General features: G+C 42.6%; 57 protein-coding genes and 2 pseudogenes (1 of these 59 running past the window's edge). 34 read left to right on the top strand and 25 right to left on the bottom strand.

What is annotated here, in order from left to right:
• Positions 1-499, bottom strand: partial view of a hypothetical protein gene (locus ACFO6W_RS13520; protein WP_379997285.1) — the 5' portion only. It extends 491 nt beyond the left edge of the window; 499 of the gene's 990 nt are visible here — the first part of the coding sequence; its start codon is at positions 497-499; its stop codon lies beyond the left edge, outside the window.
• Positions 486-1,754, bottom strand: a complete 1,269-nt coding sequence (locus ACFO6W_RS13515; RefSeq protein WP_379997283.1) for a metallophosphoesterase family protein — start codon at positions 1,752-1,754, stop codon at positions 486-488. Before ACFO6W_RS13515 ends, ACFO6W_RS13520 begins: the two co-directional genes overlap by 14 nt.
• Positions 1,755-2,126: 372 nt before the next feature.
• Between ACFO6W_RS13515 and ACFO6W_RS13510 the strand changes: the two genes are divergently transcribed.
• The 3 genes from ACFO6W_RS13510 to ACFO6W_RS13500 are packed head-to-tail and all read left to right on the top strand — an operon-like array spanning position 2,127 to position 4,855.
• On the top strand, positions 2,127-2,423 hold the full coding sequence (locus ACFO6W_RS13510) for a DUF4134 domain-containing protein (RefSeq protein WP_379997281.1): 297 nt from the start codon (positions 2,127-2,129) through the stop codon (positions 2,421-2,423).
• Between the two features lie 42 nt (positions 2,424-2,465).
• Complete coding sequence (locus ACFO6W_RS13505; RefSeq protein WP_379997279.1) at positions 2,466-2,810, top strand: DUF4133 domain-containing protein; 345 nt, start codon at positions 2,466-2,468, stop codon at positions 2,808-2,810.
• A complete protein-coding gene (locus ACFO6W_RS13500; protein ID WP_379997277.1) occupies positions 2,795-4,855 on the top strand; it encodes a TraG family conjugative transposon ATPase in 2,061 nt (686 codons plus the stop codon). Before ACFO6W_RS13505 ends, ACFO6W_RS13500 begins: the two co-directional genes overlap by 16 nt.
• A 385-nt stretch (positions 4,856-5,240) precedes the next feature.
• On the opposite strand, the gene ACFO6W_RS13495 is transcribed toward ACFO6W_RS13500, so the two are convergent.
• Positions 5,241-5,399, bottom strand: coding sequence for a hypothetical protein (locus tag ACFO6W_RS13495; protein ID WP_379997275.1), 159 nt, complete (start codon positions 5,397-5,399; stop codon positions 5,241-5,243).
• Positions 5,400-5,500: 101 nt separating this feature from the next.
• Between ACFO6W_RS13495 and ltrA the strand changes: the two genes are divergently transcribed.
• From ltrA to ACFO6W_RS26500, 16 genes and pseudogenes are all read left to right on the top strand, one after another.
• Positions 5,501-7,183, top strand: a complete 1,683-nt coding sequence (gene ltrA, locus ACFO6W_RS13490) for a group II intron reverse transcriptase/maturase (protein WP_379997273.1) — start codon at positions 5,501-5,503, stop codon at positions 7,181-7,183.
• An 88-nt stretch (positions 7,184-7,271) separates the two neighbouring features.
• A pseudogene (locus ACFO6W_RS13485) lies at positions 7,272-7,736 on the top strand (TraG family conjugative transposon ATPase); the annotation flags it as partial.
• Positions 7,737-7,878: 142 nt separating this feature from the next.
• Positions 7,879-8,508, top strand: a complete 630-nt coding sequence (locus ACFO6W_RS13480) for a DUF4141 domain-containing protein (protein WP_379997269.1) — start codon at positions 7,879-7,881, stop codon at positions 8,506-8,508.
• Positions 8,509-8,624: 116 nt separating this feature from the next.
• Complete coding sequence (gene traJ, locus ACFO6W_RS13475) at positions 8,625-9,728, top strand: conjugative transposon protein TraJ (RefSeq protein ID WP_379997267.1); 1,104 nt, start codon at positions 8,625-8,627, stop codon at positions 9,726-9,728.
• 86 nt (positions 9,729-9,814) lie between these two features.
• Positions 9,815-10,438, top strand: coding sequence for a conjugative transposon protein TraK (traK, locus tag ACFO6W_RS13470; protein ID WP_379997265.1), 624 nt, complete (start codon positions 9,815-9,817; stop codon positions 10,436-10,438).
• Positions 10,439-10,515: 77 nt separating this feature from the next.
• On the top strand, positions 10,516-10,842 hold the full coding sequence (locus ACFO6W_RS13465; protein WP_379997263.1) for a TraL conjugative transposon family protein: 327 nt from the start codon (positions 10,516-10,518) through the stop codon (positions 10,840-10,842).
• Complete coding sequence (traM, locus tag ACFO6W_RS13460) at positions 10,835-12,136, top strand: conjugative transposon protein TraM (RefSeq protein ID WP_379997262.1); 1,302 nt, start codon at positions 10,835-10,837, stop codon at positions 12,134-12,136. Before ACFO6W_RS13465 ends, traM begins: the two co-directional genes overlap by 8 nt.
• Before the next feature lie 99 nt (positions 12,137-12,235).
• Entirely contained in the window at positions 12,236-13,180 is a 945-nt protein-coding gene (gene traN, locus ACFO6W_RS13455; protein ID WP_379997260.1) for a conjugative transposon protein TraN, read from the top strand.
• Positions 13,181-13,182: 2 nt separating this feature from the next.
• The gene (locus ACFO6W_RS13450) at positions 13,183-13,770 is read left to right on the top strand and encodes a conjugal transfer protein TraO (RefSeq protein WP_379997258.1); all 588 of its coding nucleotides are present in this window, start codon (positions 13,183-13,185) and stop codon (positions 13,768-13,770) included.
• Between the two features lie 86 nt (positions 13,771-13,856).
• Complete coding sequence (locus ACFO6W_RS13445) at positions 13,857-18,542, top strand: beta strand repeat-containing protein (RefSeq protein ID WP_379997256.1); 4,686 nt, start codon at positions 13,857-13,859, stop codon at positions 18,540-18,542.
• Positions 18,543-18,568: 26 nt separating this feature from the next.
• Entirely contained in the window at positions 18,569-19,648 is a 1,080-nt protein-coding gene (locus tag ACFO6W_RS13440; RefSeq protein ID WP_379997254.1) for a T9SS type A sorting domain-containing protein, read from the top strand.
• Between the two features lie 175 nt (positions 19,649-19,823).
• Positions 19,824-21,563, top strand: a complete 1,740-nt coding sequence (locus ACFO6W_RS13435; protein WP_379997252.1) for an OmpA family protein — start codon at positions 19,824-19,826, stop codon at positions 21,561-21,563.
• A 44-nt stretch (positions 21,564-21,607) separates the two neighbouring features.
• On the top strand, positions 21,608-22,060 hold the full coding sequence (locus ACFO6W_RS13430; protein WP_379997250.1) for a TraQ conjugal transfer family protein: 453 nt from the start codon (positions 21,608-21,610) through the stop codon (positions 22,058-22,060).
• Between the two features lie 135 nt (positions 22,061-22,195).
• A complete protein-coding gene (locus ACFO6W_RS13425) occupies positions 22,196-22,588 on the top strand; it encodes a hypothetical protein (RefSeq protein ID WP_379997248.1) in 393 nt (130 codons plus the stop codon).
• Positions 22,589-22,806: 218 nt separating this feature from the next.
• On the top strand, positions 22,807-24,207 hold the full coding sequence (locus ACFO6W_RS13420) for a DUF6047 family protein (RefSeq protein WP_379997247.1): 1,401 nt from the start codon (positions 22,807-22,809) through the stop codon (positions 24,205-24,207).
• A gap of 39 nt (positions 24,208-24,246) precedes the next feature.
• Positions 24,247-25,338, top strand: coding sequence for a class I SAM-dependent methyltransferase (locus tag ACFO6W_RS26500; protein ID WP_459952363.1), 1,092 nt, complete (start codon positions 24,247-24,249; stop codon positions 25,336-25,338).
• Here ACFO6W_RS26500 and ACFO6W_RS13405 read toward each other — a convergent pair.
• The 20 genes from ACFO6W_RS13405 to ACFO6W_RS13310 all read right to left on the bottom strand — a co-directional run bounded on the left by ACFO6W_RS13405 (position 25,284) and on the right by ACFO6W_RS13310 (position 38,890).
• Entirely contained in the window at positions 25,284-25,727 is a 444-nt protein-coding gene (locus ACFO6W_RS13405; RefSeq protein ID WP_379997245.1) for a hypothetical protein, read from the bottom strand. The genes ACFO6W_RS26500 and ACFO6W_RS13405 overlap by 55 nt on opposite strands.
• 34 nt (positions 25,728-25,761) lie before the next feature.
• Entirely contained in the window at positions 25,762-26,307 is a 546-nt protein-coding gene (locus ACFO6W_RS13400) for a fibroblast growth factor (RefSeq protein WP_379997243.1), read from the bottom strand.
• Positions 26,294-26,452 carry a hypothetical protein gene (locus ACFO6W_RS13395; RefSeq protein WP_379997241.1) on the bottom strand — a complete coding sequence of 53 codons (159 nt, stop codon included), beginning with the start codon at positions 26,450-26,452 and terminating at the stop codon, positions 26,294-26,296. The genes ACFO6W_RS13400 and ACFO6W_RS13395 overlap by 14 nt, the downstream gene beginning before the upstream one ends.
• Before the next feature lie 32 nt (positions 26,453-26,484).
• Positions 26,485-27,552: an LPD29 domain-containing protein gene (locus ACFO6W_RS13390; RefSeq protein ID WP_379997239.1), complete on the bottom strand. Its 1,068-nt coding sequence runs from the start codon at positions 27,550-27,552 to the stop codon at positions 26,485-26,487.
• A 92-nt stretch (positions 27,553-27,644) separates the two neighbouring features.
• On the bottom strand, positions 27,645-27,863 hold the full coding sequence (locus ACFO6W_RS13385; RefSeq protein ID WP_379997237.1) for a hypothetical protein: 219 nt from the start codon (positions 27,861-27,863) through the stop codon (positions 27,645-27,647).
• An 18-nt stretch (positions 27,864-27,881) separates the two neighbouring features.
• Positions 27,882-28,088, bottom strand: coding sequence for a hypothetical protein (locus tag ACFO6W_RS13380; protein ID WP_379997305.1), 207 nt, complete (start codon positions 28,086-28,088; stop codon positions 27,882-27,884).
• A 148-nt stretch (positions 28,089-28,236) separates the two neighbouring features.
• Complete coding sequence (locus ACFO6W_RS13375; RefSeq protein ID WP_379997235.1) at positions 28,237-28,491, bottom strand: hypothetical protein; 255 nt, start codon at positions 28,489-28,491, stop codon at positions 28,237-28,239.
• Between the two features lie 22 nt (positions 28,492-28,513).
• A complete protein-coding gene (locus ACFO6W_RS13370; RefSeq protein WP_379997233.1) occupies positions 28,514-28,798 on the bottom strand; it encodes a DUF4120 family protein in 285 nt (94 codons plus the stop codon).
• A gap of 95 nt (positions 28,799-28,893) precedes the next feature.
• Entirely contained in the window at positions 28,894-29,820 is a 927-nt protein-coding gene (locus ACFO6W_RS13365; RefSeq protein WP_379997231.1) for a DUF932 domain-containing protein, read from the bottom strand.
• Between the two features lie 110 nt (positions 29,821-29,930).
• On the bottom strand, positions 29,931-30,164 hold the full coding sequence (locus ACFO6W_RS13360; protein WP_379997229.1) for a hypothetical protein: 234 nt from the start codon (positions 30,162-30,164) through the stop codon (positions 29,931-29,933).
• Positions 30,161-31,111 carry a hypothetical protein gene (locus ACFO6W_RS13355; protein ID WP_379997227.1) on the bottom strand — a complete coding sequence of 317 codons (951 nt, stop codon included), beginning with the start codon at positions 31,109-31,111 and terminating at the stop codon, positions 30,161-30,163. The genes ACFO6W_RS13360 and ACFO6W_RS13355 overlap by 4 nt, the downstream gene beginning before the upstream one ends.
• A 99-nt stretch (positions 31,112-31,210) precedes the next feature.
• Positions 31,211-31,516 (bottom strand): hypothetical protein, encoded by a 306-nt coding sequence (locus tag ACFO6W_RS13350; RefSeq protein WP_379997225.1) that lies wholly within the window; start codon positions 31,514-31,516, stop codon positions 31,211-31,213.
• Positions 31,517-31,527: 11 nt separating this feature from the next.
• Positions 31,528-32,019 (bottom strand): hypothetical protein, encoded by a 492-nt coding sequence (locus ACFO6W_RS13345; protein WP_379997223.1) that lies wholly within the window; start codon positions 32,017-32,019, stop codon positions 31,528-31,530.
• Positions 32,020-32,046: 27 nt separating this feature from the next.
• Entirely contained in the window at positions 32,047-32,337 is a 291-nt protein-coding gene (locus tag ACFO6W_RS13340) for a DUF4326 domain-containing protein (protein ID WP_379997221.1), read from the bottom strand.
• A 698-nt stretch (positions 32,338-33,035) separates the two neighbouring features.
• Positions 33,036-33,212, bottom strand: coding sequence for a histone H1 (locus tag ACFO6W_RS13335; RefSeq protein WP_379997219.1), 177 nt, complete (start codon positions 33,210-33,212; stop codon positions 33,036-33,038).
• A gap of 115 nt (positions 33,213-33,327) precedes the next feature.
• Entirely contained in the window at positions 33,328-33,969 is a 642-nt protein-coding gene (locus ACFO6W_RS13330) for a nucleotidyl transferase AbiEii/AbiGii toxin family protein (RefSeq protein WP_379997217.1), read from the bottom strand.
• Between the two features lie 4 nt (positions 33,970-33,973).
• Positions 33,974-34,486: a helix-turn-helix transcriptional regulator gene (locus ACFO6W_RS13325; RefSeq protein ID WP_379997215.1), complete on the bottom strand. Its 513-nt coding sequence runs from the start codon at positions 34,484-34,486 to the stop codon at positions 33,974-33,976.
• Positions 34,487-34,615: 129 nt separating this feature from the next.
• On the bottom strand, positions 34,616-37,618 hold the full coding sequence (locus tag ACFO6W_RS13320; RefSeq protein ID WP_379997213.1) for an N-6 DNA methylase: 3,003 nt from the start codon (positions 37,616-37,618) through the stop codon (positions 34,616-34,618).
• Positions 37,619-37,637: 19 nt separating this feature from the next.
• Positions 37,638-38,588 (bottom strand): hypothetical protein, encoded by a 951-nt coding sequence (locus ACFO6W_RS13315; protein WP_379997211.1) that lies wholly within the window; start codon positions 38,586-38,588, stop codon positions 37,638-37,640.
• Positions 38,589-38,641: 53 nt separating this feature from the next.
• Positions 38,642-38,890, bottom strand: a complete 249-nt coding sequence (locus ACFO6W_RS13310; protein ID WP_379997209.1) for a hypothetical protein — start codon at positions 38,888-38,890, stop codon at positions 38,642-38,644.
• Positions 38,891-38,944: 54 nt separating this feature from the next.
• Between ACFO6W_RS13310 and ACFO6W_RS13305 the strand changes: the two genes are divergently transcribed.
• Together ACFO6W_RS13305 and ACFO6W_RS13300 are read left to right on the top strand one after the other, a co-directional pair.
• Positions 38,945-39,256: a helix-turn-helix domain-containing protein gene (locus tag ACFO6W_RS13305; protein ID WP_379997207.1), complete on the top strand. Its 312-nt coding sequence runs from the start codon at positions 38,945-38,947 to the stop codon at positions 39,254-39,256.
• A gap of 66 nt (positions 39,257-39,322) precedes the next feature.
• On the top strand, positions 39,323-39,619 hold the full coding sequence (locus ACFO6W_RS13300) for a helix-turn-helix domain-containing protein (protein ID WP_379997205.1): 297 nt from the start codon (positions 39,323-39,325) through the stop codon (positions 39,617-39,619).
• 95 nt (positions 39,620-39,714) lie between these two features.
• Here the strand turns inward: ACFO6W_RS13300 and ACFO6W_RS13295 are convergent.
• Positions 39,715-39,882, bottom strand: a pseudogene (locus tag ACFO6W_RS13295) (site-specific integrase); the annotation flags it as partial.
• A 14-nt stretch (positions 39,883-39,896) separates the two neighbouring features.
• On the opposite strand from ACFO6W_RS13295, the gene ACFO6W_RS13290 reads away from it, so the two are divergent.
• The 4 genes from ACFO6W_RS13290 (at position 39,897) to ACFO6W_RS13275 (ending at position 41,649) form a co-directional block, all read left to right on the top strand.
• A complete protein-coding gene (locus tag ACFO6W_RS13290) occupies positions 39,897-40,286 on the top strand; it encodes a hypothetical protein (protein ID WP_379997203.1) in 390 nt (129 codons plus the stop codon).
• Between the two features lie 38 nt (positions 40,287-40,324).
• Positions 40,325-40,654 (top strand): IS66 family insertion sequence element accessory protein TnpB, encoded by a 330-nt coding sequence (gene tnpB / locus ACFO6W_RS13285; protein ID WP_379997201.1) that lies wholly within the window; start codon positions 40,325-40,327, stop codon positions 40,652-40,654.
• Positions 40,655-40,753: 99 nt separating this feature from the next.
• Entirely contained in the window at positions 40,754-41,467 is a 714-nt protein-coding gene (locus tag ACFO6W_RS13280) for a hypothetical protein (RefSeq protein WP_379997199.1), read from the top strand.
• Between the two features lie 26 nt (positions 41,468-41,493).
• A complete protein-coding gene (locus ACFO6W_RS13275) occupies positions 41,494-41,649 on the top strand; it encodes a hypothetical protein (protein ID WP_379997197.1) in 156 nt (51 codons plus the stop codon).
• 92 nt (positions 41,650-41,741) lie between these two features.
• Here the strand turns inward: ACFO6W_RS13275 and ACFO6W_RS13270 are convergent, their stop codons facing one another.
• On the bottom strand, positions 41,742-42,107 hold the full coding sequence (locus ACFO6W_RS13270) for a transposase family protein (protein ID WP_379997195.1): 366 nt from the start codon (positions 42,105-42,107) through the stop codon (positions 41,742-41,744).
• 269 nt (positions 42,108-42,376) lie between these two features.
• Here ACFO6W_RS13270 and ACFO6W_RS13265 point away from each other — a divergent pair, with 269 nt between their 5' ends.
• From ACFO6W_RS13265 to ACFO6W_RS13225, 9 genes are all read left to right on the top strand, one after another.
• Positions 42,377-42,946, top strand: a complete 570-nt coding sequence (locus ACFO6W_RS13265; RefSeq protein WP_379997193.1) for an RNA polymerase sigma factor — start codon at positions 42,377-42,379, stop codon at positions 42,944-42,946.
• 75 nt (positions 42,947-43,021) lie between these two features.
• On the top strand, positions 43,022-44,206 hold the full coding sequence (locus ACFO6W_RS13260) for a FecR family protein (protein WP_379997191.1): 1,185 nt from the start codon (positions 43,022-43,024) through the stop codon (positions 44,204-44,206).
• A 367-nt stretch (positions 44,207-44,573) separates the two neighbouring features.
• A complete protein-coding gene (locus ACFO6W_RS13255; protein WP_379997189.1) occupies positions 44,574-48,035 on the top strand; it encodes a TonB-dependent receptor in 3,462 nt (1,153 codons plus the stop codon).
• Positions 48,036-48,046: 11 nt separating this feature from the next.
• Complete coding sequence (locus ACFO6W_RS13250) at positions 48,047-49,987, top strand: RagB/SusD family nutrient uptake outer membrane protein (RefSeq protein WP_379997187.1); 1,941 nt, start codon at positions 48,047-48,049, stop codon at positions 49,985-49,987.
• Positions 49,988-50,027: 40 nt separating this feature from the next.
• A complete protein-coding gene (locus ACFO6W_RS13245; protein WP_379997185.1) occupies positions 50,028-51,374 on the top strand; it encodes a DUF5126 domain-containing protein in 1,347 nt (448 codons plus the stop codon).
• Between the two features lie 105 nt (positions 51,375-51,479).
• Positions 51,480-53,957, top strand: coding sequence for an alpha-galactosidase (locus ACFO6W_RS13240; protein WP_379997183.1), 2,478 nt, complete (start codon positions 51,480-51,482; stop codon positions 53,955-53,957).
• 25 nt (positions 53,958-53,982) lie between these two features.
• Positions 53,983-55,569 (top strand): sulfatase family protein, encoded by a 1,587-nt coding sequence (locus tag ACFO6W_RS13235; RefSeq protein ID WP_379997181.1) that lies wholly within the window; start codon positions 53,983-53,985, stop codon positions 55,567-55,569.
• 15 nt (positions 55,570-55,584) lie between these two features.
• Entirely contained in the window at positions 55,585-57,204 is a 1,620-nt protein-coding gene (locus ACFO6W_RS13230) for a sulfatase family protein (protein ID WP_379997179.1), read from the top strand.
• Positions 57,205-57,384: 180 nt separating this feature from the next.
• The gene (locus ACFO6W_RS13225) at positions 57,385-57,618 is read left to right on the top strand and encodes a helix-turn-helix domain-containing protein (RefSeq protein ID WP_379997303.1); all 234 of its coding nucleotides are present in this window, start codon (positions 57,385-57,387) and stop codon (positions 57,616-57,618) included.
• The last annotated feature ends 53 nt before the right edge of the window (positions 57,619-57,671 follow it).

Here is a 57,671-nt window from a genome sequence, read left to right as displayed (position 1 = left end):
AGGCAGATATAACCTTTGATATTGTCTCATTAACTTCTTTTTCACTTCTCAAGTTAGAAACAGACTCTATTTCCCTATTGTTAAGTATTGTTTCAGTCAATGTACTCTTTACTTCATCAACAATACTTTTATTTAAATATTCAAGGTTCGTTGAGAACGTGAGAGTATCGAATACTAAACCAATACATACTTTATAATCTCTCCTATTCTTCAATACAACAGAATTGTATAATATTGCTCCTGCAAGAATTCTTTGCTCAGTTTCTTTACTTTCAATAGTATATATAGGACTTTTACTATCAAAATATTTTATGAACTTTGTGAGAAATTCCTCGTTCGTTTTGTTTAGCAGATAATACCGAGAACATGATAGAAGAAAATCTAATTTTTCATTTTTATAAATCTCCTCAAGAACTTCAATTCTGCTATTGAGTTTATCTTGATCTAATGATTGTTCACCTAATACCTGATACCAGCTAACTAATTTACTTTCCAGCATATTTTGTTCCTATTAAAGTTAATAATTCAACAAGTCTATTTTGTTCCCTTAAACGTTTATATATCAGATCAACTCTATCCAACATAGGCAATAGTTCATCTTCATTAGAAGTAACATTGAGCTCTTTTCCTATTTGAAGTTGTTCGAGTGGATTTTTCATGCTAAAATATTCATACCAAACTTTAGATTCATCAGTCTTTTTAATATTTTGAGACTGTTTCCTGTTATTAATTATACTTTTTCTCAAATCTGGCTCTAGTTCATATATAACTTTTTCTGCTTCTTCAAATGTACGTGTATCAATACTCCATCTTCGAGAATTTATCGCAACTTTCATTTTTTCATTTTCAATTGAAATATCAATTATGTTATATACAGGTTCATAAGGATGCTCACTTCTGGATGGCTGCATTGCTCCTGAATATATTTTAAGAATATTTTCCTTGCATTCAGTCTTAGCATTATGTTCGTGCCCAAATAATTGAATTGAAGCTCTACTATCTAGTAGTTTTTTTATCGTTTCTCCATCCTTTAACCATTGTATAGGGTGGTGACACATTGATAAATGTATTACATTTTCTTCATGGGTTGATATTAAGGCTTGAATCTCCCCAATACATAATTTTGCCATATCATGATTTGGATCATCATCAAGTTCAGGAATATATGACAGAAGTGCACTATTGATCCCCCTAATTTTTAGTTTATACACTCCGTCAATATCTAGAATTCTATCACAGCAAATATGATCATGCTCTATCTGATACTTTTTAACAAACTTATAATAGGGAATAAAAGGCAATAATAATACATCTTTATCTTCTTTTCTTAACCATGCTTTTTCTAATAAATCATCATATTTTTCAATATTCTGCTCCCTTAATACTGAACGCAATTCATTACATGCAAGACTAATTTGGCTTCTATTGACATCATGGTTTCCAGGTATTAAAAAAATGTTTTGGTTTTCACAACCTGTTTTTAGGCAAACATTGTTAATCCATTGGCTGGCATCCTCATATTCTTCATCTTTACCCGAAAATGCAATATCTCCACAGATCAAAATATGATTTATCTGTGTACTATCATCTTTCAATACTCTAGATAAATCCTGGATTATTTCGTTTTGAATTTCTCTATCCTTATCCCACCTAGCATCTTTATAATTATAAAAATGAATGTCAGAGAAATGTAGTAGTCGTAAAGGCATATTTTTATATTTTATACTCAAATCATATTTTACATTAAAATCCACATATAACCTAGCTTAAGAATCAAGGATATAAAATAAATAAGCCCAAATTTACATAGATATATTCAGCAATTAATCAGAAAGTGTAAGAAAATAATTATTTCTATCTTATAAAAAATCATACTTGACTGATTTTAAATAAATGCCTCTTAATTGAATCATATTAATATATGAGCCATAAATTGTAACTTATAGAATCTTTATTGTAATTAAGAGTCTTTATTCCTCCGATAAAATAGTTCAATCTATTTTTCATATCGATGACACGTGATGACATACGGTGTAACATATCGTCAGGGCTTTAAATCAACATTTTATACACTATATATTCGCTGCCGGATTCATTTTTTTGTATCACTTTTTAATATTTCGACAATGAAAAAAAGAGTATTGTTTTCAGCAGTATTACTGTTAAGTATGTTGGGAGTATTTGCCCAGGGCAACGGCATGCAGGGCATCACCGACGCCACCAATATGGTGACATCCTATTTCGATCCGGCCACCAAACTTATCTATGCCATCGGGGCCGTTGTAGGACTCATCGGAGGGGTAAAAGTCTACTCGAAGTTTTCGAGTGGCGACCCCGACACCTCCAAGACCGCCGCCTCGTGGTTCGGGGCGTGTATCTTCCTGATTGTAGCCGCTACAATTCTTAGATCTTTTTTCCTGTAAGGGTCACAGATCCTCTTATTAATCTTTTAATAACGAAAAAGAATGGCAGCATATTCAATCAATAAAGGAATCGGCAAGCCCGCTGAGTTTAAGGGCCTCAAATCGCAGTACCTGTTCATCTTCGCAGGCGGGCTGCTGGGCGTATTCGTAGTCTTTGTGATTATGTATATGGTCGGCATCAGCCAGTTGATCTGCATCGGGTTCGGGGTTGTTACCGCCGGGACACTGGTCTGGTGCACTTTTTACCTGAATGATAAATACGGGGAATTCGGGCTCATGAAGTTGCAGGCTATCCGTAACCATCCCCGCTATATCATCAACCGCAGGCGCATTATTCGACTTATCTCCCGTATCAAAAGAAAGGAGGATCTATGCGGAATACGCTAACAGCAGCTACATTAGAGAGCAAGTTTCCGCTACTGGCAGTAGAGCATGACTGTATCCTGAGTAAAGACGCGGATATAACGGTCGCCTACCGGATAGAACTGCCCGAACTGTTTACCGTCACCTCTCCCGAATACGAAGCGATCCACGCGGCTTGGGCAAAAGCGATAAAAGTATTGCCCAACTATTCGGTTGTCTGTAAACAAGACTGGTTTACCGAAGAGGATTACAAACCGGAGTTGCAAAAGGAAGACATCAGTTTCCTGTCCCGCAGTTTCGAGCGTCATTTCAACGAACGGCCGTTTTTGAATCACACTTGCTACCTCTTTCTGACCAAGACAACCAAAGAGCGGGCTAAACAGCAAAGCAGCTTTACAGCTCTTACCCGTGGCTTTATCGTCCCAAAGGAAATGCAGGACAGGGAAACGGCGCAAAAATTCCTGGAGTCAGTCGGGCAGTTCGAACGGATTATTAACGATTCGGGATTTATTAAACTGCATCGATTGACTACCGATGAGATTGTAGGCGGCCAATCCCCGGCCAATCCCGAAGGGACGGGAGCGGCAGGCATTATCGAAAAGTATTTTTCCTTATCGCAGAATGACACGACCTGTCTACAGGATATGGCGCTCGGTGCGGGCGAAATGAAGGTCGGGGACAAGTATCTGTGCCTGCATACCCTTTCGGATGCGGATGACCTGCCGGGCAAGGTAGAGACAGATACCCGTTATGAACGGCTATCCACGGATAGAAGCGACTGCCGTTTGTCTTTCGCAGCCCCTATCGGGGTATTGCTGACCTGTAACCATATGGTGAATCAATATATCTTTATCGATGACCATGCGGAGAACCTGAAACGTTTTGAAAGGCAGGCAAGGAATATGCACTCGCTGTCAAGGTACAGCCGTTCAAACCAGATAAACAAGCAGTGGATCGAAGAGTATCTCAATGATGCGCATAGCTTCGGCTTAACCTCCGTGCGTTGCCATGTCAACGTAATGGCATGGAGCGAGGACAAAGAAGAACTAGGCCGAATCAAAAACGATGTGGGCAGCCAGTTGGCTTTGATGGGATGCAAGCCCCGGCACAATACGGTCGATACGCCGACCTTGTTCTGGGCGGGTATTCCGGGTAACCAGGGGGATTTCCCGGGTGAAGAGAGCTTTTACACCTTTATCGAGCAGGCCTTGTGCTTCTTTGTGGAGGAAACAAACTACAAAAGTTCACCTTCTCCATTCGGTATTAAGATGGTAGACCGGGTAACAGGCAAGCCGCTCCATGTGGATATATCCGACTTGCCGATGAAGAAAGGGATTATCTCCAACCGTAACAAGTTCGTGTTGGGGCCTTCGGGTAGCGGCAAGTCCTTTTTTATGAACCATATGGTCAGACAGTATTGGGAGCAGGGCACGCATGTCGTCCTTGTCGATACGGGAAACTCTTATCAGGGCTTGTGTGAGATGATCCGCAGCAAGACCAAAGGGGAAGACGGGATTTACTTTACCTATACCGAAAAAAAGCCGATCTCGTTCAATCCGTTCTATACCGACGACGGGCAGTTCGATGTGGAGAAAAAGGACAGTTTGAGAACCTTGCTGCTGACCCTTTGGAAGAGCGAGGACGATAAGATCACCAAGACCGAATCGGGAGAACTGGGCAGCGCTGTGGATGAATATATCACAAAGATCCAGACCGATAGTAGTATTGTCCCAAGCTTCAACACTTTTTATGAGTTTATGCGGGATGAGTATAAGGCCGCGTTGAAAGAAAGGGAGATAGAGGTAAGCAAGGCTGACTTCAATATCGATAACCTGCTGACTACCCTCCGGCAATATTACCGGGGCGGGCGCTTCGACTTCCTGCTGAACTCGGACAAGGAACTGGACCTGCTGAACAAACGCTTTATCGTCTTCGAAATCGATGCTATCAAAGAGAACCGCGACCTTTTCCCGGTTGTAACGATTATCATTATGGAAGCTTTTATCAATAAGTTACGCCACCTGGAAGGCGTCCGGAAACAGTTTATATGCGAAGAGGCCTGGCTGTGACATGTAAGTCTTGTGAGTGATTGTTCAACTGGTTATTGCAGGAGTGCGATAATTTGATTGAACCTGCTGTTTCGTCAGCAGTAGCCTAGGGCACATGCGATAGTAAGTAATGAACTCGTGTGAGAGCTGTCCCGACAATGAAGCCCTTCCGAAAGGAGAAGCCTGAACCGTGAGGGAATGGCAACGAGCGTAAGCATTATATGCTCTGGGAGCTAGGCTGAATGGTATGAATAACATAATGTGAACCGTTGATAAACGTCGTCACTTCGAATGAGCCGTTAACGATGCTGGGCTCAACCCAAAAGGGACGCAGTCGGCTAACCTTCTCCACGCTAAGGTTACACGAACATAATGACTGCCGGCGGATAGACGGATTCTAACCCATTCATTTGTCACTTACAGGGAACATGGTAAGCCCGTATTTCTCCTGCCAATAGCAGGTAAGCCGACCGTAAGGAACGCCGAATGGGATGCGGGTATAGGAATGTGGAAAAAGCGAACGCTTCCCTTGTAATGAGGGAGATACGGATTGAGCCCTGCTCATGGATTGAGCAGGACAATATCATTCGGCACGAAAGTGGGCTGACTTCCACAAGGTGACTTTTTACAAGAAACTTTTAGAACTTATTTAAAGAAGAAAAGCAAATGAACGACATTAAAACATCGTGTGCATCTACTGACCAAAAGTGGGACACCTGGCTCGATATCAATTGGGACAAGTGCCAAACTTCAGTTGATAAGCTACAAGCGCGTATTGTAAAAGCTCAGAAAGAAGGCAGATACGGCAGGGTGAAAGCTTTGCAGTGGACGCTGACGCATTCGTTTTACGCCAAAGCATTGGCTGTAAAACGTGTTACATCTAATAAAGGCAGTCGAACTGCGGGAGTAGACCGTGCAACATGGTCAACTCCGAATGCTAAATTTCAGGCAATCAGTGAACTGAAAAGACGGGGGTACACTCCCCAACCGCTAAGACGGATACATATTAAAAAGAGTAACGGTAAATTAAGACCTCTTGGAATTCCTACAATGAAGGACAGGGCGATGCAAGCATTATATCTGCTTTCATTAGAACCTGTTGCCGAAACTACGGCAGACAGTAATTCTTACGGATTCCGCAAAGGAAGAAGCACATTTGATGCAAGGCAACAATGTTTCTGCGTATTATCAAAGAAAACTTCTCCCGAGTGGATTTTGGAAGGGGATATTAAAGGATGCTTCGACCATATCAGCCATGAATGGCTTATCAACAATATCCCAATGGATAAGGCGATGTTAAAGAAATGGCTCAAATGTGGCTTTGTATTCAATAAAGAACTGTTTCCGACAGAAGAAGGAACACCTCAAGGCGGAATTATTTCTCCAACTCTGGCTAATATGACCTTGGACGGATTGCAGGTAATGCTTGCAAAGAAGTATCACAAGAAGTTCGTAAACAGGACAACGACCTATTATCCCAAAGTTCATCTGGTACGCTATGCGGATGATTTTATAATCACAGGCAGGACTAAAGAAGCTTTGGAAGAAATCAAACCAATGGTGGAGGAGTTTCTTCAGGAAAGAGGGCTTACCCTCTCAGAAGAAAAGACGAGGATGACTCACATAACAGAAGGTTTTGATTTTCTGGGGTACAATATCCGTAAATACGACAATGGGAAACTTCTAATCAAACCATCGAAGGAAGGGCTAAAGAAATTCATGAAGAAAATCCGTGGAATTATAGATTCCAACAAGGGTAGCAAACAGGAATCTCTAATACGGCTCTTAAATCCAGTAATTGTTGGGTGGGTAAACTACTACAAAAGTTGTGTGGCTTCTGAAACTTTCAGTAAAGCTGATTACCTGATATTCGAAAAGTTATGGCAATGGGCAAGAAGAAGGCATCCAAAAAAAGGTAAAAATTGGGTTGCAGACAGGTATTTCACAAGAATTAGAAATAGGAACTGGTGCTTTGTGGCGAATTTCAAGAAGAAAGGGAAAGATGATAGAATCGTCCTTAAACGCCTGTATGATACAAAGATTACCTTCTATGTTAAAGTGAAAGCCGAATCGAATCCGTTTGACCCCGAATGGGATACATATTTCAAAGAGAGGGAAGAGTACAAGATGCTCAAACATCTCGATGACAAGAAGCCCTTGCTACACCTATGGAAAAAGCAGAAGGGGATATGTCCTTTATGCGGAGAACCGATTGACATAAATGATTACTGGGGAACTACTGAAAAGAAAACGACTCCAGAAAAACAGAATCATTTAGTGCATGATAGCTGCCGCAGAAAGAATGACCAATTAAAAAGATGTAACAATGAGCTGGTTTCTAGCAAATAGAAATTTTAAGTTGCTTGAGCCGTATGAAGGGAAACTTTCACGTACGGTTCTTAGAGGGGAAAGCTCCCGCAAGGGAGCTGACCTACTCGACAAAGCCTTGTCTTCTCCGAATATGGCAGCCTACCTCAAATACCTCTATAAAACCGTTCGGAAATACTTCGGGGAGGCCATTGTTGTGACGCAGGAAGTGGACGATATTATCTCATCCCCGATTGTCAAGGAAGCCATTATCAATAACTCCGACTGCAAAATTTTGCTCGACCAGCGGAAGTATATGAACAAGTTCGATTCGATACAGGCACTACTGGGTCTGACTGATAAGGAGAAAGCCCAGATACTCTCGATTAATATGTCCAATAATCCAAGCCGTATATACAAAGAAGTATGGATCGGGCTTGGCGGTATGCAGTCGGCTGTGTATGCCACGGAAGTCTCCGCGCAGGAATACCTGACGTATACGACCGAGGAAACCGAAAAACTCGAAGTGATGCGCCTGGCGGAAAAACTGGGAGGGGATATAGAGTTGGCGATTAAGCAGCTATCAGCCCCCTAATTGCCTCGCCTTCGCTTCGGCGAATTAAAAATCGACGGAATGTAATGTAGTCAACAGATGTTTCCCACAAGGGGGACTTTAGGTAAACCACGATAACAAAACGAATAATTTATTCTATTAACGTATTAAAAATTAGCTGAATATGAGAACAAAAATCTTCATATTGTGCGTAAGCTGTATGCTTATGGCAACGCAGGTCAAGGCCCAGTGGGCGGTATTTGATCCGAGCAACCTGGCCCAGAGCATCGTCAATACGACCCGCAACGTCACCCAGACAACCACGACGGCCACGAATATGGTCAAAAGTTTTCAGGAAGTTCAAAAGGTCTATAATCAGTCGAAGCAGTATTATGACGCGTTGAAAGCTGTAAACGGCTTGGTAAAGGATGCCAAAAAAGTGCAAAAAACCATCCTGATGGTAGGCGAAATATCCGATATCTATGTGCATAACTATCAGAAGATGCTGTCCGATCCCAATTACTCTGTAGAGGAACTGGGCGCCATTGCCAACGGTTATGCAAAGCTGCTGGAGCAAAGCAATGATGTGCTGAACGAACTGAAAGGAGTAGTCAATATTTCAACGCTTTCCCTCTCGGATAAAGACCGTATGGATGTGGTCAACAGTTGCCATGACTCGATGCTGGAATACCGGAACCTTGTCCGCTACTATACGAATAAGAATATCGGCGTTTCGTACCTGCGGGCCAAGAAGAAAGGAGAAACAGCCCGTGTGAACGCCTTATACGGTAATCCTTCCGAACGCTACTGGTAGAATCCCACCCCCTCCAACCTCCCCCAAAAGGGGAGGCTTATGGCTTCCTTAGAGGGTTTGGAGGAGATAGGTATTTCAATTTTTCACTTTTCACTTTTAATTTTTCATTTAAAAACATGGATTTCGATCAATTTCATCAGACACTGCGCACGCTCTATGACCAGATGATGCCCCTGTGCGGCAATATGATCGGTATCGCCAAAGGCATTGCCGGGCTGGGAGCCTTGTTCTATGTGGCATACCGTGTTTGGCAATCCCTGTCAAGGGCTGAACCGGTAGATGTATATCCTTTGCTCCGTCCCTTCGCCATCGGTTTATGCATTATGTTTTTCCCGTCCGTGGTGCTCGGAACGATCAACAGCATTATGAGCCCGGTCGTACAGGGAACCAACGGGATGCTGCAATCCGAAACGCTGGATATGAAAAAGTACGCGGAAATAAAGGACAGGCTGGAATATGAGGCTATGCGAAGGAACCCTGAGACAGCCTACTTAGTGGATAACGATATTTTTGAAGAAAGGCTGGACCAACTGGGAATTACCGATGTAGGCGAAATAGCAGGGATGTATATCGAGCGGGGTTTGTACCAGACCAAGAAATGGATACGTGAAGCTTTCCGGGAAGTATTGGAGATTGTCTTCAAGGCGGCAGCCCTGATAATCGATGTGATACGCACCTTTTTCCTGATTGTCCTTGCCATACTCGGCCCGCTGGCTTTTGCCATATCCGTCTGGGACGGCTTCCAATCGACGCTTACCCAGTGGATCACCCGCTATATCTCCGTGTACCTGTGGCTGCCTGTGTCAGACCTGTTCAGCACGATACTGGCAAGGCTGCAATCCCTGATGCTGCAATCGGATATCGAACGGATGCAGACCGACCCTAACTTTTCCCTGGACAGTTCAGATGCAATTTACATTGTCTTTCTCATCATCGGCATTGTAGGCTACTTCACAATCCCTACTGTTGCCGGATGGATTATCTCGGCAGGCGGCATGGGCAACTTCGGTAAGAATGTGAACAGTACGGCGACCAAAGGTGCTGCAATGGCAGGAGGTTTTGCCGGAGCTGCAGGCGGAAATATTGTAGGAAGATTAAAGGGAAGCGGCAATTCCGGTAGCAGTAGTAGTGGTTCTGTTGGTGGTGGCAGCCAGCCACAAGGACGGAACTATTCAACGGGGAACGAAGGACAACCCGGCTCTTCAAGGAGGACTCCTTAATAATTAGCAAATGAGCAGTTTCGGAGATTAGCAAATGTGTTTCCATTTCCGAATTTACTAATTATCAAATTTTCAAATCAGAATTTATGGAATTTAAATCATTAAAAAATATCGAATCGAGCTTTAAGCAGCTCCGTGTATTTGGCGTTGTCTTTTTGTGCCTGTGCGCTGTTGTCGCAGGTTACTCCGTCTGGAGCGCCTATGGCTTCGCGGAAGCGCAGCGGCAAAAGATCTATGTGCTGGATAACGGTAAATCGCTGATGCTCGCCCTTTCGCAGGACTTGTCGCAAAACAGGCCTGTGGAAGCCCGCGAGCATGTCAGGCGGTTCCATGAACTGTTCTTCACGCTGTCTCCCGATAAGTCGGCTATTGAAAGCAATATCCAGCGGGCATTGTTCCTTTCGGATAAATCGGCTTTCAACTACTATAAAGACCTGTCGGAGAAGGGATTTTATAACAGGATTATTTCGGGGAATATCAACCAGGCCATACAGGTCGATAGTATTTCCTGCAATCTGGATACCTATCCCTACCAGGTGAACACTTACGCAAGGCAGATGATAATCCGTGAGAGCAATATCACGGAACGCAGCCTGATAACAACCTGCAAGCTTTTGAACTCCGTCCGCTCCGATAATAACCCGCACGGGTTTACCATCGAAGGATTCGAAATCAGGGAGAATAAGGATTTAAGGGTACTGGACAGATAATAGCCCCTCTAAATCTCCCCGGAGGGGAGACTTGGCCCCTCCTTTGGAGGGGTTGGGGAGGCTAAATAGGATACAATATGAAAGAACGAATAAAAGAACTGGGCTATTGGCTTGAAGACAGGCTCAAAGGCCTCTGCGGGGAGATTACCCCTGACAAGCGGCTGACTGTGATTTTGATTATGCTCCTGGGCTTTACAATCCTTAACCTCTACTTCACATTTACGACTATCAGGAATTTTGGAAGGGAACAGGAACGGAAGGAACAATTAAAGATAGGGCATATGGAAGGACTGGAACTTGAAAAGACAAGACCGAAAGATTTGGGATTGGATTTTTTAGACTCTGATATCGATACTCCGGTTTTGGATAGTATGAATATTGAAAAGAAGAAAAATTATGGCTGATAAACCGAAACTAAGCGAAGGACAAAAGCAAAAGCTGAAGAAATATGCGGTTTACGCATTGATGGCTGTTGTCTGCGCGGGATGTATGTGGCTGATCTATTCCCCGTCGGAGAAAGACAAGGCCGGAGAGCAGGCAGGCACGGGCTTTAACGCCGATATACCCGACCCGAAGAAAGACGGTATCGTCGGCGACAAGATGAGCGCCTATGAACAGGAACAAACAGAGCAGCGGCAAAAGGAAAGGATGCAGTCCTTACAGGGTTATGCCGATATGCTGGAGAGTTCCAAAAATGAAAAGGTGACAATCGATTTGGGAAACGCGGCAAAGGAAAGCAGGCAGGTTCCGGAGAAAGAAAAAGCCCCGGTCAGCAACTCCGTTTCCGCCTATAGGGACATCAACCGGACTTTGGGTAACTTCTATGAAAAACCGAAGGACGATCCCGAAAAGGAAGAGATGAAGAAAAAGCTGGAGGAACTGGAGGCCAGGATGCAGGAAAAAGAGAATGCCAAGAGTTCGGTGGACGAACAATTAGTATTGATGGAGAAATCCTATGAGATGGCGGCCAGGTATATGCCGCAGGCACAGAATCAGCCTGAGCCTCCCTCAAACAGTCCGAATTCCCTGAAAAGCAGGATTGAGAATTACGGCAAGGAGGCTTCCTCCAAAGATGGTAAGGCAAGGGTCAGCCCCGTCCGGCAGATACAAAAGCATACCGTATCGTCACTGGCTCAGGACATAAGTAATGAAGACCTGTTCCGGATGTATGACCAGCCGCGTAATACGGGCTTTCATACAGTAAGCGGTGAAGCCGGAGTAAGCGCCAAAAACACGATTTCGGCTGTTATCTATGACGACCAGACCGTGACCGACGGGCAAACAACACGCTTGCGGTTGACAGAGCCTTTGATGGCGGGAACAACGCTTATCCCCGAAAATACCATCCTGACAGGTATCGCCAAGGTACAGGGCGAGCGGCTGGATATACTTGTCTCCTCGATAGAGCATCAGGGTACGGTTATTCCTGTGGAGATGGTTACATACGACACGGACGGTCAGAAGGGTGTCCATATCCCCGGCTCACTGGAGCTGGACGCGGCCAAAGAGATCGTCGCCAATATGGGCAACAGCGTGGGAACAAGCTTTACCATGACGCAAAGCGCGGGGGCGCAAATCACATCCGACCTGAGCAAGGGAGCCATACAGGGCATATCGGCTTATATGCAGAAAAAGATCAGGCAGGTGAAGGTAACGCTCAAGTCCGGATACAGGGTTATGCTAATGCCAAAACAGTAAACAGTCAGCAGTGAACAGTAATCAACCGGATTAACTATACTTTTTTTAACAACCCATACTTATAACTTATAACTCATCACTTATAACTCATTTATACTTATGAAGCAGTTATTTTTAACGCTTGCCTTTATAGCAGGCATCTTTATAACAATACAGGCGCAGGAAACCCCGGACAGGCAAATACCGAAATCCTCGACGGGCGACCTGTTCAACGGACTTACACGGCCTTTGACCTTTAGCCGGATGATACCGCCATACGCTTTGGAGGTGACATTCAGTAAGACGGTGCATATTATTTTCCCTTCCGCTATACGCTATGTGGATCTGGGCTCTTCCGACCTGCTGGCGGCTAAAGCCGACGGTACGGAGAATGTGCTCCGGGTGAAAGCCGCCACACAGGGTTTTAGTAAGGAAAGCAACCTCTCTGTCATTACCGAAGACGGCAGCTATTTTTCCTTTAACGTCAAGTACGCGGACGAGCCGGTAAAGCTCTCTATCGAGATGGCCGACTTTATCCGTAACAGCGAAACCGTGAACAAGCCGGACAATACCCTCGACATCCGTATAAAGGAACTGGGGCAGGAACCGCCCGCGCTTGTCCGCCTGGTCATGAAATCCATCCACAAAAACGACCGCAGGGAAATAAAGCATATCGGATCAAAACGCTTCGGTATCCAATATACGCTAAAAAGCATTTATTCGAATGGCGGGCTACTGTATTTCCATATGCAGTTGAAAAACACGACAAATGTGCCGTTTAACGTGGATTTTATCACATTCCGGATTGTGGATAAGAAGGTTGCCAAACGCACCGCCATACAGGAACAGGTGATCCGGCCGCTCAGGGACTATAATAACCTGACGGTTATCGGCAGTAAACGCACTGAACGCATAGTCTTCGCTTTGCCGCTGTTTACCCTGCCGGACGATAAGATGCTGCTGGTAGACCTGCATGAGAAGGACGGGGGACGCCATCAGCGCTTTACAGTGGATAATGCCGACCTGGTACGGGCAAAGGTGATTAACGAACTCAAAGCGGAATAGCCATGAAGCGGATAACAGTACTATTGAATATGCTGGTGTTATTCCTGCTTATGTCAGGTAACGCCCTGGCGCAACGCGCCCTGCCGGGTATGAAAGGCATACAGGTAACGGGCGGTATGGTTGACGGAGTTTACTCGTATTCTAATCAAAGCAAAGCGGGGTATTACTTCGGAGCGGCAATGGCAACCTATGCAGGTAATGGCAATAAATGGGTATTCGGCGGGGAGTATTTGAACAGGTATTACCCCTATAAGGATACTTGTATCCCTGTGGCGCAGTTTACAGCCGAAGGAGGATATTACCTGAATATTCTCTCTGATCCCTCAAAGACTTTTTTCCTTTCATTGGGCGGCTCTGCCTTGGCAGGGTATGAAACATCGAACTGGGGTAAAAAGGCTTTGCCTGACGGGGCTACGCTTATAAACAAGGACGCTTTTATCTACGGGGGAGTTGTTACGCTGGAACTGGAAACGTATTTATCCGATAGGATTGTACTACTTCTTAATGCACGGGAGCGGGCCTTGTGGGGAAACACCACAGGCCGTTTCCATATGCAGTTCGGTGCGGGAGTCAGGTTGATGATAAACTGACCTGATACAATCTATTAACTATGTAATTATAACCAATCGATTATTCATTATCAATCATTAATTATCCATTCTAAACAATTTATAATATGAGAAAAAGAATCTTTTTTATGCTGATCCTTGCGATAGCGGGGATAGCGATTACGAGCGCACAGGTGCGTATCAGCGGTAAGGCGGCTCCCAATAGTTCCGCCGTGCTGGACTTAAACCCGGACGATAAGATAAGTGAGGGTAACGCTACACTGGGGCTTGCCTTACCGAGGGTCAAGCTTAAAGGTAGCGCAAACGCCTCTCCCCTCCAGTCGCATGTAAAAGGCATTATCGTCTATAATGTGGCGACGACAGGCGATGTCGTTCCCGGACTTTACCAGAATGACGGGACAAAATGGCTACGCCAGCCTGACGCCGTATTTATGGACGAATCGCTTAAATCGCTGGCCAGACTGCTGGCGGAAAAGGACAGTATTGTAGGCAATGAAGTGTTAAATGCGACAAGCGGAGGAGGATTAATTCGGGCAGGAGCAGGGACAAATGCTTCGCCTTATACGCTCGGCATTGCTCCGGGAGGTGTTACAAACGATAAAATAGCGGACGGGGCTATTACCATCAATAAGCTGTCCAATAAAACAATCATACATCTGGGGGATAGTATCGCCTCCAATATCTACAGCACAATATTAGGTGATACCATCATTAATTATATTACTCAAAATATAGATAATTCCGTATTGATGGACAGCGTAGTAAACGCTATCAGTAATAATAACAGCTATATCAAACAATTGATAGATAATATAGCCGTCAATGAATACAACACCGTACTGGGGGATAGTATTATCAACTATATCACAAAGAATATCGGCCTGACAAACTTAGGTGACAGCATCAGCTATTATATTACGAATAATTTCAGCACGCAATTAGGCGATACCGTAATGCAGCATATTACGAACGGACTGGATGGTTCCGCCCTGATGGATAGTATCAGTTACCATGTCAGCAATAACAATGCTTATCTCAAAGAATTGATAAACAATATTGCAAGGAATGTATATAATACGACATTGGGGGATACGCTTGTCAATCATATCGCGCATAATATAACCAACACGGTATTAGGAGACAGTATCCTGCAATATATCACGAATGACATCAGGAATACAATACTTGGCGATAGTATTATTAGTTTGGTACATGAAAACGAAAGGGACGGGGTGATAGGCAATGAAGTGACTAATGCGACAACAAACGGTGGATTAACCCGCTCCGGTTCGGGTACTGCCGCATCCCCTTATACGCTGGGAATAGCCGACAGTGGTATTACATCATCCAGGCTTGCCGACAAAAGCGTTACCGTAGGAAAGGTTAATGCCACGGGTACAGCATCAGCAACAACCTTTTTACGTGGTGACGGCTCCTGGTCTGCGCCTGTGGGAGACGGACAGGGTGTAACTTCCGTTAATGGGGCAAACGGTATTACTGTCACCAACGGTACAACGACGCCTACAGTCAGTCTTCCAGCCGGAACAACGACAGGTAATGTCTTAAAATGGAATGGTACGGCCTGGGCTTCCTCTACTGATGCGGGCATAACAAGCGAATCAGACGGTGTTATAGGGAATGAAGTGACAAACGCAACGGCTAATGGCGGTTTAACCCGCTCCGGTTCAGGCACTGCTGCCGCTCCTTATACGCTGGGAATAACAGATGGAGCCATAACCACAGCCCGGCTTGCTGACAATGCCGTTACAACAGCCAAGATTACAGATAAAAGCGTTACCATAGGTAAAGTCAATGCCACAGGTACAGCATCAGCAACAACTTATCTTCGTGGAGATGGTTCCTGGTCTGCTCCTGCCGGAGATGGTCAGGGTGTCACCTCTGTCAGCGGGTCTAATGGTATTACGGTAACAAATGGTACGACAACGCCGACTGTTAGCTTACCTGCCGGAACAACTACAGGCAATGTACTCAAATGGAACGGTACAGCTTGGGCTTCCTCGGCCGATGCGGGTATAACATCCGAATCAGACGGGATTATAGGTAATGAAGTAATAAACGCAACAACGAATGGAGGATTAACAAGGGCTGGTTCAGGCACTACTACATCTCCTTATACGCTGGGAATAACAGATGGAGCCATAACCACAGCCCGGCTTGCTGACAATGCCGTTACAACAGCCAAGATTACAGATAAAAGCGTTACCATAGGTAAAGTCAATGCTACGGGCACAGCTTCCGCTACAACTTATCTTCGTGGTGACGGCACATGGTCTGCTCCTGCCGGTGACGGTCAGGGCGTCACCTCCGTCAGTGGGGCAAACGGTATTACGGTAACCAACGGAACGACAACGCCGACTGTCAGTCTGCCAGCCGGAACGACAACCGGTAATGTACTCAAATGGGATGGCACGGCTTGGGCTTCTTCTGCCGACGCGGGTCTTACATCCGAATCAGACGGTATTATCGGTAATGAGGTAACAAATGCTACGACTAATGGCGGTTTAACCCGCTCCGGTTCAGGCACTGCTGCCGCTCCTTATACGCTGGGAATAACAGATGGAGCTATAACCACAGCCCGGCTTGCTGACAATGCCGTAACAACAGCTAAGATTACAGATAAAAGCGTTACCATAGGTAAAGTCAATGCTACAGGCACAGCTTCCGCTACAACTTATCTCCGTGGCGACGGTTCTTGGTCTGCTCCTGTGGGTGACGGACAGGGTGTAACCTCCGTCAGCGGGTCTAATGGTATTACGGTAACAAATGGTACGACAACGCCGACTGTTAGCTTACCTGCCGGAACGACAAGCGGGAATGTCTTAAAGTGGAACGGTACGGCTTGGGCTTCCTCTGCTGACGCAGGTATTACAAGTGAATCAGACGGAGTTATCGGCAATGAAGTGACAAATGCGACAACGAGTGGAGGACTAACAAGGGCAGGTTCAGGCACTGCTGCCGCTCCCTATACATTGGGAATATCGGATGGAGCTATAACTACCGCCCGGCTTGCTGATAACGCCGTGACAACAGCTAAGATTACAGATAAAAGCGTTACCATAGGTAAAGTCAATGCTACGGGTACAGCTTCTTCAACAACTTTCCTTCGTGGTGACGGCGCTTGGTCTGCTCCTGCTGGAGACGGACAGGGCGTCACCTCCGTCAGCGGAGCAAACGGTATTACCGTAACTAACGGTACAACAACACCGACTGTTAGCTTACCAACCGGAACAACTACAGGCAATGTACTCAAATGGAACGGTACAGCCTGGGCTTCTTCTGCCGATGCTGGTCTTACATCCGAATCGGATGGTATTATAGGTAATGAGGTTACTAATGCAACAACGAGTGGCGGTTTGGTTCGGGCAGGTTCAGGCACAGCTACATCTCCTTATACATTAGGTATCTCAGACGGGGCTATAACCACAGCCCGGCTTGCTGACAATGCCGTTACAACAGCCAAGATTACAGATAAAAGCGTTACCATAGGTAAAGTCAATGCTACGGGTACAGCTTCTTCAACAACTTTCCTTCGTGGTGACGGCGCTTGGTCTGCTCCTGCTGGAGACGGACAGGGCGTCACCTCCGTCAGCGGAGCAAACGGTATTACCGTAACTAACGGTACAACAACACCGACTGTTAGCTTACCAACCGGAACAACTACAGGCAATGTACTCAAATGGAACGGTACAGCCTGGGCTTCTGCTGCCGATGCTGGTATTACAAGCGAATCGGATGGCATAGTAGGCAATGAGGTGACAAATGCAACAACGAGCGGAGGACTAACAAGGGCAGGTTCGGGCACTGCTGCCGCTCCCTATACATTGGGAATATCGGATGGAGCTATAACTACAGTACGAATTGCAGATAATGCTGTAACATCCGCAAAAATATCGGATGGCACAATTGCCGATGCTGATATAAGCGCAACTGCAAATATTACGGGAACGAAACTTGCCGACAAAAGTGTAGCGGTTGCAAAGGTTAATGCTACAGGTACTGCATCAGCAACAACCTATCTGAGAGGCGACGGTACATGGTCTGCCGGAGACGGCCAGGGTGTCACTTCCGTTACCGGGGCAAACGGTATTACTGTTACCAATGGCACAACGACGCCGACTATCAGCCTGCCTGCCGGAACAGCAAGCGGGAATGTACTTAAATGGAATGGTACAACCTGGGCTTCCTCTGCTGAAACTGGTATCACAACAGAGGCAGACGGGATCATAGGAAATGAAGTTGTTAACGCCACGACAGATGGCGGACTTGTGCGTGCAGGTGCGGGGACAGCCACTGACCCTTATACTTTGGGCATAGCAGACAATGCTATTACATCGGCCAGGATAGCTAACGGCACGATCAAGGCTGAAGACTTGAACGGTATGGGCGCAAGTAACAGGCAGGTACTTGCCTACAACGGTTCGGCCTGGGCTCCTTCTACAAATTATGCCTCGCCGACAACGATTACATCCGGCTCTACAGCTACAGGCAGCATCACCTCCGGCGGTTACAGCGATATATATACATGGAGCGACCTTGTACCGGGATTATATAACCTGCGCGTCAGGACAAACGGAAACGGCACGGCCAGGTTCAAGCTGGCATCGGATGTGGCCTTCGGTACTTCCGTCCTGTTCGAGATCAATGGCGATTCAGCAGACCATACGGCGGAGATCATGTTCAACTTTGTTTATACGGGCACATTAAGGCTGAAAGCGGATTGTACGGGCAACTGTCCGACCCGCCTGTTTAATTTATACCTGGCGCGGTTTTAATAAACAAAATGTATAAAGTAAAAGATATGAAACGAGGATATATTATAAAGTTTACCTGTCTGCCGCTTTTATGCTTTTGTGCAATGGCAATATCCATCCCCATACAAGCTCAGGACGTACAGACGGCATGGCATGGAAAGATCAGTATCGGGGACATTCCGGTACTGATGCATGGGGATATAGCCCTGCAATCCGACGGCGAGCTGTTTACAAACAACGGGCGGCTGAAACTCGAAGGCAGTTACTATGGCGAGCCCGGCTCCAGGGCTTACCGTTATGTTGCGGGAACAACTATTGATACCGGTATAGACGCATCCCTTTTCCTTGATGCTTCCACAGCCGGAGGCTCCACCGAAATTATCCCTGAACTGGATGAAAACTGGGACGGCTCCCCTGTAGCGCTGGTAAAGGCAAGGCAGGCTATTACAGAATCCGGCACAGATACTGATATTGACACAGGTATCGGTACAAAAAACAGCGTCTTTTATATCGAGCCTGTAATACCGGATTGCGGAGACTATTATGTGCAGTTGCTACATAAGGGGGATGAAAGCAACTCCGTCTGGTCTGTCACGGGAACTACCACTTTACCGCTTATAAAGCAGCTGCGTAACCATACCCTGCTGATAAACAACAATCCTAACGCCAATGACGGGCATAGCTTCAATTATTATAAATGGTATAAAGACGGGCGGTTATTGAAGGAAGGCTCCCATGAAGAACACGGTGGAAGTTATTACACAGGGGGAGGCAACCTCGACGCGAATGCGGTTTATATGGTCGAAGTAACGGACGCAGATGGCAAGCGTTACTTCTCCTGCCCGTACAACTATATCCCTGTCGCATTGCCTGCCAGCGTAAAGGTTTATCCGAATCCCGTCAGCAGGGATAACAGCCGGGTCTATGTGCAGGTGGGGACAAGCAATGAAAAGCTGCTTGAACACGCGGAAGTAGAGGTTTACAGCTATACGGGACGCTATTACGGTAAAGTGCAGGCTAAGGGACAGCATACGATCCCGGTAGACCTGCCGCAAACTCCCGGTGTTTATATCCTGAAGTTCAAGGCAAAGGAACTGGAAACAGGACTCAAGGCGGTGGTACAGTAATCAATGTGCTAATTTGAAAATGGGCCAATGTGCCAATTTAATTAGCAAATTAGCAGATTTGAAGATGAGCAAATGGCGCAAAGCGGTAAATTGTTTGCCGTTAGCTTATAGCTTTCGTCGCTTCGCGCTGCCAATAACTAACAGCTTTTTTTACTGAATTTAAAAACAAAAAGAAATGAAGAATATAAAAGATAGAGAAAAACGGACAGGACAGCCCAAGATACCTAAAATATGCCTGCACAGGCTGTATCCGCTGTTGCTGGCCTGCCTGATGGGATTCCAGACAGCCTGCGCCCAGACAGGGGAGAACCAGGAATGGAACGATACGGAAGCGGTAATAAGCGACAGCCTTTTATTAGCCCGGTACCTGGAGGGTGCTTATGTCCCCCATGAGCTGAACCTGTGGATGGCAGGCGGATTGTCCGCATTAAGCTACCGTCCCAATATCGGAAAGGCTCAAACAGGCACGGGATATGCCTTCGGTATCGGCTATACACGTTACATAAGCCGTAACTGGGGTGTTTCCACGGGACTGGAATATGCCTTCTACCGAGGGAACATAAGCATCCGGAACGTAAAGACTTCCTATGCAACCCATGACGCGGACAGCAATCCCATCGAATACCGTTCGCTGGTAGACCACTATAAGGAATACCAGCGTAGCGGGCTGCTGAATATCCCTATTTCCCTGATATACCGCATGGGAAAGGATAACAGGTACTATGCCTCGCTGGGCTTTAAGCTGGGCATTCCGGTTTACGGCAGGTACACGGCAAGCGGCGGTACAGTTACCACTTCCGGATACTATACGGATTATTATCAGGAAGAAATCTGGCAGGATGATTTGGGCTTCGGCACTTTTCCCGTAAGGACAATGGAGAAGCCGTTGAAGATGGGATTATCCTATACCGGGACACTGGAAGCAGGTATAAAATGGAATATCGGCATTGGTACAGACTTATATACGGGTGTCTATATAGACTATGGCTTGAATAATGTTGTCCGGGGATACGCTAAGGAGAGGTTTGTCGGGTATAATTATGAAAATCCGGCAGAGCCTCATATAAACGGCTTACCAACCTCTGTATATGGAGCCCATGACAATAGATTGTCCTTTATGGAGAAAGTATCGCCACTGGCCATAGGCATAAAGCTGAAGCTGGCCTTTGCCATCGGTAGCGGCGACCTGCTGGCCGAAAGGCGGAGGTACAGGGAAATGCGGTATTCCGGCGGATGGGACGATATATATGGTTATCCGGCAGGAAATACGGATACCGGAACAAAAGACAGGCCTGCGGAACCAATCCGGATACGGATGCAGGAACGAAAGAAGGAGCAGGAAAAGGAACAACAGCAAACACCGATTCCGGAAAAAGATTCCGCAACAGCAGACAAACCCGTCGAATCTATTACACCTGCCACAATCATAGCAGTAAAAGATACGGAAGAAACAGTTGGCAATACCCAAAACGATTCCATACTCTCCCCGACAGGTACTGTTATCACTGATACAACGGTAGAAATAAAGGGGACGGGGGAACAAACAGGTACAAAAGGGTGTGATTGCGGTCCGAACCTGCCATCCATAATAACCATAGGCGGTTACAAGCTGGGGCAAACTATTATGTCGCCTGAGCAAAAAGCCATACTGGACGGATATATCAGCTTATTGCAGGCAAACCCACAGGCGCATATCGAAATCACCGGGCATACCTGTAATATAGGAACAAGGGAAGGCAACTTCCGTGCTGGACAAAAGCGAGCGGACATGGCAAAGGACTACCTGATCAGCAAAGGCATATCATCCTTGCATATCAGTACATCCAGTAAAGGCGACACTGAGCCTGTCAGCCCGGATAACAGTGAAGAAAGCCGCAGCAGGAACCGCAGGCTGGAAGTAAGGATAAATAAATAATTTTTGACAATATAAAGTAATAACTAAAATATAAAAGAACAGCAATGAAAAATATGCTAACGAAAATAAAACGCGCCTGTGCGCTTATAATCTGGCTGGCGGCGATAATGCTGCTGGCCTGTGCCTGTAGCGGCAATCTTGATATTGTACAGGATTATGAATTCAAGGTTACTCACCTGCCTGTACCGAAAAAGATAAAGAAAGGTGAGACCATTGAAATCCGCTGCCAATTGGAGCAGGCCGGATATTATAAGGATACCGGGTATGTAATGAGATATTTCCAGACAGGAGGCCGCGGCCTTTTAAGGATGGGAAACAGTGAGCCTTTCCTGCCGAATGACCTGTATGAATTGAAAGAAGATACATTCCGCCTGTACTATACCTCACAGTCGGAAGAACAGGCTGTCATCGACATATACTTTTTTAGTTCGGAAGGCAACAGCTTCATGCTCAGTTTCAGTTTTAATAATGACAATTCGGAGGAGGAACAGCCATGATGACAATGATGATCGTATCGTATATCCTCAATTGGGTATTTATAATTTATTCACTGGCGACTGCGAAAACGGATGTAGAACTGTGGAACGAAGAAATAGAATGAGAATATATTAAAAATCAAAATTTAAAAAATTATGTTATCAGATTTTTTTAGAATAAACCTGCCGTATGGTTTGGCAAGAAATGAAAAAGGGGAATGGATGGCTTTCAACAGGGAATATAAACCGTTGGGCTTCAATACGACAGAAACATCGACAGATGCCCGTACACTGAAAGGAAACAGCAGGGAACTGCCCCTGTTCTCTTTGTTCTTCGGCTTAACAAACCGTTTTATCCAAGAAATAACGGAATATGACGAGAGCGCTGTCAACAGGGATGAACAAGGCAATATCCATCGCTTCTGGCTTTATAACGACAGTACCAATCCGATGAACCAGCCGGATAAAGATAATGAATATTGGAGTATCTATTGGAAGAAGCTGGAAAAGATAGCCCGGTTGAATGTGCATCATAACACCAGATGGTAATACGGGTTTCCTTACCGCACATCTACAATTCGGGGAGGAAATCAGGTGCCGGGCAAAAATACATTTGTTTATTTTTGCCCGGCTGCCCACTGTCTATACAGTAATTAACCGGATGATATACAAATACCAATATTTATATTGCGGGTCCAATGCGGTTTAAGGGAAAATAAGTTTTTACATTGAGATCCGTTATTCAAAAAACTTTAAATTAATTATCTATGTCGGTTGAGAATCCGAAAAACGGGTATGACGGCTATAACGCTATTGAAACAGATAAGGGCGTATTGCTGTTCTCCAGAACAAAAGGAGGTTCCAGGCTGTTTCACGACTGTATGGCTTTATTTATGGACAACCTGTACAATCCCTTATGCAACAATACTTACTTCAATATCCACTATATCGAATCGGATAATCCTTCACTGCGGGAGAAATGCGATATCCCCCTGAAGTTTCCTGATAAGCATCTGCCGTTACAATTTCCGCTCAAAGACGAATGTTTTACGGATACGGGTGTCCTGCAAGACAGCATCGGTATAAAGATAAACGGCTGGGAGCCAAACCCGGAACAAATACAACGGATCACGAATCATGTTGACGGCGTACATATTCCCGTCAGGGGGGATACCTTCCATATAAGTACGTTGCAGGAAATAGTCGACGGGATTTCATATAACAGGGTTCTGTTGAACGGAGCAATGCCGGACTTCAAATACGAAAAAGAATTTCTGGAGTTGGTAAAGAAAATGGAAGGGTGTTCCGGCGCCACGGCAAATAAACTTATGCAGGATATAAAGGAGCTGGCTTCCGGTATACTGAAACGCGATTATCCGGATATCCGGAAAGAGGCGGCAATACCGCTCAAAGAGAGACGGTATGGAGAGTATGACCATCTGAGAAAGGATGGACCGGGCTGTTATAATGCCATTGAAACGGATAATGGCGTACTGTTATTTTCCAGAACAGCGGAAGGAAAGGAACTGTTTCAAAAGAATCTGGAAACATATCTGGATAATTTTTATAATCCGGTATGCGATCATACCATTTTTAATCTCCATTATCTGGAATGTGACAGCGGCGTTTTAAGGGGGATGAGTGATCTAGCCATCAGGTTCCCGATGGTACAGCAGGCCGGGTTTCCACCTGACCGGAGCTTCTTTTTGGATAAAAGTGTATTGCAATACAGCCTGCAGGAAGCGAAATTCAGTTGGAACGCGGAACCATATGCGGCAGACGGTTTGATAAACAATATCTGGGATGGAAAACATTTACCCGTGAAATTGGATGGGGATACCTGTAATATCAGTGTCTTGAAAGAAATAGCCTCCATGGAATTTTATTATTTCACAAGTCTTTCCGGCCTTGCGGGCCATGGCATTTTGGGTATCGATCAGATGCCCGGCTTTAGATATAAAGATGATTTCAGGGAGTTGGCCGGTAAGGCATTGGATTTTTCAGGGCATATACATGAGTATAAGGTATTAGGCGCGATGCGGGATAAAGCCAATGAGATATTGAAACGTGATTATCCGGACATCAGGAAGTCTAACATGCCTTCTGTCGAAAATAAGAAACCGGTAGTCCATAAGCCGCCTCAAAATAAAAAAGGGCGTGGATTATGAATATGCGAATCAAATAATAATTGTAATTTTACAATGCTTATGAATCCTGCGAACCAATATCCTGCAATCCGGCATTGCCCGGGGAGCGATACCTTTACCACCAAGGTATTGCAGCAGATAAAATTAAAGAATCCCGAGCCGCAGATCGCGAATATTGTTTGCGGTACGGGAGAGCAAGCCTTGTTGCTGGCCGGGACATACAGGAAAGGAACCGTTACAGCTGTCGATAGGAACGGATTGTTCTTTCCATCTATCCGGGCCAAAGCAAAAGGGAGTCGTATCGGGGACAGGATAAAAACACATTTGTCCTCATATACCGATTTGCCTTTTACGGAAGAAAGCCTGGATCTACTCCTATCCGAAGGCGCCTTTGAAGAATTGGATTTTGGTAAACGCCTGTCCCTGTGGAGAAAATATATCAGGCCCGGAGGTTACCTGGCTATGTCTGAATTATGCCTGCTGACAGATAAAGAGCTTCCCGGTGAAGTGTATGATTATTTTGACAATGCCTTTCATAACCGGGAGTTGGAAAGTATAGACTATCACCTTGCCCGGATAAAAGAAGCAGGCTACAGGCTGCATACTCGTTTTACCCTGCCGGATGAATGCTGGTACGGTTATTTCGATTCAATGAAAAAGGGGATGGGCAAACAGTTTGCTTCCGCTATAGAGGAAGAACAGGAATTTTACCTGACATATAAGGACTGTTTTGCTTATGTCTATTTTGTTATGCGCAGGACTCCGCTTATCTCCGGCAATTCCGTTTATGCTACTGTCCTGGATAAGAAACAACAGGATTCCTTCCCGGATCACCCGGTTGAAAAACTATCCGGCAAAGAGTGTAACAATACTTACGCTATACGGAAAATTGGCTTACGGATAATATTGTCTACGAAAATCATGCGGAAATCCTGTCCGGACTCAGGGAAGAAGGCGGATCCTGCGATTGTGAAATCCTTGCCAATGTCTTTTATACGGTTATGGCAGATAAGGACGAATAGTATTATCTGTGATAATAGAATAAACAAGAAATCCGGCCTTTCCAATAAGTTTCGGATTTCTTATTTTTCACGAGTTCACTTATTTTCCATACTATCCAATATTTTACCTATAGGAAATATAGCCGTATAGAATTCTTCGCCTGTATATTTACCGTAAGCCTTGTAAAATCCGCTGCCGTCTTTGTACAGGACCAGCAACCCCTGTTCCAGCCGGGTTTCAGGTTTTTCGAATGATTCTTCTTCATCCTCGTTAAGCGTAACAAATTCCCATTCCTTTTCTCCTGATAATAATTCAGCTTCGTCATCTTTCGATTGGTAAAATTCCACGCTGCTATCATAGAATCTGAAAGAGATGAAACTGTCCGGAGCATTGAATGCCCCGATAGCGTCCAGTTTTTTCCTGAGTCCTTTTTTCCAGGAATCGTCACAGGTGATGACGGCAAAGTCGCAGCAATCCCACTCGCTTTGGCAATTAGCCTTTACCAGTATGTGTTTTGTCGGTTTTGATGAAAGTTCCATCGTTTTTTAGTTTTTTTAATTAAACATAGCCGCCTTACGGCAAGGCTGATTCTTTATTCTTCTGCCCGGAAATATGCCTCTGCGCCGCATGCCGGATGCTTTGATAAAGCAGATTGTAGTTCTCTTCTTTCTTTTTGAGCTTTTCCCTGAATTTAATCAGGTCTTCGTCGGTATTCTCATCAAAAAAGAGATTATTCTGCTTTTGAAAACAGAGGTATTCCTGTTCCCGTTTCTTTGCTATTGTAATCCGGGCTTTGGATGCTGCCAGCTTTGACAGGCACGAATTGAAACCCGTATTCATTCCCGTTCTTTTATCATAATAGGAATGGTAAAGCTCTATTGACTCACGAGGGTACAGGCATTGGCACCTGGCCTTCCTCCACCGGATGACCCATCCGTATTTCTCATGGAGATCCTTTGGGAGGTCGTAGCGGTGAAGGACTATGCGCTCACCGCCTTTCTTCCGGTATTCGATGGATATAATTACCCATTTGTCAATTTGGAGTTCCCGTTCAGCTTTAGCCAGTTCCCTGGCTTCTTCCATCCAGTCGCTGACATCCTCCTGCTTATGCTTTTTCATTTTGGTATTTTTTACATTTGACTTTTACTTTTGCTGCCGGCTTATATTCAAGAAGGGACCGGACGAAAGATAAGAACTCCGGCGCATCGAATCCGGACAGAAGGCGGTCGATTATATCCGGCGTGTCTTTATCCTGCTGTATCATAGTTTTTATGACTTGTTTATCAGTTCATACCGCTATAAATAAGAAGAGAGCCTTGAGGCTCCCTCCGCTTCCATATTTTCTTCATTCCCGTGTTCCAGATCCCAGGCTTTCTTCGCTTCAATCCACTCCTGCCTTTCCTTTTCGAGCAGCGCTTCCGTTTCGGGTGTATAACCGGTAAACCGGATGTATCCGCCATTCCAGCCTGTTGTTTTACAAATGATACCCGCAGCCTGGAGTTTGTCTATCCTTTTCCGGGCCATTTTCCCGCTTGAATAGTTAAGCCCCCAGAAATGATGTTCGCCACCATCGCTGTAATGGTCTTCCCCAAGTATCAACATTCCACTGTATTTTTTACTTTCAATATAGCTGAAGCGTGCTTTCCCGAGCGCCTGCCTGATCGCTTTATGGGTTGCCCCTTCGGGATGTTTGAACACCGGAGGTAATGTTCCTTTCTTCGCTTGCAGCTTTGGTATCTCTATCTTATATGGTTTTTCCCAGGTGCCGATACCCATGTTCAGGTAGAAGTTGCAATGGAAATAATCCGTCATAGCGTCGCTATCATCAAAATTATATGAATTAACAAAGCGATATACATTGTCCATTACCTCACGGGCGCGATCTGTCAGGTCCTTATCTTTTTCTATATGGTAATGGTTAAGCTGCTTTGAGCATTTGCAGGCGGATTCTTTGAAGAATGCTTCAAAGTCAGCCCTTATCAAATAAATACCGATTGAATCATAATGCTTTCTGGTTACGGAGAACTTATATCGCGGGTAAGTTTCTTTCAGCCATATATGCAATATATCCACGACTTCTTCCGGGGATTGACCTTTATAGTTGCTTCCCCGGTAGCGGTACTCATTATAGACATAATCGGTATATTCTTTTGCCGATGCTTCCGCATAATCGCTTTCGTAGCCTGTGGCTGTATCTGTGGTACCCGTGTCGTTTTTCCATACGGCAAACAGCTTCTCAAATTCCAGGTTTATCTGTTGCATTGCTTCCGTTGTGCCGCCCTTATCAGGATGGTTTTCGATCGCAAGTTTCCGGTACTGCTTTTTCAGTTCCGCAAGGCTGCTTATAGTTGTAAAATATTTCATATGATAATAATTTTGTTTTCAATTGATAGATGGGACCTGCATGGTTTTTATTATCATGGACTTTGGTGATTTGACAATAATCAGGCTTCGGTTCATGGTAATTCGTTTTTAATGATTTCAATCAAGTCCAATTCCCGTGACCGGATGAAGATACCGGACTTGCCTTCGTCGCTTTTGAATACCAGCCCGAATCCGTCATACCCATTGAGGGTGTGTGAAAAAACGGCCGTTTCTCCGGCTCTCTGATGTCCTTTCTTTATCCTGATTCTTTTGCCTTTCCAACGGGTATCTATATCTTTGAAAAAACTCATGGCTATTTTAATTTAGGGTTAAGACGCTAAGGCGTTGATAAAATACGCTATGTAGTCGCGTTCCAGTCCAAGGTTATCGCACGCTGTTTCCATATCGCTGTACCTCAGATCACCCAGATCCCTTAACTCCCGGAGGTTGCCGGTCTCATCATCAAGGTACTCCTGCGCCTGTCCGTTATCACAGCCGCATGAGTTGCAGATAGCGGAAATAATTGATTCTGTCATCATTGTATTTTATTTAAGTTGTTTTATATGTATAATCTTCCTTATCCCTGTTTTCAGGTTTCATATCAATGGGTTAATGGCTTGTTATACTTCAATGGTCAGGATATCCGTAAATACATTTATGGCTTCCCGGCTTGAATGCGATTATTTAAAATTTACCGAACCCGTAAAAGAACCGGCAGCTTTTCTCATCACACTCTGCATCGAAGGCAACCGTTTTATAATGCTGCCATGTGTGGAGGGTATAAGGCTCCATCTCCCGGATGCCGAGAAATTTCATCCGGTTCTTTTTGCAAAACTTTTTTGCTTCCGCTTCCGGATGATCTGTTTCCTTATTAAAAAAGAAAGTTTTCTTCTTATCTGCCGGAATATTGAATGTAGTGACCAATTCGTCGCTTGTCATAACTGTCGTTTAAATGATGGGGTTAAGTATGTATTTGCCAGCCTTTTGCAGGATCGAATGTAACCGCCCGGGATTCATCCGGGTTTCCATGATAGAGCAATCCTCCGTTCATCACCCGCCTGCCGGATTGGTCGTTCATTTCAAAGTAAAATGACAGGGGTGCGTGATCATAACAGAGTGTAATCACGCATTTTTGGTTTATCTCCCATTGCCTGAGCCTGTCTAAACAATCCTGCAATGTTTTATCTCCGGTTTTCTCCGCATAAGCCACTGCTTCTGCATATCTTGCTTCGCATTTGATTTCCATAATTCGTGTCTTTATTTTTTTAAGTTCATATTGCTATAAATAAGAAGGGAACCTTCCGTCACGAGTGGCCGGAAGGCTCCCTTCAATACTTATTGTCAGGAAACTAATACAGCCTCCACATCTATCACTTCTTTATCCTTAAACTGACAGAAGCTGTCGAGCGCTGATACGAACGCGACGTTCTGATGTACCAGGGATGGGATCGAGGTCTTTTCCGGCTTGTAATATTCTGTCGCTATATTGTAAAGCTCCCATGCCGAAATGGTATCGCGTCCCTTCATCTTTTTAAGCACATCTTCTGTAAACGCTGAGATTTGCGATTGATTCAACGGGTAGTTTTCCACTCCGGCCGAAAGTGTTTCATCCGGACTGTCATGGGCTACACGCAGGGCTGTAAGCAAACCGATATAGGTATATACTTCCCGCTGGTTGATGCTTGTCCCTTTCAAACGCCTTATCCGCTCACGGTCTTCGGTCATCTGGGTTTCAAATTGGCTCAGCCACCCGTCTACCGTCCTGAATAACTCTTCCGTGCCAACCTTATTTTTTCCATAATTCGAAACGATACGTTCGGCGCTCAGGATACATTGGTTATGGCAAGCCTTTACACATGGTCCGATTGCAGCCTGGATACCGTCCTGATGGTAAGTCAATACAATTGTGGTAGTTAATTCGTCAGTCTCATAATCATTGATCCGGATGGTGGTAAATATCCGCCTCAGGATATGGGCGACTACCGATTTCTCCCCGTGGGCAATTTCCTCTTTCTTCAAAACGGTAACGCCCGGAAGATGCTTGCTGTTGTTATGCGCCGCAAATATTTCTTCGACATCATAATTAAGGTTGTACTTATCACAGATGCCGATTACATTTTCAATTGCTTGGAAATGATAGAGTCCGCGAAGGGGATTGCCTTCGTAATCATCTTCCATGTGGGTACGCTTCAGTGTCGGCAGATCCATGATCTCTACTTTGTTTGTCTGGAAATCGAATGTTTCCTTTCTTGTCATTAATTCGTTCATAATTGTAATTTTTAAGATTGTTAAAAAATGATTTATATATTCTCTTTATTGTTTGAGGAAGTTTAACCGGAACCGTTACAGGATGCTAAAACATTTATGAAATATTTTATTTATTTGAGTTGGTTATTTTTCTTCCCGATTCGCTTTACACCTGCTATTTCCGTTTCCGGATGAATGCCAAAATCCCAGTCAACGTCTTTTTCGTCCAGGGTTGTATGAATATTACCACCCATTACCAGGCCGCAGTGTTTTTCAACATTTTCGCGTGCCTTTTCCCGATTCTCCGCGTTCACCCGGAATATCCCTTCAAAGACGAACCTTGTTTTTACTTCATATTGTTTCATACTGTTTGAGGTATCTGAGGTTGATTAATAATGTCCAGGGGCTTACCATAGAATGAGTCAATGACCCCATACACCTGCCTGATGGAATAATCATAGCCTTTACCGTCCTCTTCCACCCTTAGCCGGAAACGGGGATATCCGCCTGAGGCGAGGTGTAATTTCACATCGTCCCGCAATTCCATTTCCATCAGGCTGCCGCCTCCCTGCATGGAGCTGAACAGGCCGCAGGCATTGCCTTTGGGTATTATGATTCCCGGCAGGTTGAAATCCGCTTCATATAGTTTTTGCAAATCTATTGTCGCGGCATAGGTCAGCAGGTTCGCCCCGCAGCAGGAATTTTCCAGCTCTATATAAAACTGTTCATAGGAAACCTGCTCTTTTCCGTTTCTTGAACATTTGTCAGGAAATTTGCCGGTCGTTTTCTCTCCGCGCCCTGTTAATACTTCTTTCACTTTCGCCGGGTTAAGGTTCAGGGCATCGACCATATCCCCGAAGTAGGATTCCTCGTAGCTGTACCCGCCGGATGATTCCAGCCGGTGCGAGTTGATGCAATCGTAATTGGATAACAGCTCTGCACGGACAGGTATTTTACCTGTATTCCCCAGGAGGTCTTTTAGCGGATTCGAGTCGTCCCGGCTGTAGATAGCCTCTTTGATCCCTTCTACGTTCTCCTCAAAGAATTTTTCGGCTTCCCATTTCTTATAGCCCAGGTCAGCCAGGTCCTTTTTGAGGCCTTCCATAATATCCGATACCGATTCTTCCATTTGCGGGAAATACCATTCCTCCACATCTTCCAAAAGCGCGTCGCCGTTTTTTGCCTCGAGGCATTTTGCAATGGCAGCGGTTTTTTTATTAAGGTTTTCGTCATAACCGACATAGGCCAGTGAATAGCTTTCATCCATTAATCCGGTTACCATATCCATATCGATTTCTTTTTTCGTATCCATTGTTTTTTATCTTTTTAAGTGTTGTAAAATGAGAGAAGAGCAGCCTTGCGGTCACTCTTCCGTGTTTATTTCCTTTATTCGACATCCTTTTATGTGTTATTAATGAGTCGTTATATTTGCCCTTCGCCGGTCTTTGCATACCAGCGTCACATAGTGCAATTCAATCAGCTTATGCCCGAAGCATATATCCGAACCGGAACCTACCCGCTGCCATAAACTGAATGTATAGTTTGCAAACGACCAGGAGAAATGGGCGGATAACCTGCCGGATCGGTTCCTTTGCAACAGGTTCCTGTTAAACTCCACAATGTTATCCGACAGGAGTATCATATTCAGTATATCCGTAAACGCGTTCACCGCTTTCCGGCTTGTAGGGTAAACCGGCCCTAAGAATTCTATCTGCATGGCTGTATTTGTTAATCGTAATTATCATTGAATATTTCAAACGAATTGCGTTCAATATCAAAGAAGCTGCTGTTAAATATTTGATAATCAGAAGTATCATCCGGTATTTCTATCATGTCATAGTCAAATTCAGGACAGGATGTGTGGTTGTCCCGGTAATTCGTAACCAGCAGGTGAGGATCGTCCACAGCTATATCATGCCCGTGATAACTGCACCAGGCAAGGAAATGATCTGTTTCCGATTCATCCAGGCGTTCCAGCGCGTCCCTTATCTCAAAGAAATTCGGGCAGAACCATTCTTCATTTATCAATATATCCGGAATATTTTCCCATGCCGGATACCTGAACACCGGATTGTTCTCTTCCGGGAAATACGAACAGTACGCGCCAAAGAATTCACCCATATCCCCGTAATCGGATAACAGGAACCAATCGCCGGCGTGACTGCCGTTATCTGTTTCTTTCTGTGTAGTTACCACTACTTTCGCTTCGGATAGATTCATAATCCAGATAGTTTATGATTACACTTATTATGAAAGCGATTCCAGGTATCCGGCAATAATATCTCCATGACAGGGATGCGGCTTACAGAAACAGCCCAATCTTTTCCCTTTAAGGGCGTGAACTTTTTCCCTGAACTGCGGATCTGCCTGAATACGCTTATGGAAATATTCCTTATACTTTTCAAGTGTCGAACCTCTGGCTGACTTATCTTCTAACGGAAACGGATTGCCGAAATATCCGTCTTGCCCTTTTCCCGCCCTGCCGATATATACGTCATATTCATTCTGCCGTATATTCACTACTGTTGTTTTTTTCATATCATGCCTTTTTTAATGAATACTCATGTGGAAACCGTCGTTTTTCAGTCCACAGGCTTTAAAGGGCGCGGGTCCAGGCGGTGCAGGGCTTTCCGGAAAAATACCGGAGCGTAGCGAGGATGATTTTTCCCGGAAACCGCTTTAGCGGCTCCGGCCTTGCTCCGCCGTTAAGGACACGCAGGCTACCTTTGCCTGTGGGACTGAAAACGGCGGTCTTTTACATCTTCCCCTTTTTCCCGTTTATCCATCAAAAGGGGGAACCTATAATTATGAATGGGCTATCTCTTATTTTTCTATTTTTCCTTACCTTTACAGCAAGAAAAAACACAAGGAATGACAGAGCGTTTTTATGATATAAAACATTTGACGACAGGACAGCTGCGGGAGTTGTTTTCATCCTACCGGAAACAGGGTTGGATCGATTTTGAATACTGGCGGAAAATGAGGAGAACTATTAAGCCAAACATTATGGTTGTAAAACTTTAGGGGCAATCTATGAGAAATTGGACGGCTACGAGGTGATACAGACAGGAATAAAAGGAATTTATAATGTTGTCCGGAAGAAAAGTAGTTTACAGTGAGGAGCGGCAACCTCCTGTTTTTATTTATGAATGCCCTTTTTGGGATAATTGTTATCAAATAAAAAAGGTTATTTTGATAAAAAAACAACCTTTTACAACTACAGATAAGAATGGGGATTACTTTTTGGATGCATCCAGTGAGGCTTTGCGGAATTCTTTCAGTGCCTTTTCGATTGCCAAAGATGTTTTTCTGGCGCGTTGTCCGGCTGCTTTGTTTCCACTTTCCACCTGGGAACTTGCATCTTTCCCAAACTCGGCAAATAGTTGAGCTAAGTTCTCTGTTAAATTTTTCATTGTTGTTTTGTTTAAAATTCACGCAAAGATAATGTCAAGTCTTGTATTCATAAAATTTGCATGCTGCTTTTTGAAAAAAATAAGCGCCATATCCTATGATGATGGCCTGAAAATATTATTTTGTATTTATGGTTTCAACAAAATCAAGCTTGATTAAATCCCAGTATTTCCCTTTCAGACACACCGGATCCGGATCGTTTTCAGCAAAATCGAACTGTGTGAGGTTATTAATAACTTCCTGCTCGTTTTCGGCATAAGGGTAACGTTCCGTATAGAATGAAAGCATCCGGTCGATGCTGTAGCTGTTTAATAACTCATGCAAGTCCCAGAAATCTTTTTTCCGACCGTTGCGCGAGAATATATCCAGTTTCATCGCTATAATATCCTCGACATCCGTTAGCCGGATATTGTCAACTTCTTTTACGGGGCGGATAAAAGGATCCGTGTAGTATAAATCCAGCTTAATATAATTAGAAGCGGATTCTCCTATATAGTAAGATTTTCCGAATCCGACCAAATCAATTTCCGATGTCGAAACATAAGGAAATACCCTGTCCAGATAATCCTTTATAGCCTCAAAATCAATACTGCCGTATTCAGAATCCGTAAACAGGTCAATATCGACAGACTCCCTGTGGCCAAGCTGCAAGCTTAAAGCTGTGCCGCCGACCAGCCTGAACGGTTTCAATATACCGGCCTGCATCAGTTTATTTAACGATGCGAGCAGCAAAGGCGTAATCGTGTTATAGTATAGCATAATCTTATACTTTTGATAGAAACTTATTTGCCTTATCCCTGACAGAAGGCTTAATATCGGTATAAAAATTCAAAGCCTCATTTATAGTGTCTTTTCCATAGAAGCGGAAAATTTCTGCTTTTTCCTGCTCGTTTCCCCGTTCAAAAATCCGCCGGATAACCGAGCGTTTATTTTTTACCCAGTCGATATTTTCTATTCTCGTATCCCAGAACAGGGTCGGATTTATCTTTGTCAAATCCGGATGATAGTCCTTGCACTTTTTCTTTTTTAAGAGAGCAATATCATGATACACCTGTAATATCATGAAAAATCCCTCTTCAATATTCAGGGCCTGTTCTATCTTTAATGCAAGCTCAGGATTCATCCGTCTTTTTCCCTTAGTTATTGCTACTAAAGTCTGCGGATATTCATCAATAGATAAGGCAAAGCGGCTTTTGGCCATCTTTCTCTTCTTTAATTCCCGGTCAAGATAAATACCGGGATGGATACCTTTTATTAGGTCTATTATTGGATTCATAAGAATACATTTACTCGTTTTCGTTACAAAGATAATAAAAATAAACACTTCTGTTTTCTTTATTTTGTTTCTTTTTTGATTCTGTTATAATAGAAAGGGCAGGCTTAATCCTTTCTCAGTAGCCATTATTTAACACACCAGCCTCTGGCTACCCCAGCTGATATGGAATTTCCCTTCACTGTCCTGTTCGCGGGTAAGCAGGCTTTCGATTACGGACATGGTGATGTCGAACTCCTCGAATATCTCCGACTGTTCTTTTATTTCGCCTGATTTGATAAATTCGTTCAGCCGTTCCTTTGTCAGTACCAGGGCCATCAGGTTCTGCTCAATCGAGTCTTCGTAAGATACAAAATGCACCCGCGTCCGGTCTCTGGAGTCGAGCCGGATAAAGCGGAAGTAAAACTGTTCCATCTTCGGGATATTCCATTGCAGGGATTCGAGTATCACATCGTTGCAGGTCGGGATATTCGCCGAACTCTTCAGCGATTGCTGCGTACAGATAAGGATACCGTTCAGGGTATCCTCAAATTCGGTAATGATGCTTTGCCGTTTTTTGAATGTGACATCCCCCTTGATAATAAATACGGGCCTGCCGGGAAATTGTCCGGATATATATTGCCCGTACATATCCAAAGCGGCCAAAGAAGTACATCCTATAGTTACCTTGCCGGGTATCGACTTTATCATATTCCGGATATATCTTGTTTTGCCTGGATACGGATCGCCGAAGTAACCGTCTATCAGGTTGGGTACGGAACAGGCTTTAATCAATAGTTTTATTTGCCTCATCAAACGCAATCCGGCTTCCTTTTTTGTGTCCCCGGTACTGTTATAGTATAATTCGCATATCCGGCAGAATTCCTCGACAATGACGCGGTAAACCTCCCGTTCTCCATCGGCGGGAGTTACCGGATGGGTACTTACCTCATATTTCTCCCCGGCGAAGTCCCTGAACTTGCGGGTGATAATCGTTTTTCCGATCAGGTCGAACAATTCCTCTTTATTGTAGATATCCTGGTTCTGCTTTTCAATACCGAATACACTGGCCTTGCCCGGACAGAAGCAAACCTTGAACAGGTTATGTCCCTGGTATGCAGGAAAAGGTTCGCCGTAACAGTCATTGACCTTCCTGACAATATCCCCGCCTTTATCCTGGTGATAGATCCTGTCGCACCAACACATCATATTGATGGAGTTGTTATACAGCAGCTCAAACTGGCTGTATAACTCGGTGATGTGGTTCCGGGTGGTGGTTCCCGTATCGAGTATTTTGTAATTCAACCTTCGGAATATACTCAGCGCCGCTTTGGTTCGTTGTGATACCGGGTTGGTGATCTCATCCGATTCGTCGAATATCAGGCAGAATTTCCGTGAATGAAGTTTTATCAGTTTACTCAAATCCCGTTTCAATTTACCGAGCATGGATATACTGACCACGAGAAAGGTTCCTTCGGGGATGTTCCTGAAGTCCTTATAGCTTCGCAAGGTATAATACCGCTCCCTGTTCACTTTCAAAAATGTTTCCCATGTGAGATTGGTTGCTATTGCCGGGGCCAGCACGATCGCATTCCTTACTTTCCGGTATTTGAGCAGGCATTTCGCATAATGGTATACCGCCGCCGTTTTACCCGAACCCTGCTGCCAGTTCAGCAGGGAGTACCTTTTCTGGAGGATCAGGTTCAGGTCATGTTTCTGTAAATTGGTAAACCGGCAAACCTCCCGTTCCTTATTGATAAACGTCGCGTTATCCAGATAGTGTTGAATTTCGGGATCGGTATCCATTTCAGAGAATATACGGCTCTGAATCTCATATTCCCGTTGCTTCCTGCTAATCAGTTTTTCGGCTGCTTTTATCTGCTTTCTTATCCCGGGAGTATATCCGGGAGGAACCGGAAGGCTTTCCCTGCCCAGAACGAGGTCGTTTATATTGGCAAAACGGTGCTTTATCCCATCCAGCAGGCGGGGAGCATATTGCTTCAACTTGAAGCCATAACTTGTTTTAACCAAGGCGACCTCTTTACGGGGTATTACATATTGGCTGGTGATATACTTGCGGATGATGCCCAGTACTTTGGTTGTCGTCAGTTTATTTCTCTCCCATTCCCTGTACTGTTCATTGGTGCAATCCGCCGGAGGTTGCTGGTTGTGGAACTTGGCAACAAGCGCGACCGCTTTGTCATAGTGCTTTTGGAGATGCCTGTGCGTCTTCAACTCAAAGAGGTACTTATTTAACTTATATTCGAATCGCTCCAGTTCCTCCCTGTTTATCGAATGCATCTCCCTTATCAGGTTCACCTTCAGGTTGGCTTTGAGTATTTTGGCCGCATCGATCCGTTTACCCAGCTCTTCCCATGAAAGAAACTCCTCTGCATTGTACGGGGTCATTTCAATGTGCCGCGATTCACGCATAAACACCATTACCTTGGTATTGAAATTATGTACTCCGACTGAGGCAAAAGCATTGGCGTCCAGTTTGGCCTGTCCTATAAAAGAAAAATCACGGTTTACGGCCGTGACTTTTGTTTTCTCCCAAAATTCGTTTTGCAGGAAAGAGCAGGGGACGATTATCATCAGTATGCCTGCCGGATTCAGGACGGAATGGGCTTTTCCCATATAATAGAACTGGGATAGCTGCCGGTTTGTTTCCAGATTGAACGGCGGGTTTCCAATTATCATATCAAAGCGTTTATCCGGCTTGTATTGGACAATGTCGCATTTTTCGATATGGGCGTCGGGATATAAGTAACGGGCGACTGAAACAGCCTTGCCGTCGATATCGAAACCATATATATTATGTTGGTTCGGCAGATGGTTAAAGAAATTCCCCATACCGCAGCACATATCGAGTACCATATCCGATTCTCCGGGCTTTATCAATCCTGCCATATCCCTGCAAATCTCGTGCGGCGTAAAGAACTGTCCCATCTCGAATTCTTTCTTAGCTTGGGAATATTCATGATAGCTGGCAAAATCTTCCTGCTTGAGGTTATGCAGCCCGCCGACGCCTGTGTAGCAGTTGTAGATAGTTTCAGGCGGCAACTCATTCTTGCCTGTGTCGATGCAGAATAAAATCTTTTCATTGATCTCCGCCCGCCTGTCCTGCGGTATCTGTTGGGGAATTATCCGGTACATAGTGGTTCCTGTTTAAAAGTTAATCTTCATCATTTTGTAATTCAATAGTATCCAGTTTCAGTTTATAGAAACAGGCGTCTGCCTTTTTAGCATCTTTAAACTTGACGTCGATACGCCCGTTCTTGAAGAATTTCATTTCTTCGGCATTGCTTATTGACAAAGTATATGGGCTTGAGATGTCCACATTATCGTCATCGAACCGGATTATCATGGATGTGCCTCCATGCAGCGTGTTATCCGCGCCGAAGGCTATTCCGGCGCAAAGGTCTTCGAGCTCCTTCCGGTAGTTATAATGCAGTTTGTTTTTCTCCGTCCAGAAACTGTCAAAACTGATTACATCGGGAAATACGATTTTGTCTTTCTTCAGTTCGGGTTTCACCTTGCTCCAGCGGCCGGGACTTACCGCGTGAAGGAATCTCCTGATCAGTTCATCTTCCGCCGTATCCCGGAAGCTGCGTCCTCCCAGATGTTCGATTACCTGGTCCACATAGCTTTGATAAAGCGGACGGAATCCCACCGGCAGCTTCTCCTTATCTATTTCAGGGTAAGGCGCCGACACATTATATGTGTTGTTAAAATAGGCGACGATTGATTTGGCAAAAGCCAGTATGGCGTTGTAGTTCTTTTCAGCCAGTTTGTCGATGTCGTCAAACGGCTTGAATTCAAAATCCGTATAGTCCGTCCTGATAGTTTCATAACCGCGGTAGGGTTCATGTATTTTGACTTTCCCGTTGGCCAGGTAGGTCACTTTATGGCTTTCCGTGTATTTGGCGGCTTCCCCGGCAAAGATGCCGTACCAGCGGCCGATTTCATCCAGGCTGCGGTAGAGGCTTGCCTGTTGCCTTTCGCAGAATATGCGGTCTGCATCCGATATTTTCTCCTCGTTACGGATTTGAATTTTGTAGATTGAAGAAAGCAGGTCCAGTTCCGCACCTTCTGCTGCATTACGCTTTGTTTCTTTCTGTAGCATATTTATTTTTCTTTTTTTGTTAATCCGGCTTGTGGGGCCGGAGATACCCATAGCTACAGGCCGGAAAAGGCCGGGTCCAGGCGGGGCAGGGTTTTCCGGAAAAATACCGGAGCAAAGCGAGGATGATTTTTCCCGGAAACCGGAAGGCCTGACCTTGCCCCGCCGTTCAGGACACGGGAATACCTTTGCCTGTGGCTATGGGGATTTCCGGTTTTATTTGACGGAGCTTTTCCCCCTCTCAAAACCTCCTGCCCGGTGACATATGATGATAAAGGATGCAACAGGTCGTCAGCGGCATACATCCTTTTACTTTTTGTATTTTGTTTGCATCAGGAATAAATTAAAAGAGGAATGTTATGGAAATTGTAAATATCGACGCGGAACTATTTGAGAAAATGCTCTCGGCTTTTGAACGTTTTATCACCCGCATGGAAACCCTTTGCCGTTTACATGCCGGTAAGGAAGCCGGCGAATGGCTGGACAACCAGGATGTATGCCTGCTGCTTAGCATATCCCAAAGGACTTTACAGACGCTCCGGGATAACGGTGCGTTAGGCTTTAGCAAGATCAGCCGCAAAGTCTACTACAAACCGGAAGATGTGGAGAAGATTATTCCACTGGTGGATTATCTGCGAAAAGCGGCTGTTAAGAAAGGGAAGCAGATATAATCACGAAAGGAAAATGTTAATCGTACCCCAGGTATGAGTTTTAGAATATAATATAAACCGGAAAATATGGGTAATAAATTAATTACATCTGAAAATGAACGGATAAAATCATTGTTCCATTCATTGGATCGCCTCTCTTCGTCATTAGAGCGCTTGTTTTCTGCCCGGAAGCCGACATTGAACGGGGAGAGCTTTTATACGGACGAGGAATTGTCGAAAAAACTGAAGGTCAGCCGGAGCAGTTTGCAGGATTACCGCGACCAAGGGCGTATCCCGTATATCAAGCTGGCCGGTAAAATCCTTTACCGCGCTTCTGATATCGAAAAACTACTGGAAGATAATTACAGGGAGAAGTTCAGGTAATTTCCGTCTGGTAAGTATTTTGCAGGATACTATGATACTGTGAAACGGCAGGCTATTCATGTGAAGCCTGCCGTTGGTATTATAGTTTGGATATGTCATTGGTTGTCATGTGTCCCTGCTGTCTTATCCCGGCCTGCATCTGTTCCCGGAGCGTCTTTTTTCCTGCGTATCATTAACCTGTCCATATCTTCCGATATTTTCTGTTCCGTGATTTGTGCATAACCCTGTGTCGTGGAAATATTCGCATGCCCCATCATTTTGGCAAATAAAAAAGCGTATGGAAAATCATCCCGCAGAAAAGAATACATCATCGGTACAGATGAGAGTTCTTGAAGGTTATAAGGAATGTTTGAAGACAACCCCGCATTTATCATTCAAGTCATATTGTGAGGATAATAACATTAACTATGAAAGGCTCTTAGACTGGGCTCAACGCCATGGAATCTTTATAAGAGAGCTTCAAGCTGAGGCCAGATGCGAGGATTTTGTAAATGGCGATAATCCGCAAACCTTTATCCAGTTCAGGCCACAGAGTCACCCTGTCATGGCAGGTAGTGTTCTCAAAGGTATCAGCATTACCTTTCCCAATAATGTCAATCTGACCTTGCAGGAATGTACGGCAGAGAGTTTAATTTCGTTACTATCATTATATCATCCTGAAAAATAATGCTCTATGTTTGGTCTTAACGATAACACGAGGTACTTTTGTGTCAACATCCTGTGCGTATGAATAACGGGATTGACGCTCTGTTCAATCTCATCAAATCGGAATCCCCGCTTTCTCCAATGAACGGTGATATTTATATGTTCTTTGGTAAGAATAGGCAAAGCGTAAAGATATTAAAGTGGGATACCGATGGCTTCCTGTTGTATCACAAGCGCTTGGAACGGGGTAGCTTTGAACTGCCTAAAATAGATCCGGCTACAGGCTATTATGAGCTGTCCCGGGAGACTTTTAGCTTCATAATGTCAGGGGTCTCACTTGAAAGCGTACGCTTCCGTAAACGCTACAGGACACGCTTTTTATTAATTTAATGATTTGATAATCAATTAAATGAATCACATAAATACTTGCTTATGTCCATATTCCTTCGTACCTTTAAGGCATGGTAAGAAACAGGATGGAAGCTAATATTGACGGCACAATTGGAAGCAGCCAATGTGTTCAACAAGCAGTTATTAACCCAGATAGAAACGCTGTCTGCGACGATCAAGTCCATGGAGGAAACTATTGCTTCCTTACAGGAAGCCTTACTTCAGAAAGACGAATCCCTCACTAAATCGGCAAATAAAATCAGAGGCATATCCAAGCTTATATCCAATAAATCTGAAAAGCAGTCCCGAACAGGACAGGAACAGCAAACAGCTTCCGGGCAAGCCAGGCCGAAAGCAGACCTGAAAGCCCGTAAGAATAATGGTGCGAAACGGGATATGCACAATGAACTGGAAGAAGTGGTTAAAGATGTGTACCCTGATGATACGCAGTTTGATATACGGACAGCCATTTTAATAGGCATCCGTGAATCTGTCAGGTACCGGATGATCCCGGTGAAGTTCCAGAAGATAGGCTACAGGCTTCACACATATAGGCAAGACGAACGGGTCTTCTGTTGTAAAGCAAGCCGAACTCCGCTCCAAAACTCAAGTTTTGAGGGTTCCTTCATCGCCGGCATGGCACAACTCAGGTATATCTACTCAATGCCTGTTGAACGTATAGTAAGGTACTTCAATGACAACGGCTTTCATATAAATAAAGCAACAGCAAACGGATTGCTGTCAAAAACAGCCGGTATATTCGACAACCTATCAAAGCTCTTGGCCAGGCGGTACTGGAAGATAATTATATAAGCTGTAATGAGACCTATTATAAAGTGATGGCTAAGAGTGAAAATCCGGATGCGCCGAACATCAGCAAAGAATATATCCGGGCCATGTCCGCAAAGAATCTTAACCTGGCATACTACTTCTACGGGAATGGTTCAAGACAGGGCACTGTTATACATAAGAAACTGGAAAAGTACATAACATGATTTTTGCCTGTCTGAATCCTGCGGACGTTCTATTGGCCTTTCTGTTCCATCAAGCAATATATTTTCACATTGGCCTGCCGGATATTTTACCCTTAAATGATTCCTGTCGGGTAGTTCACCCAACGTTTTAAGGTTTTATCCAAAATATCAGATAAGCGATGTATCCATTGATTGCATTGGGGTTGAGTCATATCGAATAACGTTGCATGATAATCCTGTAAGGGGTTATTCTTCATATAGGATAGAATAAACAGCAATTTATCTGTTATACAGGGTAATTGACTGCTCTTTCTCCCATAAGAAACCCGTATGCGGGGCTGACCTTTTAACGTAAAATGAGAATGATATTCTTCCCAATGATACTTAAAGGTTGGCAAAAATGCTTCAAACTCCGATAAATTAAAACCCGTTAATGATAATAATTGCTTCGGATTTTTTCGAATCTTGTCGTATTTCATTTGTGATTAATGAATCGCAAAGGTATGTAAAAGAACGTCTTAATAAACTATTAAATATAAACTCTATTACAAATAAAACACATCAATTGATTTCTCCAAAAGACAAAGCTGCAAGAATATCCATATTGTACGATAAAGTATATACTTCCCCATATTTTCTAAATATATTCTTGGCATAGAAATATTTCATTAGATTTGCATATCAAACAATCTTAAAATAAGTGAATATTCAAAAAAACTTAATAGGGTAACGCCCTAAAAAAATATTTATGGTAAATACCAATAAGTATGAAAATAATTCGAAATTGTCTGATGAGGAAGATATAAAGTATATCAAATCTTTTCTTTCCGGGGATGACAAGGCTTTCTCATTCATGTATACTAAATATGTGGATGAGTTGCTTGCTTATGGAATCAGTTTAGGATTTGACCGCGAAACACTTAAAGACATCATTCAAGATGTTTTTTACAAACTATATTTCGATAAGAAAATATTAAAAAATGTTATCCGATTGAAATTTTATCTTTTCAAGATATTCAAAAATAAGTTATTCGACTTGCATCGTTCTTCTGTAAAAACAACAGCTATCTCATATTTTGAAATGTCTTTTTCCATAAAATCCACAATACTCGATTTTCTCATTGGCGAAGAAGAACGAAAGGATATAGAAAATCATATAGACCGCCTACTAAATAAAATTACCGACCGCCAACGCGATGCAATCTACCTGAGATTTATACAAGAGATGGAGTATGAAGAAATTGGAGAACTTCTAGATATGACTGCCCCCGCAGTCCGAAAATTGGTATCTAGAGCCATAAAACGAATGCGTGAATAATTTTTTTTGAAAATATTTCAAAAAAATGGGAACAAAAAATACCCAAATATGTCTTATCTTAAACTAATATATTCTATGAACAAAGAGTACATACATTATAAGACTTATGAACTTTTATGTGATGATTCTTTTTTATGTTGGAAACTTTTTTCATCAGAAGAAGATTGCATTTTATGGGAAGGATTGCTCGAAAAGAATCCCGAATTAAAAAGTGAGATCGATAAAGCAACTAAAATATTAAAGTCTGTGACATTAAACAACTATAAACTTTCCCCTGACGAAAAAGACGACATACTGCAAGCGATCAAGGAAAGAATTAATATACAAAAAAGACAAAAACGCCGACGTACCCTTTACAGCATATCGGGTATAGCCGGAGCCGCAGCTATTGCTTTATTTATTGTTTTCAATTTCTTTTACTTTAAAGAAAGTTCTGAAGAAAAGACTCTTGTAGCAGGATTGGCCGAAAAAAAACAGAATGGAAAAGATATTCTGCTTATCCTTGCTGATGATGAGGTTGTGACGTTGGAACAAAACTCAGATATACAATATAAATCTGATGGGAATATAGTTATCTCAAATGGTGATAATGAAAAGACAACAAAAGCTATTGATAAGAAACAAATCCGGTTCAATAAGTTGGTTGTTCCCAGCGGGAAAAGATCATTCCTTGTATTGGAAGATGGCACAAAAATATGGATTAATTCAGGATCTACACTAGAGTTTCCTCCGGTATTTCAAGACAATCATAGAGAGATCAGAGCAGAAGGAGAGATATATATAGAGGTGGCGAAAGACGAAAATAGGCCTTTTTATATAAACACCACTGAAATGAAAGTAAAAGTCTTAGGTACTCGTTTCAATGTTTCTGCTTATAAAGATGAATCAGCACAGTCCGTAGTCTTAGTCGAAGGAAAAGTAGCTGTAACCGCTTTCGATCAAGAAGTAGAATTGAGGCCCGATTTGAAGCTAACTGTAGCAGAAGGCAGAGTAAAGACCGAAAAAGTGAATGTTTACAATTATATAAGCTGGAAGGATGGTTTACTGCAATATTCCGGCGAATCGCTTGCTTCCATTCTTAACAAGCTATCACGCTATTATGATATACCTATCACTTATGATAAGGGGATTGAAAACATGAAGTGTGATGGTAAACTTGTCCTTTTTGATAACATTCAGGATATTATGGAAACTATACATAACACCAATCCTATAGAATATAATATAAAAGACGGACATATTACTGTTCAAAAAAAATAATCGAACCTTATTTCTAATAAAAAACGATCACACTATGAGTAATTACAAAAAGGAAATAACAACTTCTATACTAACACTAACACATTAAAAACAAAAGGAAAAACTATAGTAATAACCTTATTTTCTTAAACCAAATCATGTTTAGGGTAGGATGAAAACACATAAAATATAATTCCTTGTTATAATTATAGAAAAATTTATTATGTATCAAAAATTGTAAAGCTAACCTTATGTTTAACCAAAAATAGAGACCTTATGATAGACACCCTGGATAAATAAGTAATCGGGTAATACTGCCATATTACCCGATCTTCTTGGATTTTAAATAAACTATGAGTTATTAATTCTTTAAAATCGGTATAAATATATGAAATTAAAACATTTCAAGGAAAAGTTATATCTAAAAAACTTCTCCAAGACCTTACGTACTATGAAATTAGTTATAATATTAATGCTATTAGGAGTAAGCTCAGCCTTCTCCAATACATATTCACAAACCACACTTCTCACATTCGATGTTAGAAAAGAATCTATAAAAGAAGTAATAAATGTTATTGAAAAGAAGTCCGAATACGTTTTTTTCTTCTCCAATGATCTCAAAAAAGACATACAGAAAAAAGTCAACGTACATGCTGATGCTAAAACGTTGGACAAGATTCTTGATGATATATTTGCAGGAACAGGTCTATCGTATAAAATCAAAGATCGCCAAGTGATGGTTTTCAGAGATGACAAAAAATCCCTCAACACAACAGAATCGGCTGTAATACAGCAGAAGAAAACAGTAAAAGGAAAAATCATTGATAATCTCGGTGACGAATTACCTGGAGCTACAGTAACTGTGGAAGGTAGTACTCGCGGAGTATCGACCGACACTGACGGAACGTACAGTATAGATGTAGAGGACGAGGACAAGTTGGTATTCTCCTATTTGGGGATGGAATCTCAAACTATCCTAGTTGGTACTCAAACTGAAATAAATGTTACACTGAAAGAAAAATCTGATATGTTGAATGAAGTAACAGTAGTTGCTTTCGGTAAGCAAAAGAAGGAAAGTCTAATTTCTTCTATTCAAACAGTGAATACAAAAGATTTGAAAGTACCATCAAGTAACCTTACTACTGCTTTCGCCGGCCGGATAGCAGGACTTATTGCTTATCAGACTAGTGGAGAACCGGGACAAGACAATGCCGATTTCTTTATACGTGGTGTCACATCTTTCGGTGCAGGAAAAGTAGACCCACTTATCCTCATTGATAACGTTGAAGTCTCAAGCAATGACTTATCACGTCTACATCCCGACGATATTCAAAGTTTTGCCATCTTAAAAGATGCCACAGCTACAGCCCTATACGGTGCTCGTGGCGCAAACGGTGTAATCTTGGTAACAACTAAAGAAGGAAAAGAAGGAAAGGTAAAAATCTCTGTTCGTTTAGAAAATTCATTCTCTTCTGCCACTAAGAAAGTTGAAATGGCAGATCCTATTACATATATGAGATTGGCCAACGAAGCTGTATCCACTCGTAATCCTTTGGCTCCTATACCTTATTCAAACAGCCAGATAGACAACACCATTCGTGGAGGGAACCCGTATGTATACCCTGCTGTGGACTGGATGGATATGTTGACTAAGAGTAGCACGATGAACCAAAGAGCAAACATAAATATCTCTGGCGGGGGTAGCGTTGCCAGATATTATATTGCAGGATCATTCTCTCAAGACAATGGAGTATTGAAGGTAGATAAAAGAAATAATTTTAATAATAATATTGATTTAAAGAAATACCTTATCCGGTCTAATATCAATATAAACTTAACTTCTTCAACTGAAGCCATTGTGCGTTTACACGGTACTTTCGACGACTATACGGGACCTGTCAACGGGGGTACAGACATGTATAAGAAGATACTCCAAGTAAGTCCGGTTCGCTTTCCCGCCTATTTTGCTCCTGACGATAAATATGCTAATGTATCACACATTCTTTTCGGAGGATATCAGGGTGATCAATATATGAATCCTTATGCAGAAATGGTTAAGGGATATAAACAAGAGAGCAAGTCGGTATTGATGGCTCAAATGGAATTGAAACAAGACTTAGACAAATGGGTAAAAGGTCTTAGCGCACGCCTATTAGGAAATACCACTCGCTCGGCCGGATTTGATGTGACTCGTGCTTATTCTCCTTATTATTACGAAATTGGCAGTTATGACAGATTCACTAATAAATATACCTTAACGGAATTGAATCCGGCTGGCGGAACTGAATTCATTGATTACAATCCGGGAGAAAAAACAGTTTCAAGTTCATTTTACGGAGAAGCTTCCGTAGCATATAACAGCGACTTTGAGGAACATAATATGAGTGGTATGCTTGTAGGTATAGTCCGTAATTCACTGACTGGCAATGCTAAAACTTTATCAGAGTCTTTACAGAAAAGAAATTTAGGTATTTCCGGACGTTTTACTTATGGATATGATAGTCGTTATCTAGCAGAGTTCAACTTTGGATATAATGGTTCTGAGAAATTCGACAAAGGACACCGCTGGGGCTTTTTCCCTTCGTTTGGTATTGGATGGTCTGTCTCCAATGAATCTTTTTGGTCAGACAAGTTGAAAGAAGTGGTTAATAAACTAAAACTACGTGCAACATATGGTTTGGTAGGGAATGATGAAATCGGTGACCAACGCTTCTTCTACCTTTCTCAAGTCAATATAGGAGGAGGAGACAACTATACTACTGGATACGAATTTAATGGAATATCCCATAATGGAGTGAAGATAAATAATTACCCTAACCCTAAAATTGGATGGGAAATCGCATATAAAACTAATTTAGGATTAGAAATAGGATTACTTAACGGTAAAATTGATATTATAGCCGATATCTTTAAAGAAAAGAGGACGAATATTCTTCAACCACGTGCAGATATTCCAAGCTCTATGGGACTATGGGCAACTCCAGATGTGAATGTAGGAGAAGCAAATGGTAAAGGTATGGATATATCTGTCGATTACAATCATTCGATAAATAATGATATGTGGTTTGTAGGAAGAGCAAACTTTACTTATGCACGTTCTACTTATCGCTATTACGAAGAACCTGACTTTAGCGAAACACCTTGGAAATCTAAAATAGGACAGTCTGCTAAGCAACAATGGGGATATGTTGCAGAACGCCTCTTCATTGACGAAGCAGATATTGCAAATTCTCCACGCCAAGATTTTGGCGAATACTTACCGGGAGATATTAAATATAAAGATATTAATAGCGATGGTGTTATCAACGAAATAGACATGGTGCCTATTGGGCATCCTAATACTCCTGAAATCAATTATGGATTCGGTCTTTCATTTGGATATAAAAATTTTGATATCTCTGCTTTTTTCCAAGGATCGGCTCGTTCTTCTTTCTGGATAGATTTTAAAGCAATGTCTCCATTTGCATCATCGACAGATGAAAAATTACAAAAGACATTAGAAACTGGTCTTGCACAATTTATAACTGAAGACTATTGGTCACTTGACTCTCAAAATCCTTATGCAGGATGGCCTCGATTAGCTAATACCGTAATAGCAAACAATAATCAAAAAAACACAATGTTTATGCAAGATGGTGCTTTCTTGCGTTTCAAAAGCGCAGAAATAGGTTACGCATTACCAAACCATCTTATACACAAGCTAGGATTGAGTTCGTGCCGTGTTTATGCAAATGGAACAAATCTTTTATTGTTCAGTAATTTTAAACTCTGGGATGTGGAGATGGGAGGAAACGGATTAGGTTATCCACTTCAACGTGTAATAAATTTAGGTCTTAATATTTCATTTTAAAATAAACTTTTATGAAAAAATATATATTTAATAAGCCTCTCAAATCCATCTCTGTGGCATTATGTCTGTTTTTATTATCTTGTGCAGACTACCTTGATGTAGTACCTGACAATATTCCTGCAGTAGAGCATGCTTTTAAAAATCGCCAACAAGCTGAAGCCTTTCTTTATGGATGTTTTTCATTCTTGCCCAACTTTGGCGAAGGCGGTTCTAACCCCGCAATGTTGTCAGGTGACGAAGTATGGTACATAGATCCAGTACAGGGAATGAGTGCCAGATATTGGCATGTTGCCCGAGGTACTCAAGGAGCAAATGCACCTATCGGTGATTACTGGGCGAGCAAGCAAACCTCATACGATTTAAAAGGAGGAAAAGCTATGTTCACTGCATTGAGCGATTGTAATATTTTCTTGGAAAACATTCACAAGCCCTTTGATCTAGAAGATTATGAACGTGACAAATGGATTGCGGAGGTGACTTTTTTGAAGGCTTATTATCATTTTTGGCTTTTTCGTATGTATGGACCAATTCCTTTGATAAAAGAAAATCTGTCTATAAACTCTCCTGCAAGTGAAGTTCAGCGCTATCGCGAGCCGGTGGACGAAGTGGTTGACTATATTGTAGAGTTACTGGATGAAGCTGTTAAAGGATTGCCATTGGAAATAGTAGATGTGATGAACGAGATGGGACGACCAACCAAATCTATTGCACTGGCTGTTAAAGCTCAATTATTGACTATTGCCGCCAGCCCACTATACAATGGTAATACCGATTTTTCAGATATGGTTGATAATCGTGGAATTCAATTATTTCCACAAACATATAGTGCTGAAAAATGGGAAAGAGCAGCAACAGCTTTAGAAGAGGCTATTAAAGTTGCCCATGAGGGCGGACATGAATTGTTCGATTTCAAAACAACCAGTTATGTGGCAAAACTGAACGAAAAAACGATATTGGCTATGCAAACCAGAGGCGCTGCTACCGAGCGCTGGAACAAAGAAATTATCTGGGGAGATTCAAATTCGAATACAGATAACTTGCAGCGGGCATGCCATCCGGTGTTCGCATTTGCACATAGCAGTGGTAGCGTCCGTAAATCTTATGCTCCGCCTCTACATATTGTAGAACAATTCTACACTAAAAACGGTGTTCCTATCGAAGAGGATAAAGAATGGGTGAATGTAGATCTAATGGGGCTAAGAAAAGCTGGTGCAGAAGATAAATATTATATAAAAGAAAACTTTGAAACTATCAATCTTCATTTCGATCGTGAAGCTCGTTTTTATGGTTCTATTATATTCGATGGTGGCACACTATATGGTAATAGTAGAGTGAATGAAGACAATGACCTCTGGGTTACAGAATTGAAATATGGAAAAGTAGGGGGAGGGAATTCGCCGACCAACAGATATTCAAGTACCGGCTACTTATGTAAAAAAATGATACATTATCTTTCTTCACAATCTCAAACCAGTGACAGTTTTACTCAATATCGTTATGCTTTCCCTATCATACGGCTAGCAGACCTTTATTTGATGTATACTGAGGTTTTGAACGAAATAGGAGGACCCGGAACTAAAGCATATGAATATATTGATATCGTTAGAAAACGTACCGGACTGAAAGGTGTAGTAGAATCTTGGGAAAAGTATTCTTCCAATCCGAATAAACCAAAAACTAAAGACGGATTCAGAGAAATTATTCAACGAGAAAGGATGAATGAATTGGCATTTGAAGGTGCACGCTTTTGGGATTTGAAACGTTGGAAACTAGCCAAGGAATATATGAACCGTCCTATCAGAGGATTAAATATATTGGGAGAAACATCTCAGGATTTTTATCAGGAAACAATGGTCTATCAATTAAAATATGAGGTTAAAGACTATTTATGGCCTATAAAGCAAAGTGTTTTAATGAATAACAAAAACTTATTACAAAACCACGGCTGGTAATTTTTCTGTTTTTTTATTGTAAACAAAAAATGAAATGAAAATGAAAATACGATCTATTTTAATAGCAATATTTGCCACACTGTTTTTGTGGAATTGTGACAATGTAAAAGATTGGAGTGATCCCACAGATAGTATTCCACCGGGAATTGTCACCAATATTAATGTAACGAATATTCATGGAGGTGCTATTATAACATATAGCCTGCCGTCGGATGATGATTTACTAGCAGTAAAAGCTGTCTATACATATAGTGAAAACGGAAATAAAAGAGAGATTTTTTCAAGTGCAAATAACAATATTATAAAACTGGAGGGATATCCTGATACAGGAGAATATACTGTATTTCTATATGTATTGGATAAAAGCAAAAACGAATCTTCTCCGGTTGAAGTTAAAATTAAGCCACTTCTTCCTCCGGTAGAACAGATTAAGCAGTCTTTGAATATAAATCCTACCTTCGGAGGAATATATACTTTATGGGAAAACTTGCAACAAGATGAAATCTCATTAACGATGTATACTAAAGATGATGATGGTGAATATCAGTTCTACGATGCTTATTATTCTAAAACTCTGGTAGGAAAAACAACTTTCAGAGGATTAACTGATAAGCCCCAGGAATTTCGTTTTCAGATTCGGGATAAGTGGGGAAATCTCTCCCAACCTCTCGATACGATCCTTACACCGTTATTCGAAGAAGAGATAGTGGGACGTAATCAGTCTGGATACATCTGGCAAAGATGGGGATATACCGATAAAACATGTCTGTATAGAGGAGACTTAGCTGGTAATAATACAACAGCGAAACGTGGATTTGAACAGGTACACGATGGTGATACTTGGAATAATAGTGAGTGGTGGCATTCGAATGATAATAAGTTAAATGACTTTGTAGATTGGCCCGAACCAAATGCTTATATTCTTCCTTATTACTTTACAATTGATATGACTAAGAAAGCTTCTTATAGCCGCCTTAGGTATTGGATGCGTAGTAGAAGTCCTATATTTTCCGCTAATACTTTCATTAGTTTAGAGGTTTGGGCTACAAATAGCCCTAAACCATTGGATCAGATTGGCGATGGTAGTAAAGAACAGAATCTGATGTATTGGACCGATTGGAAAGAATTAGGTGGAACTGGAGAATGGCGAAACGACTGGATGAAACTAGCAGACTATGATCTGGTATTACCTTCAGGAGGAACCGATCCTAACTTTTTGACAAATGAAGATCATGAGTTTATAAAAGTCGGATTTGAGGTTGAATTGGATCCTCAATATGCTAATACGCCATTCCGTTACATCCGTTTTGTAATACGGAAAAACAGAGAGGCTAATTATCATACTCAATTGAGCGAGTTAAAGTTTTGGGGATCATACCAAGATTAACTTTAATTAGGTATTATACCATAGGAAACAATAATTGTTTCCTATGGTCTTCTTTTTTATTATATTTTTAAGGTTAAATAAATCATAATATAAGAAAACCATTAAATGAAATCTAGCATATCATACTTATTTATTACAATTCTACTTTTTCTTTTCAGCAATAATGTATTAGGCAAAGGATCATTAAATGACAATGAATTTGCCTATGAAAATGGATTGATGAAACAGGTGTTGTCCTTTAAGAATAATACCATTTTGGTCAAATCAGTTTATGAAAAAGCGAGTCAGACTGAGCTGATTGCAGGCAACGATACACCTTTCTTTGAATTCCAGATTAACAATAAAACTGTAACCTCTTCAATGCCTGTATGGAAATTCATAAAATACAAAGAACGAAAAATGGTTAATGATGGTGTCGAATACACCTTCTATTTTGAGGGAAAGGGGACTTATAAAGGCTTGAAATTGGAATTATACCGTCAATATTTTGAAAATTCAACCCTTATCAGAGAAAAAATACAACTACAATCAAGCAAAGGACATATTTTTACTTTGAACAAAAAAAAAGGAAAATTATACTTCGTATATCCACAATACGCTTTAAATAGCGATACCAAGACCGATGTAGAGGAAATACAGATTGCAAACTTCCTTTCGTGGAATCATATGTTCCATCCGGCTATAAAAAAACATAATGTTAAGAGTAATGAAGCGCTATTATTAAAAGGCCCGTTCTCGGTTGTTCATACTCAAAATCATAAGATCATTTCTACATACGAACATGCATCACAAGATGGTGCTGCCGGATTCAGATTGTCAGAAATTACCTCCAAGAAGAAAGGAGATGTAGATGAAAGTCAAGGAGTGGAAGGTGATGATACCGAACTTCATGACGAAAATTTCTGGTTTATTGCCCACAAACATACCAGAAACAAAAATACTCATACAGTTGCCACAGAAATGCAGAGAGGCGGATATCTTGACAATGAAACTATTCCATATGATTCTTACTATGAAACAGTTTGGAATAGCTTGAGCTTTATTGATCATAAACAACCGACAGAACCCTTGATACATGACTATCTTTTTTCAAAAATAACTGAACACCTTAAATCAAGAGATTCACATTTCTACTACAATACATGGGCTATGCAAAGGGAATCTCAAAAGCGCGGGCGCGGGCACGATTTGAGAGGTGTTCTTACAGAGGAACGAATACTTCAAGAAATTGATGCGGCTGCCGAAATGAATATCGAGCTTTTTGTCCTTGATGACGGATGGGAAGAAGAGTTAGGTTTTTGGACTCCCCATTCAAAACGTTTACCCAATGGATTAGCCCCTCTCGTTGATCGCATAAATGAGCACAATATGATTGCAGGCATTTGGCTATCCCCTATGGCAATAGACAGTCTCACAGAAAGGTACAAGAAGCATCCGGAGTGGATAATCCGCCGGTCGAATGGAAAACCAATTGTAGCACAATGGAACAGGCCTGTATTCGATATTGTAGGCCCTTTTTCAGAACTGTTTCTTGAAGATTGTAAGGCGTTAATAGATAATGGCATTCGCTTTTTTAAATGGGATGCAATGAATACATTCAACAGTTCCTTGGCGGGATTAGATCATGGAGACGACAGATATAGCAAAAAGGAAAGATTAGATAGATATAATTACCTTTTTCCGTTTTATGTAACACGCATCATGAGAGAGCTACATGAATATAACAAAGATGTAGTTGTAGAAATTGACCTGACAGAACCTGAACGTTGCGTCATAGGCTTGATGCCACTACAAGAAGGTATATTCTTTTTTATAAATAACGGAGGTTCTGCCTATGGCGATTATTCGATATACAGGACTAAATGCATGCGTACGGTTATTAACGAATATGGACATCTTTTTCCAAAAGAATTATTTACTTATGCTGTTTATCCAAACAATGTTTCTCCATATTGGGCACAACAATATAATGTAAACTCCAGTCTGATTTCGGGCCATGGTTTTTGGGGCGATTTAACTCAACTATCGAAAAGAGATAGAGTGAATATAGGGAAAACACTTAATAAGACAAAACGTGTAAGACCTTATGTAAAAGGAAAACAACTAAATTATAACTCTAAAGTAGGAGCATCCCCGGAGATATATACACAAATGGACTCAACTGCTGCGTTCGGACAAGTAATAGGTTTCAGTGCCGTACCAGTAAATTATTCCTGTACCCTGCTTGTGAATACATCTCAATTGCTGGGAGTTTTAAATTCTCCTTATACAAGTGATGCGAAAAATGTGTATCTGGAGTTCAACTTCATACAGCCAGATGATACATCAAAAGCTTTTCTGATAGGAAATATGGGAGAAAATATATCTGTAATTTCATCAACAGGGCAGTTGGACGATATACAATTGGAGAATAACCGACTAATGATTAAGACTGTATCAACTTCAACTGTGTTTATAAAATATAAAGATAAGAAACTGATAAAAGTTACTGGAGGGAGTGTGCTATCTCAAAACACAGATGAAATCACTATACGCTCGGAAGCAGGCAAGGGTCTACTCATTGCATTTGAAAATATTTTATAATGCTTTTAACTGATTATAATATAAAATGAAAAAAACATTTATTCCTTTATTCTTGGCTACCGGAACAAGCTGTCTGGCATTTTGCAGACAGGCAGAAGAAAAACAACGTCCCAATATCCTGTTCTGTATCGCAGACGACGTATCCTATCCCCACATGCGAGCATATGGAACAGCCTGGCTCAATACGCCTGGTTTCGACTGGGTATCACAGGAAGGTTTGTTGTTTCATCGCATGTACACCTGTAATGCCAAATCAGCACCTTCTCGTGCCTGTATTATTACAGGACGCAATTCCTGGCAATTGGAAGAAGCTTGTAATCACTGGGCTGATTTCCCCGCTAAATTCAAATCTTATCCCGAGGTATTGGCTGAGAACGGCTATAAGGTAGGGGCAACGGGAAAAGGCTGGGGACCCGGGTTTACCAATGACTCGTTCGGAAATCCACGGAATATGGTTGGGAAAATGTGGAATCATATCAAGTTAACACCCCCGACAAAGGGAATATCCAATATTGATTATGCGGCTAATTTTAAAGAGTTTCTCAAGAATAAACCAAGAGATCAGCCTTTCTGTTTCTGGTATGGAGCCTTAGAGCCGCATAGAGGATACGAATTCGGATCTGCTTTAAAAGCCGGAAAAAATATCAATCAGGTCGATTCCGTTCCTTCTTTTTGGCCGGATAACGAGATTGTACGCACGGACATGCTGGATTATGCGTTAGAAATAGAGCATTTTGATAAACACCTAGTTGCTATCCTTCAGGCATTGGAAGAGAAGGGAGAACTGGAAAATACAATCGTCATCGTTACAGCCGACCATGGAATGCCGTTTCCCCGTGCTAAAGGACAAGAATACGAATATTCCAATCATATCCCTTTCGCCATGATGTGGAAAAAAGGAATAACGAAAGCCAGTCGGGAGATAAAGGATCTTTTAAGTTTTATAGATCTGGCACCGACATTTTTAGCTGTCGCCGGAATACCGGAAGAAAAATCAGGGATGCAACCGATAGAAGGAAAAAGTTTTCTCGATCTATTGACAAAAGAGAACAGTAAGCCCCAAAGGGATTATGTTTTGATCGGAAAAGAAAGACACGATGTAGGACGCCCAGATGACCAAGGATATCCGATTAGGGGCATTGTAAAGGATGACTTTCTTTATCTGGCAAATTTTGAAACCAGTCGCTGGCCGGCAGGAAATCCAGAAACAGGGTATATGAATGTCGATGGCAGTCCGACAAAAACAGAAGTATTAAAAGCACGGCGGAATTCCGAAACGGAGATCTACTGGCAACTTTCTTTCGGCAAACGGCAGGAAGAAGAACTCTATAATATTTCGGAAGACCGGGAATGTATGACGAATCTGGCAGAAGATGCCAATTATAATACATTAAAAAAACAAATGCGGAGCGAACTTATGCAAAAACTGGCAGAACAAGAGGATCCAAGAATGTTTGAACAGGGTTTTATATTTGACGCATATCCTTACATGGGTACTGCCCGAAATGCATGGAATCGCATGAAAGAAGGTAAAAAGGTTCCAACGGATTGGATAAATAAATCTGATTTTGAACCAAGAGCATCTGGATTGAACGCTGATTTTTTGAATTAATATATAAATAATACTATGAAATATCTATCTGGAATAGTTTTACTCTCCCTTAGTTCGGGGATCTTTGGTGCATGCAAACAACAACAAAAAGAAAGGATAAAACAGCCTAATATCCTTTTTGTGATCAATGACGATCAGACATATATACATACAAGTTTTGCCGGAAGTAGGTTTGTTCATACTCCCGGTTTTGATAGAGTGGCAGCCAACGGAGTTTATTTTACAAATTGTTATGCCGGATCACCAGGAAGTGCACCATCACGGAGTGCATTGGTAACGGGGCGACATCATTGGCAGAATAAACAAGCAGGACAACATGCTTCATCATGGATGAAAGAATTTGTCCCGGTTGTAGACCTCCTCAAAGCGAATGGTTATCACACCGGATTTACCGGAAAAGGAGTCGATCCTTTCCGTTATGCCAGAAATGAGAGAGATTCGCTATGGAGAAAAGAGAACGCGGCGGGACATGTCTACAACAAACATCGGTACACAAAATCCAGTTTGTCGGACCCAAGAACAGCCAAGGGTATTGGTCTTGTAGACTATTTTAGCAACTTCCGTGATTTCATGCAGCAACGCAAACCGGAACAACCATTCTATTTTTGGTACGGTTCCACCGAACCTCACCGTGCTTATGAAAAAGGGTCATGGAAACGTAACGGAAAAGAACTTGCCCAAGTTGAAGTTCCCGGTTTCTTTCCCGATACAGAAGAGATAAGAGGAGATATGCTTGATTATACCGTTGAGATAGAATGGGCAGATTCTCATCTTTATAAAGTATTGAATTACCTAGACTCTATAGGTGAACTTGACAACACTATCATTATAGTAACTGCCGATAATGGTATGCCTTTTCCGCGAGCAAAAGCAAATTGCTTTGAATATGGTGTACATGTTCCTCTGGCAATCAGTTACCCAAAAGAATTTCCGAGTAAACGTCAGATAGAAGATCCGGTAGGTTTTGTGGATATTGCACCTACTATTCTTGAACTTGCAGGAGTAAAGTCTGATGGAATGCTTCCTATTTCAGGGCGAAGTATCGTGAATATTCTACGGTCGCAAAAGGAAGGGATAGTAGATGAAACCAGAAAATATGTGTTTATGGGTCGGGAACGGCATTCCTCTTCCCGATGGGAAAACCTCGGATACCCTCAGCGCGCCATACGTAGCCGGGAATATCTCTTTATCTGGAATATGAAGCCCGAACGTTGGCCTGCTGGAGCACCTCAAGCAATCAATAATAAAACAGGCCAGGTTTATCCGATGTACGGCATCGATGAAAAAGGTATCCATCATCCTGAACAGGCATTTACTGATGTCGATGATGCACCTTCAAAGTCATTCCTGATCGAGAATTATAAAGATCCTGCCATCCGTCCCTATTTTGACTTGGCGTACAATAAACGTTCTGAATTCGAATTATACAATGTGAGCAACGATCCATTCTGTTTACACAACTTAGTCGGTAATGCTAATTATATATCAGTCGAAAAAGAGCTTAAAATAGCTTTGCTGAACGAATTGGAGCGCTCAGGAGATCCTCGTATTATTGGTCCCGATAAAGAGATATTCGAAACTTATATCCGTTACAGTCCGGTCCGGCTATTTCCAGAACCGGACTGGAAAAGATAAAGATTTATTATTGATGCGAATCAGTAGTTAATATTTATTGTTTTGTTTATTAGCCCCGACTTGAAAGTCGGAGTTAATAAAATTTTGAAAGTAAAAGAATTATAACATGTAAAATCCATTGTGATAATAAAGATTAGTTAGCCGTGGGAAGCTAACTAATATCTCGAAAGCTAATTGAATATAGCTAAAAATGAGGGCGTTTCTCAACGGCTTCATTTTGTTTTTCTAAGACAAGTTAAGGTAAAATTGAACGGGGAGAGCTTTTATACGGACGAGGAATTGTCGAAAAAACTGAAGATCAGCCGGAGCAGTTTGCAGGATTACCGCGACCAAGGGCGTATCCCGTATATCAAGCTGGCCGGTAAAATCCTTTACCGCGCTTCTGATATCGAAAAACTACTGGAAGATAATTAGGGTCTGCTGAAAAACTCAGCAGACCAATTCATATTTAATTCGGTTTGCGTCCG

The organism is Dysgonomonas termitidis (assembly GCF_042654545.1).
Lineage (GTDB): Bacteria > Bacteroidota > Bacteroidia > Bacteroidales > Dysgonomonadaceae > Dysgonomonas > Dysgonomonas termitidis.
The sequence above is the reverse complement of the archived record's forward strand: the minus strand, read 5'-3'. Positions and strand labels throughout refer to the sequence as shown.

What these genes read in the sequence shown, in the direction of transcription:
- ACFO6W_RS13445 (WP_379997256.1), top strand. Translation starts at nt 13,857, where the DNA reads ATGAGAAAAAGAATCTTTTTTATGCTGATCCTTGCGATAGCGGGGATA.
- ACFO6W_RS13400 (WP_379997243.1), bottom strand. Translation starts at nt 26,307, where the DNA reads ATGAAAAAGCATAAGCAGGAGGATGTCAGCGACTGGATGGAAGAAGCC.
- traM (WP_379997262.1), top strand. Translation starts at nt 10,835, where the DNA reads ATGGCTGATAAACCGAAACTAAGCGAAGGACAAAAGCAAAAGCTGAAG.
- ACFO6W_RS13355 (WP_379997227.1), bottom strand. Translation starts at nt 31,111, where the DNA reads ATGGATACGAAAAAAGAAATCGATATGGATATGGTAACCGGATTAATG.
- ACFO6W_RS13440 (WP_379997254.1), top strand. Translation starts at nt 18,569, where the DNA reads ATGAAACGAGGATATATTATAAAGTTTACCTGTCTGCCGCTTTTATGC.
- ACFO6W_RS13380 (WP_379997305.1), bottom strand. Translation starts at nt 28,088, where the DNA reads ATGACAGAATCAATTATTTCCGCTATCTGCAACTCATGCGGCTGTGAT.
- ACFO6W_RS13505 (WP_379997279.1), top strand. Translation starts at nt 2,466, where the DNA reads ATGGCAGCATATTCAATCAATAAAGGAATCGGCAAGCCCGCTGAGTTT.
- ACFO6W_RS13320 (WP_379997213.1), bottom strand. Translation starts at nt 37,618, where the DNA reads ATGTACCGGATAATTCCCCAACAGATACCGCAGGACAGGCGGGCGGAG.
- ACFO6W_RS13450 (WP_379997258.1), top strand. Translation starts at nt 13,183, where the DNA reads ATGAAGCGGATAACAGTACTATTGAATATGCTGGTGTTATTCCTGCTT.
- ACFO6W_RS13405 (WP_379997245.1), bottom strand. Translation starts at nt 25,727, where the DNA reads ATGGAACTTTCATCAAAACCGACAAAACACATACTGGTAAAGGCTAAT.
- ACFO6W_RS13435 (WP_379997252.1), top strand. Translation starts at nt 19,824, where the DNA reads ATGAAGAATATAAAAGATAGAGAAAAACGGACAGGACAGCCCAAGATA.
- ACFO6W_RS13420 (WP_379997247.1), top strand. Translation starts at nt 22,807, where the DNA reads ATGTCGGTTGAGAATCCGAAAAACGGGTATGACGGCTATAACGCTATT.
- ACFO6W_RS13345 (WP_379997223.1), bottom strand. Translation starts at nt 32,019, where the DNA reads ATGAATCTATCCGAAGCGAAAGTAGTGGTAACTACACAGAAAGAAACA.
- ACFO6W_RS13260 (WP_379997191.1), top strand. Translation starts at nt 43,022, where the DNA reads ATGAACAAAGAGTACATACATTATAAGACTTATGAACTTTTATGTGAT.
- ACFO6W_RS13250 (WP_379997187.1), top strand. Translation starts at nt 48,047, where the DNA reads ATGAAAAAATATATATTTAATAAGCCTCTCAAATCCATCTCTGTGGCA.
- ACFO6W_RS13340 (WP_379997221.1), bottom strand. Translation starts at nt 32,337, where the DNA reads ATGAAAAAAACAACAGTAGTGAATATACGGCAGAATGAATATGACGTA.
- ACFO6W_RS13360 (WP_379997229.1), bottom strand. Translation starts at nt 30,164, where the DNA reads ATGAAACAATATGAAGTAAAAACAAGGTTCGTCTTTGAAGGGATATTC.
- ACFO6W_RS13335 (WP_379997219.1), bottom strand. Translation starts at nt 33,212, where the DNA reads ATGAAAAATTTAACAGAGAACTTAGCTCAACTATTTGCCGAGTTTGGG.
- traJ (WP_379997267.1), top strand. Translation starts at nt 8,625, where the DNA reads ATGGATTTCGATCAATTTCATCAGACACTGCGCACGCTCTATGACCAG.
- ltrA (WP_379997273.1), top strand. Translation starts at nt 5,501, where the DNA reads ATGAACGACATTAAAACATCGTGTGCATCTACTGACCAAAAGTGGGAC.
- ACFO6W_RS13465 (WP_379997263.1), top strand. Translation starts at nt 10,516, where the DNA reads ATGAAAGAACGAATAAAAGAACTGGGCTATTGGCTTGAAGACAGGCTC.
- ACFO6W_RS13510 (WP_379997281.1), top strand. Translation starts at nt 2,127, where the DNA reads ATGAAAAAAAGAGTATTGTTTTCAGCAGTATTACTGTTAAGTATGTTG.
- ACFO6W_RS13385 (WP_379997237.1), bottom strand. Translation starts at nt 27,863, where the DNA reads ATGAGTTTTTTCAAAGATATAGATACCCGTTGGAAAGGCAAAAGAATC.
- ACFO6W_RS13325 (WP_379997215.1), bottom strand. Translation starts at nt 34,486, where the DNA reads ATGAATCCAATAATAGACCTAATAAAAGGTATCCATCCCGGTATTTAT.
- ACFO6W_RS13245 (WP_379997185.1), top strand. Translation starts at nt 50,028, where the DNA reads ATGAAAATACGATCTATTTTAATAGCAATATTTGCCACACTGTTTTTG.
- ACFO6W_RS13495 (WP_379997275.1), bottom strand. Translation starts at nt 5,399, where the DNA reads ATGAGCAGGGCTCAATCCGTATCTCCCTCATTACAAGGGAAGCGTTCG.
- ACFO6W_RS13430 (WP_379997250.1), top strand. Translation starts at nt 21,608, where the DNA reads ATGAAAAATATGCTAACGAAAATAAAACGCGCCTGTGCGCTTATAATC.
- ACFO6W_RS13315 (WP_379997211.1), bottom strand. Translation starts at nt 38,588, where the DNA reads ATGCTACAGAAAGAAACAAAGCGTAATGCAGCAGAAGGTGCGGAACTG.
- ACFO6W_RS13235 (WP_379997181.1), top strand. Translation starts at nt 53,983, where the DNA reads ATGAAAAAAACATTTATTCCTTTATTCTTGGCTACCGGAACAAGCTGT.
- traN (WP_379997260.1), top strand. Translation starts at nt 12,236, where the DNA reads ATGAAGCAGTTATTTTTAACGCTTGCCTTTATAGCAGGCATCTTTATA.
- ACFO6W_RS13230 (WP_379997179.1), top strand. Translation starts at nt 55,585, where the DNA reads ATGAAATATCTATCTGGAATAGTTTTACTCTCCCTTAGTTCGGGGATC.
- ACFO6W_RS13350 (WP_379997225.1), bottom strand. Translation starts at nt 31,516, where the DNA reads ATGCAGATAGAATTCTTAGGGCCGGTTTACCCTACAAGCCGGAAAGCG.
- ACFO6W_RS13300 (WP_379997205.1), top strand. Translation starts at nt 39,323, where the DNA reads ATGGGTAATAAATTAATTACATCTGAAAATGAACGGATAAAATCATTG.
- ACFO6W_RS13480 (WP_379997269.1), top strand. Translation starts at nt 7,879, where the DNA reads ATGAGAACAAAAATCTTCATATTGTGCGTAAGCTGTATGCTTATGGCA.
- ACFO6W_RS13390 (WP_379997239.1), bottom strand. Translation starts at nt 27,552, where the DNA reads ATGAAATATTTTACAACTATAAGCAGCCTTGCGGAACTGAAAAAGCAG.
- ACFO6W_RS26500 (WP_459952363.1), top strand. Translation starts at nt 24,247, where the DNA reads ATGAATCCTGCGAACCAATATCCTGCAATCCGGCATTGCCCGGGGAGC.
- ACFO6W_RS13375 (WP_379997235.1), bottom strand. Translation starts at nt 28,491, where the DNA reads ATGACAAGCGACGAATTGGTCACTACATTCAATATTCCGGCAGATAAG.
- ACFO6W_RS13370 (WP_379997233.1), bottom strand. Translation starts at nt 28,798, where the DNA reads ATGGAAATCAAATGCGAAGCAAGATATGCAGAAGCAGTGGCTTATGCG.
- ACFO6W_RS13330 (WP_379997217.1), bottom strand. Translation starts at nt 33,969, where the DNA reads ATGCTATACTATAACACGATTACGCCTTTGCTGCTCGCATCGTTAAAT.
- ACFO6W_RS13265 (WP_379997193.1), top strand. Translation starts at nt 42,377, where the DNA reads ATGGTAAATACCAATAAGTATGAAAATAATTCGAAATTGTCTGATGAG.
- ACFO6W_RS13270 (WP_379997195.1), bottom strand. Translation starts at nt 42,107, where the DNA reads ATGAAATACGACAAGATTCGAAAAAATCCGAAGCAATTATTATCATTA.
- traK (WP_379997265.1), top strand. Translation starts at nt 9,815, where the DNA reads ATGGAATTTAAATCATTAAAAAATATCGAATCGAGCTTTAAGCAGCTC.
- ACFO6W_RS13255 (WP_379997189.1), top strand. Translation starts at nt 44,574, where the DNA reads ATGAAATTAAAACATTTCAAGGAAAAGTTATATCTAAAAAACTTCTCC.
- ACFO6W_RS13290 (WP_379997203.1), top strand. Translation starts at nt 39,897, where the DNA reads ATGGAAAATCATCCCGCAGAAAAGAATACATCATCGGTACAGATGAGA.
- ACFO6W_RS13500 (WP_379997277.1), top strand. Translation starts at nt 2,795, where the DNA reads ATGCGGAATACGCTAACAGCAGCTACATTAGAGAGCAAGTTTCCGCTA.
- ACFO6W_RS13240 (WP_379997183.1), top strand. Translation starts at nt 51,480, where the DNA reads ATGAAATCTAGCATATCATACTTATTTATTACAATTCTACTTTTTCTT.
- ACFO6W_RS13275 (WP_379997197.1), top strand. Translation starts at nt 41,494, where the DNA reads ATGGCTAAGAGTGAAAATCCGGATGCGCCGAACATCAGCAAAGAATAT.
- ACFO6W_RS13425 (WP_379997248.1), top strand. Translation starts at nt 22,196, where the DNA reads ATGTTATCAGATTTTTTTAGAATAAACCTGCCGTATGGTTTGGCAAGA.
- ACFO6W_RS13365 (WP_379997231.1), bottom strand. Translation starts at nt 29,820, where the DNA reads ATGAACGAATTAATGACAAGAAAGGAAACATTCGATTTCCAGACAAAC.
- ACFO6W_RS13395 (WP_379997241.1), bottom strand. Translation starts at nt 26,452, where the DNA reads ATGATACAGCAGGATAAAGACACGCCGGATATAATCGACCGCCTTCTG.
- ACFO6W_RS13310 (WP_379997209.1), bottom strand. Translation starts at nt 38,890, where the DNA reads ATGTATGCCGCTGACGACCTGTTGCATCCTTTATCATCATATGTCACC.
- ACFO6W_RS13305 (WP_379997207.1), top strand. Translation starts at nt 38,945, where the DNA reads ATGGAAATTGTAAATATCGACGCGGAACTATTTGAGAAAATGCTCTCG.